Source organism: Phragmitibacter flavus, from assembly GCF_005780165.1.
GTDB lineage: Bacteria > Verrucomicrobiota > Verrucomicrobiia > Verrucomicrobiales > Verrucomicrobiaceae > Phragmitibacter > Phragmitibacter flavus.
The window spans coordinates 113,459-162,152 of the sequence record NZ_VAUV01000015.1 but is presented as its reverse complement, the minus strand read 5'-3'; the positions used below and the strand labels follow the sequence as shown (position 1 = coordinate 162,152).

The 48,694-nt window shown below is 56.4% G+C and carries 36 protein-coding genes (1 of these 36 only partly in view); 26 read left to right on the top strand and 10 right to left on the bottom strand.

Features of this window, described 5'->3' with window-relative positions; translation table 11 throughout:
- The first annotated feature begins 255 nt into the window (after positions 1 to 255).
- From FEM03_RS19275 to glnD, 4 genes are all read left to right on the top strand, one after another.
- Complete coding sequence (locus FEM03_RS19275; RefSeq protein ID WP_138087929.1) at positions 256 to 840, top strand: DUF1287 domain-containing protein; 585 nt, start codon at positions 256 to 258, stop codon at positions 838 to 840.
- A gap of 60 nt (positions 841 to 900) precedes the next feature.
- A complete protein-coding gene (locus FEM03_RS19270; RefSeq protein WP_138087928.1) occupies positions 901 to 2,688 on the top strand; it encodes a sulfurtransferase in 1,788 nt (595 codons plus the stop codon).
- 72 nt (positions 2,689 to 2,760) lie between these two features.
- Positions 2,761 to 3,294 (top strand): adenine phosphoribosyltransferase, encoded by a 534-nt coding sequence (locus FEM03_RS19265; protein ID WP_138087927.1) that lies wholly within the window; start codon positions 2,761 to 2,763, stop codon positions 3,292 to 3,294.
- A gap of 63 nt (positions 3,295 to 3,357) precedes the next feature.
- Positions 3,358 to 6,135 carry a [protein-PII] uridylyltransferase gene (gene glnD / locus FEM03_RS19260; protein ID WP_138087926.1) on the top strand — a complete coding sequence of 926 codons (2,778 nt, stop codon included), beginning with the start codon at positions 3,358 to 3,360 and terminating at the stop codon, positions 6,133 to 6,135.
- Between the two features lie 200 nt (positions 6,136 to 6,335).
- On the opposite strand, the gene FEM03_RS19255 is transcribed toward glnD, so the two are convergent.
- On the bottom strand, positions 6,336 to 6,575 hold the full coding sequence (locus FEM03_RS19255) for a hypothetical protein (RefSeq protein WP_166443003.1): 240 nt from the start codon (positions 6,573 to 6,575) through the stop codon (positions 6,336 to 6,338).
- Positions 6,576 to 6,699: 124 nt separating this feature from the next.
- On the opposite strand from FEM03_RS19255, the gene FEM03_RS19250 reads away from it, so the two are divergent.
- Both FEM03_RS19250 and FEM03_RS19245 read left to right on the top strand, forming a co-directional pair.
- Positions 6,700 to 7,734, top strand: coding sequence for an imelysin family protein (locus FEM03_RS19250; protein WP_138087924.1), 1,035 nt, complete (start codon positions 6,700 to 6,702; stop codon positions 7,732 to 7,734).
- 287 nt (positions 7,735 to 8,021) lie between these two features.
- On the top strand, positions 8,022 to 8,522 hold the full coding sequence (locus tag FEM03_RS19245) for a hypothetical protein (RefSeq protein WP_138087923.1): 501 nt from the start codon (positions 8,022 to 8,024) through the stop codon (positions 8,520 to 8,522).
- Positions 8,523 to 8,648: 126 nt separating this feature from the next.
- On the opposite strand, the gene FEM03_RS19240 is transcribed toward FEM03_RS19245, so the two are convergent.
- On the bottom strand, positions 8,649 to 10,415 hold the full coding sequence (locus FEM03_RS19240; RefSeq protein ID WP_138087922.1) for an arylsulfatase: 1,767 nt from the start codon (positions 10,413 to 10,415) through the stop codon (positions 8,649 to 8,651).
- A 247-nt stretch (positions 10,416 to 10,662) separates the two neighbouring features.
- On the opposite strand from FEM03_RS19240, the gene FEM03_RS19235 reads away from it, so the two are divergent.
- The 4 genes from FEM03_RS19235 (at position 10,663) to FEM03_RS19220 (ending at position 15,549) form a co-directional block, all read left to right on the top strand.
- The gene (locus FEM03_RS19235) at positions 10,663 to 11,028 is read left to right on the top strand and encodes a type II toxin-antitoxin system RelE/ParE family toxin (RefSeq protein ID WP_138087935.1); all 366 of its coding nucleotides are present in this window, start codon (positions 10,663 to 10,665) and stop codon (positions 11,026 to 11,028) included.
- Positions 11,029 to 11,033: 5 nt separating this feature from the next.
- A complete protein-coding gene (locus FEM03_RS19230) occupies positions 11,034 to 11,366 on the top strand; it encodes a helix-turn-helix transcriptional regulator (protein WP_206171078.1) in 333 nt (110 codons plus the stop codon).
- A 171-nt stretch (positions 11,367 to 11,537) separates the two neighbouring features.
- Positions 11,538 to 12,638, top strand: coding sequence for a lactonase family protein (locus FEM03_RS19225; RefSeq protein WP_166443002.1), 1,101 nt, complete (start codon positions 11,538 to 11,540; stop codon positions 12,636 to 12,638).
- Positions 12,639 to 13,233: 595 nt separating this feature from the next.
- Positions 13,234 to 15,549, top strand: a complete 2,316-nt coding sequence (locus FEM03_RS19220; protein WP_138087919.1) for an FTR1 family iron permease — start codon at positions 13,234 to 13,236, stop codon at positions 15,547 to 15,549.
- Positions 15,550 to 15,577: 28 nt separating this feature from the next.
- Here FEM03_RS19220 and FEM03_RS19215 read toward each other — a convergent pair whose 3' ends face one another.
- Together FEM03_RS19215 and FEM03_RS19210 are read right to left on the bottom strand one after the other, a co-directional pair.
- Positions 15,578 to 16,945 carry a Gfo/Idh/MocA family protein gene (locus FEM03_RS19215; protein ID WP_138087918.1) on the bottom strand — a complete coding sequence of 456 codons (1,368 nt, stop codon included), beginning with the start codon at positions 16,943 to 16,945 and terminating at the stop codon, positions 15,578 to 15,580.
- An 82-nt stretch (positions 16,946 to 17,027) separates the two neighbouring features.
- The gene (locus FEM03_RS19210; protein WP_138087917.1) at positions 17,028 to 18,098 is read right to left on the bottom strand and encodes a Gfo/Idh/MocA family protein; all 1,071 of its coding nucleotides are present in this window, start codon (positions 18,096 to 18,098) and stop codon (positions 17,028 to 17,030) included.
- Positions 18,099 to 18,322: 224 nt separating this feature from the next.
- On the opposite strand from FEM03_RS19210, the gene FEM03_RS19205 reads away from it, so the two are divergent.
- Entirely contained in the window at positions 18,323 to 18,889 is a 567-nt protein-coding gene (locus tag FEM03_RS19205; protein ID WP_138087916.1) for a transposase, read from the top strand.
- Here the strand turns inward: FEM03_RS19205 and FEM03_RS19200 are convergent.
- Positions 18,858 to 19,658 carry a PEP-CTERM sorting domain-containing protein gene (locus FEM03_RS19200; protein WP_166443001.1) on the bottom strand — a complete coding sequence of 267 codons (801 nt, stop codon included), beginning with the start codon at positions 19,656 to 19,658 and terminating at the stop codon, positions 18,858 to 18,860. The genes FEM03_RS19205 and FEM03_RS19200 overlap by 32 nt on opposite strands.
- Positions 19,659 to 20,092: 434 nt before the next feature.
- Between FEM03_RS19200 and FEM03_RS19195 the strand changes: the two genes are divergently transcribed.
- The 8 genes from FEM03_RS19195 (at position 20,093) to FEM03_RS19160 (ending at position 32,307) form a co-directional block, all read left to right on the top strand.
- Positions 20,093 to 21,928: a tetratricopeptide repeat protein gene (locus tag FEM03_RS19195; protein WP_138087914.1), complete on the top strand. Its 1,836-nt coding sequence runs from the start codon at positions 20,093 to 20,095 to the stop codon at positions 21,926 to 21,928.
- Between the two features lie 842 nt (positions 21,929 to 22,770).
- A complete protein-coding gene (locus FEM03_RS19190; protein ID WP_138087913.1) occupies positions 22,771 to 23,553 on the top strand; it encodes a PEP-CTERM sorting domain-containing protein in 783 nt (260 codons plus the stop codon).
- 377 nt (positions 23,554 to 23,930) lie between these two features.
- On the top strand, positions 23,931 to 25,067 hold the full coding sequence (locus FEM03_RS19185) for a 3-keto-disaccharide hydrolase (RefSeq protein ID WP_240772843.1): 1,137 nt from the start codon (positions 23,931 to 23,933) through the stop codon (positions 25,065 to 25,067).
- A gap of 328 nt (positions 25,068 to 25,395) precedes the next feature.
- Positions 25,396 to 25,827, top strand: coding sequence for a 50S ribosomal protein L13 (gene rplM, locus FEM03_RS19180; RefSeq protein WP_138087911.1), 432 nt, complete (start codon positions 25,396 to 25,398; stop codon positions 25,825 to 25,827).
- A gap of 35 nt (positions 25,828 to 25,862) precedes the next feature.
- Positions 25,863 to 26,255, top strand: coding sequence for a 30S ribosomal protein S9 (gene rpsI, locus FEM03_RS19175; RefSeq protein WP_138087910.1), 393 nt, complete (start codon positions 25,863 to 25,865; stop codon positions 26,253 to 26,255).
- Between the two features lie 103 nt (positions 26,256 to 26,358).
- Positions 26,359 to 28,119: a hypothetical protein gene (locus tag FEM03_RS19170; protein ID WP_138087909.1), complete on the top strand. Its 1,761-nt coding sequence runs from the start codon at positions 26,359 to 26,361 to the stop codon at positions 28,117 to 28,119.
- A gap of 93 nt (positions 28,120 to 28,212) precedes the next feature.
- Positions 28,213 to 29,565: a tRNA uridine-5-carboxymethylaminomethyl(34) synthesis GTPase MnmE gene (gene mnmE, locus FEM03_RS19165; protein ID WP_138087908.1), complete on the top strand. Its 1,353-nt coding sequence runs from the start codon at positions 28,213 to 28,215 to the stop codon at positions 29,563 to 29,565.
- 21 nt (positions 29,566 to 29,586) lie between these two features.
- The gene (locus FEM03_RS19160) at positions 29,587 to 32,307 is read left to right on the top strand and encodes a DEAD/DEAH box helicase (RefSeq protein WP_138087907.1); all 2,721 of its coding nucleotides are present in this window, start codon (positions 29,587 to 29,589) and stop codon (positions 32,305 to 32,307) included.
- Here the strand turns inward: FEM03_RS19160 and FEM03_RS19155 are convergent.
- On the bottom strand, positions 32,297 to 33,403 hold the full coding sequence (locus FEM03_RS19155; RefSeq protein ID WP_138087906.1) for an MFS transporter: 1,107 nt from the start codon (positions 33,401 to 33,403) through the stop codon (positions 32,297 to 32,299). The genes FEM03_RS19160 and FEM03_RS19155 overlap by 11 nt on opposite strands.
- A gap of 285 nt (positions 33,404 to 33,688) precedes the next feature.
- On the opposite strand from FEM03_RS19155, the gene speA reads away from it, so the two are divergent.
- The 5 genes from speA to FEM03_RS19130 all read left to right on the top strand — a co-directional run bounded on the left by speA (position 33,689) and on the right by FEM03_RS19130 (position 39,035).
- Complete coding sequence (gene speA, locus FEM03_RS19150; RefSeq protein WP_138087905.1) at positions 33,689 to 35,617, top strand: biosynthetic arginine decarboxylase; 1,929 nt, start codon at positions 33,689 to 33,691, stop codon at positions 35,615 to 35,617.
- A 55-nt stretch (positions 35,618 to 35,672) separates the two neighbouring features.
- Positions 35,673 to 36,884 carry a saccharopine dehydrogenase family protein gene (locus FEM03_RS19145; protein WP_138087904.1) on the top strand — a complete coding sequence of 404 codons (1,212 nt, stop codon included), beginning with the start codon at positions 35,673 to 35,675 and terminating at the stop codon, positions 36,882 to 36,884.
- 123 nt (positions 36,885 to 37,007) lie between these two features.
- A complete protein-coding gene (locus tag FEM03_RS19140; protein WP_138087903.1) occupies positions 37,008 to 37,448 on the top strand; it encodes a DUF5069 domain-containing protein in 441 nt (146 codons plus the stop codon).
- A 98-nt stretch (positions 37,449 to 37,546) separates the two neighbouring features.
- Positions 37,547 to 38,317 (top strand): amino acid ABC transporter permease, encoded by a 771-nt coding sequence (locus FEM03_RS19135; RefSeq protein ID WP_138087902.1) that lies wholly within the window; start codon positions 37,547 to 37,549, stop codon positions 38,315 to 38,317.
- Positions 38,307 to 39,035 (top strand): amino acid ABC transporter ATP-binding protein, encoded by a 729-nt coding sequence (locus FEM03_RS19130; protein WP_138087901.1) that lies wholly within the window; start codon positions 38,307 to 38,309, stop codon positions 39,033 to 39,035. Before FEM03_RS19135 ends, FEM03_RS19130 begins: the two co-directional genes overlap by 11 nt.
- Positions 39,036 to 39,073: 38 nt before the next feature.
- On the opposite strand, the gene FEM03_RS19125 is transcribed toward FEM03_RS19130, so the two are convergent.
- From FEM03_RS19125 to FEM03_RS19110, 4 genes are all read right to left on the bottom strand, one after another.
- A complete protein-coding gene (locus FEM03_RS19125; protein WP_138087900.1) occupies positions 39,074 to 40,378 on the bottom strand; it encodes a DUF1501 domain-containing protein in 1,305 nt (434 codons plus the stop codon).
- Between the two features lie 20 nt (positions 40,379 to 40,398).
- Positions 40,399 to 42,717 (bottom strand): DUF1549 domain-containing protein, encoded by a 2,319-nt coding sequence (locus FEM03_RS19120; RefSeq protein WP_138087899.1) that lies wholly within the window; start codon positions 42,715 to 42,717, stop codon positions 40,399 to 40,401.
- A 105-nt stretch (positions 42,718 to 42,822) separates the two neighbouring features.
- Entirely contained in the window at positions 42,823 to 44,265 is a 1,443-nt protein-coding gene (locus FEM03_RS19115; RefSeq protein ID WP_240772842.1) for a DUF1501 domain-containing protein, read from the bottom strand.
- On the bottom strand, positions 44,243 to 46,363 hold the full coding sequence (locus tag FEM03_RS19110) for a PSD1 and planctomycete cytochrome C domain-containing protein (RefSeq protein WP_138087898.1): 2,121 nt from the start codon (positions 46,361 to 46,363) through the stop codon (positions 44,243 to 44,245). Before FEM03_RS19110 ends, FEM03_RS19115 begins: the two co-directional genes overlap by 23 nt.
- Before the next feature lie 206 nt (positions 46,364 to 46,569).
- Between FEM03_RS19110 and FEM03_RS19105 the strand changes: the two genes are divergently transcribed.
- Both FEM03_RS19105 and FEM03_RS19100 read left to right on the top strand, forming a co-directional pair.
- A complete protein-coding gene (locus FEM03_RS19105) occupies positions 46,570 to 48,252 on the top strand; it encodes a hypothetical protein (RefSeq protein WP_138087897.1) in 1,683 nt (560 codons plus the stop codon).
- A 39-nt stretch (positions 48,253 to 48,291) separates the two neighbouring features.
- Positions 48,292 to 48,694: the 5' portion of a DNA-3-methyladenine glycosylase gene (locus FEM03_RS19100; RefSeq protein WP_138087896.1), read on the top strand. It continues 230 nt past the right edge of the window; only the first 403 of its 633 coding nucleotides appear in the window; it begins with the start codon at positions 48,292 to 48,294; its stop codon lies off the right edge, out of view.

Genomic DNA, 48,694 nt, shown 5'->3' with positions numbered 1-48,694 from the left:
GGGTTGGTTCATATGATGAACGCCCCACACCTGTGGTTGGAAGAACTAAGCGAGCGCAGACCCCGCCGACCGCGCCAATTGGCAAGAGTCAAGCGATGCATGGCGAGTTAGGTATATGCTTATGGGCGTGCAGCCTGTGGGTGTGGCGGGCATTCGCTTCGCGGCTTCGCAGCTGCCCGTCGTTCCATCGTCCCAGTCAGTGACCCAAACTTGCAGCCTGCCGGTCACCCACGCATATTGCCCTCACCGCACCCCATGCATCCCATCCTCTCCATCACCCTCCACCTCTTTCTCACCCTCACCACCCCCCTTCTCGCCGACCAATCTCCCGCCCAAAAACTCATCAACTCCGCCCGCAAACAAATCGGCGTCACCACCCACTACGACCCCGCCTACGTCAGCCTCACCTACCCCAACGGTGACCTTCCCAAAGAACGCGGCGTTTGCACCGATGTCGTCATCCGCGCCATGCGCGACGCCCTCAACCTCGACCTGCAAAAGCTCGTCCACGAAGACATGCGCGCCAATTTTGCCAAATCCCCCAAAATCTGGGGCCTCAAACGACCCGACAAAAACATCGACCACCGCCGCGTCCCCAACCTGCAGGTCTACCTCACCCGCCATCACCAAAAACTCAAAGCCACCACCGATCCTGCCAACTACCAACCCGGCGACCTCGTCACCTGCCTCGTCGGCGGCAACCTTCCCCACATCATGATCGTCAGCGACAAAAAATCCGCCACCGGCACTTACCTCATCATTCACAACATCGGCACCGGCACCCAGGAAGAAGACCGCCTTTTCCAATTCCCCCTCACCGGCCACTACCGCCTCCGATAGCAATGCAGTTGCGAGTCAGCCCCCTTTAGCCCTTAGCCTTTATCCTTTAGCCCTTCTTTGATGCCCTCTTTCACCAACATCGCCGCCTACCTGTTCGCCAACCTGACGGACCTCAAATCCCTGCGCGAATCCCTCCTTGCCGACTGCAAAACCTGGAACCTCAAGGGCACCATCCTCCTCGCTCCCGAAGGCATCAACCTGTTCATCGCCGGCAGTGCCGAAAACATCGAGAACCTCCTCACCCGCCTCCGCGACATCCCTGGCCTCGAAACCCTCTCCCCCAAATACAGCCTCAGCGACCACCAGCCCTTCAACCGCATGCTGGTGCGCCTCAAAAAAGAAATCATTTCGTTCGGCGTCGAAGGCATCAACCCCGCCCAACGCACCTCCCCCAAACTTTCGCCAAAACAACTCAAGGCCTGGCTGGACGAAGGCAAACCCGTCACCCTTCTCGACACCCGCAACGACTACGAAGTCAAACTCGGCACCTTCAAAAACGCCCACATCCTCCCCATCGACCACTTCCGCGAGTTCCCCGAAGCCGTCCGCCAACTCCCCGAGGAACTCAAACACCAGCCCATCGTCATGTTCTGCACCGGCGGAATCCGTTGCGAGAAAGCCGGCCCCTTCATGGAACGCGAAGGTTTCACCGACATCCACCAGCTCGACGGCGGCATCCTCAAGTATTTCGAAGACTGCGGCGGCGACCACTACGACGGCGAATGTTTCGTCTTCGACCAGCGCGTCGGCGTCGACCCCGCCCTGCGCGAAACCAGTTCCGCCGTCTGTTTCGCCTGCCAAAGCCCCCTCACCGAAGAAGAACACAGCGATCCCCGCTACATCCCCGGTCAATCCTGCCCGTATTGCTACCGAACCAGCGAACAGCAACTGACCGAAACCCTTGCCGCCAGCCGCGCCCGGCTCGCCGATCTCCTTTCCAAACCCCTCCCCGGCTCCACTCCCTACGACAATTCACGTCCCCTCAACATTCCCGAGTCCTGCGACAGCCTCCCCTTCGTCGACGCCCTCGTCACCATCTTCCCCCACATCAGTCGCGACGAATGGCGACGCCTCTGCGCTGAAGACGCTTTCCTCGACACCAACGGCCATCCCGTCGCCGCCGACCACATCGTCCACGCCGGTGAACGTTACGTCCGCATGCAGCGCAACCTGACCGAGCCCGATATCAACGCCGCCATCGAGCTCCTTTACGAAGACGAAGCCATCCTCGTCATCAACAAACCCGCCCCGCTGCCCATGCATCCCGCCGGGCGCTTCAATCGCAACACCCTGCAACACCTCCTCAATCTCGCTTACGATCCCCGTAAAATTCGCGCCGCTCATCGACTCGACGCCAACACCACCGGCCTCGTCATCTGCACCCTCACCCGACACTTCGCCAACCTCCTCCAACCCCAGTTCGAACGCGGTGAAGTCGAAAAAATCTACCTCACCCGCGTCCAGGGTCATCCTCCCACCGATCACTTTTTCAGCGATCAACCCATCAGCGACGAACCTGGCCTCGCCGGATCACGCACCATCGATCACCTCAACGGCCTCCCCGCCCGCACCGAATTCACCGTCATCTCCCGCGATCCCGACGGCACCGCCCTTCTCGAAGCGCGTCCCATCACCGGCCGCACCAATCAAATCCGCGTCCATCTCTGGCACCTCGGTTTCCCTATCGTCGGTGATCAAGCCTATCTCCCCAATCATCAAAACGGCCCCACCCAAACCCTCGACACCGAAGCCCCGCCCCTCTGTCTTCACGCCTCGCGCATGACCTTCACCCACCCACTCACCCAGCAACGCCAAACCTTCGAAGCCCCCCGTCCCATGTGGGCCTGAAGAACCTCACCGCTCTTCATCCTTCATCCTTTCAAATTGCCTCCCTCGAAATTCCATGCACGGTAGTCCGCCATGGATTCCGACTCACTCTCCCGCCTTCGCCAAGCCATCCGTGACGTGCCCGACTTCCCGAGTCCCGGTATCCTTTTCAAAGACATCACCCCCGTCCTGGCCGATCCCGACCTCCTCCGACTCACCATCGAAACCATGGCCGCCACCGTGACCGACCAGAAAATCGACAAGATCGTCGGCATCGACGCCCGCGGTTTCATCTTTGGCGCCATGCTCGCCGCCCACCTCGGCTGCGGATTCGTCCCCGCCCGCAAAAAAGGCAAACTCCCCTGGCGCACCCGCGGGGTCGACTACGCCCTTGAATACGGCACCGCCTCCCTCGAAATGCACGAAGACGCCATCCTTCCCGGCGAAAACATCCTTCTTGCCGACGACCTCCTCGCCACCGGAGGCACCGCCGCCGCCGCCCTCCAGCTCATCACCACCGCCGAGGCCAACCTGATCGGCTCCGTGTTCTTCATTGAACTCGCCTTCCTCAACGGTCGCGAAAAAATCTCGTCATACGGTCCCGCGCACGCCATCATCACGTTTTAAATATTCCTCGATCCACCACCCTTTCAGCGCGCACCGCCACCGCCGACCGTTCTTTTTCTCTCCATGGCCGACCTCAATAAAAAGCAAAAACTCCAGCAACGCGCCAAACAAACCCTCCCCCCGGCCCCCGACAAACCTCGCAGCCGCGCCGAGACCCTCCGCACCTACAAACGCTTCCGCAAAATCGAAGAAGCCCGCCTCCTCATGGCCCACCGCGCCGGCGGCGGCGGACTCGAAATCACCGAGGCCCGCGCCGACATCTACGACGTCGCCCTCAAACACCTCTGGAGCGAAGTCGCCCGCACCGAAGCCAAAACCTCCTCCAGCAAACTCCCGGTCAGCATCGTCGCCACCGGCGGTTATGGTCGCCGCCAGATGAATCCCTTCAGCGACGTCGACCTCATGTTCCTCGTCCCCGACAAGATCGGCTCCGCCCTCGAGTCCACCTGCAAGCTCATCTCCACCTTCATCACCCTTCTCTGGGACATCGGATTTAAAGTCGGCGACTCCTCCACCCGCTCCGTCAGCGAGGCGTTTCGCGCCGCCAATCAGGACAACCAGGTCAAAACCGCCCTCATCGAAGGCCGTCACATCGCCGGCAACGAAACAGCCTTCACCGAATTCAAGTTGCGCTTCGACGCCACCTGCATGGACGGTCACGAAACCGAGTTCCTGCGCATGCGTCAGCGCGACCTCGCCGACCGCCACTCCAAGCACGAAAACACCCCCTTCGTCCAGGAACCCAACATCAAAAACGGCTGCGGCGGCCTGCGCGACCACCAAAACGCCATCTGGACCACCTACGCCAAACACCGCACCGTCCGCCTCCGCGACCTCATCAAAAAAGACCTCCTCTCGCTCAACGCCCTGCGCGACATGGAACGCGCCTACGACTTCCTCCTGCGCGTCCGCAACGAGATGCACTACGTTGAAAAGCGCGAACAGGACACCCTCACCCTCCGCCTCCAGGGAGTCGTCGCCACCAACCTCGGCTATCGACACAAAAAAATCCTCATCCGCATTGAGGAATTCATGCGCGACTACTACCAGCACACCACCAATCTCCTGCACCGCACCGCCGAGTTGATGGATCGCTACCACCTCCAGGCCATCGAGACCGAAAAACCCAGCCTCGTCCAGCGCCTGCTTAAAGGCCGCGCCCCGAAAACCGAAAAATTCGACGGCTTCATCAGCAAACACGAACGCATCTACGCCGAGCACGACAACATCTTCACCGAAGACCCGCCGCGCCTCATCCGCCTCTTCGTCCATACCCAGCAACGCCACCTCCGCCTCAGCCCCGAGCTTCACAACCTGGTCCAAAAAAACTTCCACCTCATCAACATCAGCTTCCGCTACAACAAAGCCGCGCGCGAGTCCTTCGAAGCCATCCTCAACCAAAAAGGCGACGTCGCCCGCACCCTCCGCCAGATGCATCGCGTCGGTGTGCTCGGTCGTTACATGCCCGAATTCGGTGCCCTCACCTGCCTCGTGCAACACGAGTTTTTCCATCGCTACACCGCCGACGAACATACCCTGCGCACCATCGACAAACTCGACGAACTCGCCGGCACCCCCCAGCCTGGACTCGGCCTCTACCAGCGCCTGTTCCACGACCTCCAGGAACCCTACATCCTCTATCTCGCCCTCCTTCTTCACGACTCCGGTCGCGCCCACAACACCGCCACCCATTCCGACGCCTCCGCCACCCTCGCCCACCGCGTCGCGCGCCGATTCCAGATCAAAGGTGCCCGCCTGCGGCTCCTCATGTTCCTCGTCGACCACCACCTCACCCTCTACCGCACCGCCACCAGCAAAAACATCGAAGACCCCAAGGTCATCGCCGAATTTGCCGACATCATCCGCAGCAAACAAAACCTCGACGCCCTCGTCGTCATGACCCTTGTCGACTCCCAGGGCACCTCCGACAAAGGCTGGAACTCCTGGAAGGAATCCCTCATCCTCCACCTCTACCGCACCACCGTCGCTTATCTCAACGACCCCTCCGACTTCCTCCGCTCCGCCACCGCGCCCCTGCGCGAACTCGGCTCCGACATCCGCAAGAAACTCGACACCACTTTCGAGCACGAAATCGCCGCCCACGTCCGGCACATGCCGCGCAGTTATTTCAACTTCCGCGACGCCGACACCATCGCCGTCCACATCAAACAACTGCGCGACTTCTTCCGCAAAGTCCACGAAGACCCCGCTCCTCAAAGCCTCCTTCCCATCCTCCATTGGGACGACCGCCCCGAGCAGGGCATCAGCGAACTCACCGTGCTCTGCTGGGATCGCCACCTGCTCCTCGCCCGCGTCTCCGGAGCCCTGTCCGCCATGAACATCAATATTCTTGGTGCCGACCTCTATCGTCGCAGCGACGACTGTGTCATCGACATCTTCCGCGTTGCCCGCAACGACTTCACCCCCGTCACCAACGACCGCGTCAAAGCGCGCGTCAAAAACCTCATCGAGGGTGCCTTTAAAGAAGAAGACATCGACTTCAGCAGCGCCATCACCGAACACCGGCGCCGCAACAAAGGTTTTGAAGAAGTCGCCGCCGAAGTCCCCCAGCGCGTGTTGATCAACAACAACCTTAGCAACGAATACACCGTCATCGAGCTCCAGGCCCTCGACCGCATCGGCCTCCTTCATGACGTCTTCATGGCCATCGGCCGCCTCGGATTAAGCGTCTGCCACGCCCGCATCAGCACCGAAAAAGGCGTCGCCATCGACTCCATCTATCTCCAGGACAAAGCCGAACAAAAAATCCACGACCCCGATGTTCTGGAACAACTAAAAAACGACGTCCGCTCCGCCGTCTTCGTCCCAGTGATCGCCTGATTCTCAGTAGCCAAGGAGCGGCGTTCTCCAGAACGCCGTCAGTAGGCAGTAGGCAGTAGGCAGTAGGCAGTAAGCAGTGGGTCGGAAGTCGGAAGTCGGAAGTCCGAAGTCGGAAGTCACCGGTCAGTCAAAAGGACCGCGAAGTTTCACTTCGCATCGCCATGCAAATCTTCCGCGCTCTCCAAACCACCAGCATCCCATCATTCCCCCGCCACCTCACCCAAAGCGCCGTCGCGCCTCAGCGCTTGCACCCGCAGCAAAAACCCACCGCTCATCTTCGGCCCAATTTGGACTGCGGTGGCAAAGACGCCAGGGCCACCTGGCGTCGTCGACACCGCTTTCGCCAAAGCACCAGCCATCCAACCTCCCCTCGCCCCCGTCACCACTCCACTGCCCACTGCCCACTGCCCACTGCCCACTGCCCACTGCCCACTGCCCACTGCCCACTATCCATTCCGCATTCCGCATTCCGCATTCCGCATTCCGCATTCCGCATTCCGACTTCCGACTTCCCCCTCCCACTTCCCCTTGACTCCCGCACCACATGAGACACAATCTCAACCGATGTCCCCTTCCTCCCGCACCCTCCTGACCGCCGCCGCGCTCGCCTCCCTGTCCCTGACGATCCCGATCCGCGCCGCCGCCGAAACCAGCACCAACGCCGCCGCCACCGTCCAGTCCGTCAAAGACTACCTCACCAAAACCGTCGACTCCATGAAAGCCGCCAGCGCCGACCTCGTCGTCGCCAGCAACGAATACGCCGCCATCATCCAACGGCACGGCAGCATCGAAGCCGCCAACACCGCCGACGCCGCCAAACTCGACGCCTTGGTCCTCCGCATGCAGGACAACTACAAAAAGATCGACTCCTTCGGTTATGAAACCGTCGAAGGCATCGTCGCCGGTGTCGACTCCCTCGCCCACTACGACATCTACCTCGACGCCGGTGTCCCCGCCGCCGAAGGCCCCGATGACGTCGCTGAAGTCGTCCTCGACCTCGGCAACGGCGAAAAAATCGACAAACAAGGTGCCCTCTTCACCTACATATTGGAGCCCGCTCTCTGGGGTGGTGACGACCGCTGGATCACCAGAATCTCCGACACCAAAACCCTGCCCAAACCCGAAGTCCTCATCGCCGCCTCCAAAGATGCCGATGCCAAAATCGCCACCCTGCAATCCGACAGCCACGCCTGGAACGCCACCGTCACCGACCTCTTCGGCGCCATGGTGCTCATGACCCCCACCCTCTCCGACTACTTCGAAGACTGGAAAGAATCCCGTTATTCCGACCAAAAATCCGGTCGTTTCCAAGCCGTCAGCCGCATCTCCGACATGCGCGGCATCATGCAAAGCTGCGCCGTCATGTTCAAAGCCGTCAAACCCAGCGTCACCACCAAAGACAGCGCCTTGGCGAAATCCATCGACACCGGTTTCGACGAAATCCTCGCCTTCATCGATCTGATCGGCAAACGCGAAACCGAAGGCACCATCAAACCCGCCGAGATCGACGAACTCGCCGCCCAAGCCAAAGAAAAAACCGACAAAATCGTCCCCCAAATCGAACAAAGCGCCGCCCTCACCGGCGTCAGCGCTGGCTAACAGCCAATCAATCAGTGGATTTCTAATCGGCTGGTCGCAGGTTCGATCCCTGCTTGGCACACTTTATATAAACAACTAAAGATCAGCGTGTTATGTGGGTATATTGAGAGCGAATTAGCCTATCCCCAAACAGGACAAAGGGGATAAAAGTTACCACAATTTACCTAAACTATCAAAAAAACGATCTATGGAAACATGATGATGGGTGGAGGAAAAGTATCGATGATGGTTGTGTTGACAAACTAGGCTGTTTCGTTTTCCATTTAGTTCTACCAAGAAATAACACAATGAAAGACAATGAAATACGTGGGCTAGTGCTTGATTGGTTCTACGACCGCAGGCGGCAACAGAGATGGGAACTCCCGTCAGCAGCAGATATCGGTTCGCCGTCCGGGGTAACAGATCAGAATGTTGTTTTGATCTGTGACCAGCTAGGGCAGCACGGTTTGATAGATTGGAAGCCGATCCATCAACTAGGAGGCGTATCGTTTGGTCACGGCAAGATCAACGCAAACGGCGTAGATGTTATCGAAGGAACCGTAACATCACCGATTAGTATCAGTATGGACAATTCACAGAATATCACCATTTCAAACTCTTCCAATACGGCGATCTCGGGAAGCAACACTCAAGCTAACACAATCACTATTCAGGACTTGATCTCGCAGATCCAGAATGCGGAGGCGACGTGGGAAGAAAAGGAAGAGGCCAAAGGCTTATTAAAGCGATTTTTATCTCACCCGTTAGTGGCGAGTGTTTCGGGAAGCCTCGTTGGCCTACTTGACTGACAACGGCTCAGGAAGAACAACCGAAGTAGCACTAGAGTCTAATCCTTAAAGAAGACGAACCCATTGCCGGGGGTCAGTCCGCGAATTGAAACGTTGTTGCCATACGCGGCCTGCCCCTCGACTCACTTAAGGTTCAGTTTTGGCCCTTTTGTCTTTTTTAGCCTTGCCCTTGGGGGTTGCTTTGGTGGTAGCGGGTTCGCCGTAGGCGGGCTTCCAGATCCAGGGGAGGACATGGGTGTTATGGGCCCAGGTTTCCCATTGCTTGATCATGGTGTTGACGCGTTCAGGTTCGCTGTTGGCGAGGTTCTGTTGTTCGGCTCGATCCTGTTCAATGTTATACAGCTCCCAGGCTCCAGCGGGATCTTTCGCGACGAGTTTCCAGGGGCCTTCACGGACGGCACGGTTGCCTTCATGCTCCCAGAAGATGGGCTTGCCACGTTCGATGCTTTCGCCTTGCAGCAGGGGTTTTAGGCTGATGCCTTCGGGTTTACGGGTGAATTGATCTTTTTTGATTTCGATTCCGGCGACATCCAGGCAGGTGGCCATGAGGTCAATGAGGTGGCCGGGAGTGGGCTCCAGTTGATTGGCCAACCCTGGTTTGGTTCCTCGTGGCCAATGAGCGATGAGGGGGGTGCTGATGCCACCTTCATGCACCCAGTGTTTGTATTCACGAAACGGAGTGTTGCTGACATTGGCCCAGGCCTCACCGTAACCAAGGTAGGTGTCGGCGGCTCCGGGAAGCACACCGTAGCCCTGTCGCATGGGGAAGCCGTTACGGGTTTGTTTTGGGATCATGTCGGGTTGCAGATATTCTTCAGCCAGTGGTGGTAAGGAGGGTTTTCCCGGACGCGCCTGTGGCGATGATGGATCTTTATCGCGACGACGGCCGATGGGCTCGGCGCAGCCGCCGTTGTCCTGCAGGAAAAAGATCAGGGTGTTTTCAAATTGCCCGGATTGTTTGAGCTGATCAATGATGCGACCGATGCCCTGGTCCATGGAGTCGATCATGGCGGCATAGACCTCCATACAGCGAAGCTCGAACTCAAGGTTGGGGACATCACTCCAGGAGCCACCGTTTTGTGGGGCGATGGTGGCGTCGTTTTTCAAGAGACCGAGTTTTTTCATTTTCTCGATGCGCGCCTGTCGCAGGGCGGCGTATCCGGCATCAAATCGGCCTCGATACTTGCTGATGTCTTTTTCTTTTGCATGCAGGGGCCAGTGGGCGGCGGTGTAGGCGAGATACATGAAGAAGGGACTGTCACTGCTGGTTTTGGCATGTTCGCTGATGAACCGTGCGGCCTGATCACTGAGGGCATCGGTGTAGTAGTAATCTTTTCCTGAGTATTCAGGATCGGTGAAGGGAGAGATGTAGCGGTTGTCGCGGGTCAGGGTATTGGGATCAAAAAAGCTGCCGGCGCCGTGAATCGTGCCGTAGAAACGATCGAAGCCGCGTTGCAGAGGCCAGTTGGATGGGGTGGTGCCGGCTTTTGGAGCGGCGGTTTGTTGGGTGACATGCCATTTGCCGATCATGTAGCTGCGATAGCCTGCGGGCTTCAGTGCTTCAGCGATGGTTGGGGTGTCCTGGCGGAGTTCGCCACGGTAGCCATCTTTACCACGATCATTCATCATGTGACCGATGCCCGCCTGATGGGGATAGAGCCCGGTCAGGAGGGAAGCGCGACTTGGGCAACAGCGGGCGGTGTTGTAAAACTGAGTCAAACGCAGGCCGCCCTTTGCCAATGAGTCGAGGTTGGGGGTGTCAATTTCACCGCCATAACTGCCGATGTCGGAATAACCCATGTCGTCTGAGAGAATGATGAGAATATTGGGTTTTTGAGGAGCAGCGTAAGCGAAAGTGGCGAAGGAGAGTATCCAGGCGATTAACGATTTCATGGCGAGACTATAATGGAGCAGAGCGGGTGGTTTTTTGCCGGGTGGTCCGGATTTTTCAGCGTCTAAAAAGGCGTGATTCGCGAGTGGCTTTGGCGAAAACGATTGAAAAGAAGGCTTCTTTCCTTCCCATGCCGGAGGTCCGTTCGCGCCTTGCAACATTAGCTGTCGGGGAGAGGCCTTCTACAACATGAATCACGAAGGTTGACAGTTGTTCGCAAATTTGGTAACATCCAAGGCAGGAGGTGATGTGCCACAGACGAAAGTTGTTTTTTATAAGGAAAAAGACGGAACCGTTCCTGTGCTGGAATGGCTGGATCACATTCCCATCAAAGCTCAGCTGAAGTGTCTGGCCAAAATTGAACGCCTGAAGCAGGAAGGGCATGCGCTGCGAAGGCCGGAAGCCGATTTGCTCAGGGACAAGATTCACGAATTGAGGGCAAGTCTTCAAGGGGTGCATTATCGCCTTCTGTATTTCTTCCATGGGAACACGGCCGCAGTGATTTCACATGGAATCGTGAAAGAAGATCGGGTTCCACCTGTGGAGATTACCCGCGCCATAGCGCGCCTGAGAAATTTTGAACTAAACCCAAAAATGCACACATTTGAGGAGTAATGGATATGAAAAAGGTAAATCTAAAAACGACCGATGATGCTGTTGAAATCCTGCATCGTCGCCTGATTGCAGGAAAGCCTGAGAGGCAAGCGGAACTTGAGAAAATTCGGGCTGATGATGCGGTTGCCCGGAAAATTTATGATCTGCGAACCAAAGCCGGTCTGTCACAGAGGGCGTTTGCCAAGCTGGTAGGCACGACGGCTTCCGTGATTTGCCGTCTTGAAGATGCCGACTATGAAGGGCATTCCCTCGCCATGCTTAACCGGATTGCCGCTGCACTCGATAAACGGGTGGAGATTCGGTTTGTGCCTTTGCACCGTAAGGCAGCTGCAGTTTGATGGGGTTCGGTCCGCGACTTGCAACATTTGTCGTCTCCTTGTCCGTCTTTTCTGTGGTGATGTCATCGAATGATCCGCCTTAGGTGCCTTTGGAATTCAGCATTACCTCGACACCGATTCCATTCATCTACCCTGATAGGCTCTGGCCTGTCGGCACGTTCACTCCTCCGCATGAAATCTTGGCTGCCAATCCTGTGGGTCACCTGTCTCACCTTCATCACCAGCCTCAGCCCCAGCTTCGCAGGCTCCACCGTGCTCTATGTCTCCGAAGCAGGTGATAAACGCATCGCTGTCTACTCTTTGGACCAGGCAACCGGTGAACTCACCCGCAAAGGCGACACCACCCTCCCTGGCTCCCCCGGCAGCCTTGCCATCAGCGCTGATCGCCGCCATCTCTATGCCGCCGTCAGATCAGAACGCCAGCTCGCCACCCTCCCGGTCGACCCCACCACCGGACAACTTGGCGAACCTGTGATCACCCCACCCGGCATCAATCCCGTCTATGTGCACATCGATAAAACCGGCTCCTGGGTCCTCACCGCCTCCTACGGCGAAGGCGCTGCCGCCATCTCCCGCATTCAAGACGGCATCATTGTCGGCGCACCGGTCGTCACTCTTGAAACCGGCAAGAAAGCCCACAGCATTCAAACCGATCCCAGCAACCGCTTCGCTTTTGTCCCCCACGCCGGTGAACTGAACAAAGTCGAACAACTGCGCTTCGATCCCGTTACCGGCAAATTCGAATCCAACACTCCACCCTACCTCCCCGGCGGGCCTGGTCACGGTCCCCGCCACATGCAATTTCACCCCAACGGACGCTGGGTCTACCTCGTCAACGAACAGGGCAAAAGCGTTACGCACTGCGATTTCGATCCCGATAAAGGCACACTCACCCAGCGCCAAACCGTGCCCACCGTTCCACCCGATTGGGACCAAACCCAGGGCAGTTGTGCCGACATCCATGTCAGCGCCGACGGTCGATTTGTCTATGCCTCCACCCGCGGTCACGACAGTCTCGCCACCTACTCAGTGCATCAAGAGACCGGAGAACTCTCCTCCCTCGGCCAAACCCCCACGGAAAAAACGCCGCGCTCCTTCTGTCTCGTCCCCGGCCCCGCTGGCAGCGGCGAATCCTATGTCGTGTCCGCAGGCGAAGGATCAGACGCCCTCATCGTGTTTAAGCGCGACATCGCCACCGGCAAACTCACGCCCCTAAAAACCTACCCCTGCGGCAAAGGCCCCGCCTGGGTGATGGCCGTAGTGTTCGAGTAACCGGTGGAATTGGTCCCGCAGCTCCCGACAAGATGCCTTTAGGAAAAATAAGGTTGAATACTTCGGACCGCCTAAACGCCACGCTGTCGTCCCCCTCGCTGTGAAGCCGGAGCGACTGCGGCTGCTTTGGGCAAGTTGACACTCAAGCGACCACGGTAGTGCGCAGCATTACTTCAACACTGACTTCCACATCAAAGGACGAATGCGATCGAGGTTGCCCCTTTTTCACTCCGACCAAACTTTTTAGAATATCAGCCAGAGGATGAGCACTAAAGTAAGAGGAACGCCGAGCCACCAAAGGATCACTGGAACCACGATCCCGTCATTTTTGTGAGTCAAGCCGAGTTTTTTCAGTTTTCCGGATGTTTTCATAGGGTAGTGTTTTTAAGGTTTAGTTGGCAGGCTCTTTACGCACCGATGAGCGACCTTCCGATGCCGCCATATTGCCTATCCTAAAGATCGAGCCATCCATGCTGCCTGCGCCTGCCCCGAGGTAGTTTTAAGGGCAGGGCCCGACTTGCTTGGCTTGAAGTTCGACACACGCGAAGTTTGACATGCGACTCATTCGCAACACTGTAAGGCAGCCAAACTTTCTATGAGTCAATTTTTCTTCGCGGTCTCGCTGGCGCTGCTGACCTTCGCCACCGCTCTTCTTCCTCAATCGGCCAAGGCCGATGCCATCGACGACACTGCCGCCCTCCAGCGTGTTATCGACGAAGCGCTTCTCGATCTCCACGGCGAACGCTGGACGCCTGACTCCCTCACCAAGCTCGACACCCAGCGCCAGGCCTTCCGTCAGCAACTTCAGTCTGCTGAAGCCCAAGCCATTTGGGATCAAACCCTTCCGACCGATCCCGGTCAGCAACTTGGCAATCTCCAGGCCCGGCTCCAGCATGTCGCCGCGCTCGAAATGCTGCATTATCAGCAAAAGGGCGACGTTCAAGCCGCCCGCGAATGGCGCTCGATCATCAAACTTCCCAAATACGCCAGCTCCGTCGAGGGTGCCATGGCCCTGCAACGTCTCGGCGGTGAAAAGAAACACCAATACGAAGTGAGCCGCCTGCTCGCCCGCGAATACCTGCTCTGGCAGATCACCCGCGCCCGTGAAAAGTCCGACGCCTTCAACCGCCTCGCCGAAGAACAACGCGCCACCCCCACCCTCGTCAACGCCCGCGCCAGCGAAATCCAGGCCCTCTCGCAGTTTCCCGCGTCCCTGCTGCAACTCGCCCTTCCCGACTTCCAGGCCAAAACGCCCGACCTCGCCAACTTCGAAAAAGTCCTGGGCGCTCCCGCCGCCCAACTCCCTCCGACCATCGGTGAATGGCGGCTCGCGCTCGAATCGCAATACCCCAACCTGCTCAGCCCTGAGGACATCCAGCGCCGCGAAAATATCGTGCTCAAACTGCTGCGCCTTATCCCGATGGAATATCAGTCCGGGGTTCGCGATGGCGAAATCGTCATTCCCATCGAATACCGCGAAGCCAAAACCTTCACCATCCAGTGCCAGCAAATCATCAACGAGCTGATGCCTGTCTGGCGTCAGTCCAAAGGCGAGGCCCTCCAGCAACACGGACCCAAGCTGCTCGACTCGCTCGGCGACCTCGAACGCCTCATCAGCAAAAAAGAATCGCAAAAACAGATCGAGTCCCAGATCAAACTCGTCTCCAACACGCTTCAAGACGACTTCGGCCTCGCCCTCAAACGTTTCGGAAGTGCCTCCGACATCGTCGCCGAAGCCGCCCTCGAAATTCGATCCCTGCTTGGTCAATCCCTCGCCGCCGCCCAGGCCGGACAATGGCGCAAAGCGGAAACCCACCGCCTCGACGCTTATGTGAACTTCGACCTCGAACTCGAAGCCCGCGCCATGCCGCGCGATCCCAATCTCGCGCTCTCCGCTGAAAAGACCTTCCTTGATGGCAGCAACGGCAAACCCGGCATCAAAGCCGCCCTCGACTCCCGCCTATCCGGTGATGAACTGACCGCTTCCTACCAACGTTCCTTCGACGCCATTGAAGAAACCGTTGCCCTTCTGAAAGTCGGCCTTTCCCCCGGTGCCGCCACGCTCAGCGCCGTGCTGATCGTCCTTCGCGAAGGCCTCGAAGCCGTGGTCATTCTCGCCGCATTGCTCGCTGGATTGCGCGGACCCGAAAACGCCGGGATCCGCCGGCAGGTGGGCATCGGTGCCTGGCTCGCTCTCGCCGCTTCCGCCGCTCTTTTTGTCCTTTCCCGTCAACTCCTCGCCGGACTCTCCAAATACGGCGAAACCCTCGAAGCGGTCATCTCGATCATCGCCGTCATCATCCTGCTCATGGTCACCAACTGGGTGTTCCACAAGTATTACTGGACCGGCTGGAACGCCAAATTGCGCGAACTCAGCAAAGCCGCGCAACGTCAGAAAGGCACCGGCTTCGAACACCTCGCCCTGGTCGGTGTTGGTTTCACCACCATCTTCCGTGAAGGATTTGAAACCACCCTGTTCATGCAATCGCTTATCCTCGAAGCCGGCCTTCCTGCTGTCTTGAAAGGACTCGCCATCGGCGGCACCGCCATCACCATCCTCGGCTTCGCCGTGTTCTACATCGGTGCCAAAATGCCCTACCGCAAAATGCTCGTCTACACCGGCATGCTGGTGGTGCTGGTGCTGTTCACCTTCATCGGCTCCACCACCCGTATTATGCAAACGGTTGGCTGGCTCCCCGTCCATCCGATCCCCGGCTTCAGCCTCCCCAACTGGACCGGCGTCTGGCTCGGCATCTACCCCACCTGGGAAGGCATTATCGCCCCCTTCCTCGCCTTCGCGTATGTCGGTGGGGCATGGCTATGGGTGAAGTTGAGTTCCCTCAAGGCTCAAAAGGACACGCCAGCCACCGTCACCGATTCAAGCCGACCGAAACCGGTAGCGGTCCGGTAAGTCGGTCGGCAAGGACATCAATGAGCAGTTAAATCTCTGTCCATTGCCCGGGAACGGGAACGGGATAGTTCCCCTTCTCATCCGGCAAAACCGGGGGTGCCCCTTCGATGGAAAGATTGTCGATACCGGGAAACCATTGAAAAGGGGAAGCCATGGCTTCGTCCCAAGTGATCACCCGGCCCATGTGCATCGCCGCCCGCCCCATGATCGCAGCGAGATTCGATTGCGCCGCACGTTTGGCCTGATTGAAGGGTTTGTCATTTTGGATGGCGTCCAGATAATCATTCCACTGGTTTTGCCAGACCGAGTTTTGCTCTTTGGGTGCCTTCGATTCGATGTTGTCGCGAGTGGTGTTTTGATTTTTGTAAATTTCCACATCGGCCGCGTGAGTATTGCCCGAGAACTGGGCCGCCTTCTTGCTGCCATGAACATAAGTGGCAAAATGACTCAGCGTCTTGGGCAGATAACGCACCGTGTGCATGGCCCGGGTTCCGTTCGGGAAGGTCCACTCCACGTTGAAGGAATCGAGATTCTGACTGCGATCCTGACTGTTGGCCGCACGCCCACACACTCCTTGGGCCGAAACCGGCAGCGCATCATGCAACCAGCAAAGTTCGTCCACCTGATGGATGTCCATCTCCGCCCATAGACCGCCGCTCACCCAGTAAAATTTGGTGAAGTTGCGCACCTGCCACTCCATCTCGCTTTTGTCTTCGGGCTTGGGTCCGAGATTGCCGACGGGTCCCATGCGATACGCCCGGGTGTAAAGAAGATCGCCCAATTCACCCCCTCGCAGGCGCCGGATGAGCTCCTCGCGATTGGGTGAATGACGACACATCAATCCCGCCGCAATTTTGATCCCCTTTTTGTCCGCAGCTTCCGCCGCCGCCATCACGCGACGCACTCCGACCGGATCGGTCGCAAACGATTTTTCCATGAACACGTTCACCCCGCGCTCCACGGCGTATTCAAGCTGCTGCGGACGGAATCCCGCATATCCGGTGAGCAGCGCGATGTCGCCCGAACCCGGACGCAATGAATCAATGGCGTTCTTAAAAGCATCAAACCCGATGAACTGCCGATCATAAGGCACGTCGACGCGATCCCCATATTTGTCCGCCAGGGCTTGATGGGAACGTTCAAGGCGATCCTGGTAAAGGTCCGCCATGGCGACCATTTTGGTGCGTCCACCGGGAGCATCCAAAGCATTCGCCACCGCGCCGCTGCCGCGTCCACCACACCCGATCAAGGCAAGTTGAATGGTGTCATTGCCAGCAGCGTGGACATGCGGCAACGCCACCCCAGCCAATGCGGAAGCGGTGATCGCGCGCCCGCTTTGTTGAATGAAGCTGCGACGATTAAGGGAAGGTGCGGTGGGTGGTGGCTGTGGATTCATCGGGTGGAGAGGATGTTGCGTGTGATGTTGTTTGATATGGAAAAATGACGGCGAAAGCTGTCCGTTCGTCTGGCAGGCAGATTCATGCCCTCTCGAGCACCTCTTTGAGAGTCACTTCGCGCCCGAGTTCGAGCGAGAGCCGGGACGCTTCGAGGGCAGCAATGACTTCAGCCTCTTCCTCGACTGGGACGATCTCCCTTCCCGTGCGCACTTGATCCAGGAAGGCTTCGAGCAGATACGAATAGAGATCCTTCAAATCGGGAGTGACACTGCGCCATCCCTTTTGTCCATACAGATTGATTTGATATCCGGCCCGCATCACTTCCTTGTCAGCCACGATGAGCATCAAATCATGCTGATCCCCAAAACGCAGACGGACAAGGTTCGCTCCCGGTTTGCCGACGTTGATGGCACTGGTGAATCCTCTGCCGAGCACCGCGTAGGCCATGGATAAAGCATGAATGCCGTAATAAACGAGGTCGTTGCCGCAAGCGACACTGGCAAGATGGACCTCCCCGATCTGCGGCAGTTCATCGCGCAGTTTGATGATGTCAGGAACGAACCTCAGGCTGCTGGCCGACATGAAGGAGGTCTTGGTCTCGCGCACCAGTTTCACCATCCCCGCCGAATCCTTTGCCGTCATGGCCAATGGCTTGTCGCAAAACGTGGGGATGCCCCTGCGCAAGGCATGTTCGGCATACTGCCAATGCGAACCGCTGCCATCATCCACAATCAGCACCGCATCCACTCCCTCACAACAGTCTGCCGCGCTGTCGGCAACGGTCTCAATACTACAAATATCCGCCAGCACCGCAGCCGCCGCGCGATCGGGATCCCAGATTTTCACCACCCGCGCACCGGCAATGCGGCGGGACGATTTCACGAACGCGCCCTGCCACGATTTTAACTTGGCCTCATCCCAACCATTAAACGTCGTCGCAAAGGCGGTGCCGTGATGGGAACCAAGAGCGCGCGCAGCACTCGAACCATCATACGTAGCCCCGTAGGTCGCTGCGGAAACGATCCCCAACTTCAACGCAGGTTCGGCTTCAGCCATCGCCGGAAGCCCCGTCAGGACAGCGGCAACGCTGGTCGTTGAACCCGCGATAAAAGCGCGACGGTTGAGGGAAGAATTGATTGGTCCAGGTCGCATGGCATGGAGAAGAACGGAACCAGACAGGCTTTTCAAACGACGAAATCAAAGCTGGTCATCGTCTAAGCGGTGCACAAAGCGGGACAGTTGCCCCGTCAGCGCGCGTGGAGCCTGCGCTGAGTCTCTAAAATTGAACCCCCAGGTGACCCTCGACATCAGTCCCGCCTATGAGAAGGGAGTAAAAGAGCATCTGCCCAACGCCTAGGTGGCCTTTGACCGATTTCATGATGAAACTCGCCAGGGGGCCCTCGATGAAGTGCGCAAGCAGCTCCAGCGCGAAGAGCACGATGTCAAAGGAGGCCTTTGGGCGCTGCGCGGGAAGGCACAGCATCGTGGAGCACCACGCCCTGCGGAAAGAGTTATGTGCCAGACACAAGCAACTGGGGCGTGCCATGGCTCCGGTGGAGCATCTGCGCAAGACCTGGGAGTGGGCAGGACCGCTAGGTGCCGCCGGGCACTCGAAGCGCTGGAGTCAATGGGCTGACCGCAGTCATCTGGAAACTTTTCATCAGTTATCGCGCACGATCAAGTCCCATTGGGAAGGCATTCTTGGGTATTATCCGAATGAGCCAACCTCAGCCGCGATAGAAGCCATCAACGGCATCATCCAGAGCGCCTGCCGCGCGCCCGAAGCCTCCGCGATTACGAAAACTTCAAAGCCATATCCTACTGGATGGCGGGAGTTCTTGAACTGTTCTAGCCTCCCCCTTTACCCACCCGAAATAGCGAAGAGCTTTAGTTGCTTCGCCGAACATTGGACTACTTCCTGCGGCGGACACCGGTGGCGATAAAGCCGGAGAGGAGAACCAAAACCATGCTTCCCGGCTCAGGCACTATAGTAGTTATGGTGTCGAAGTTCGCACCCGAAATCGACACCATGCTGGCGTCGCGCAGGGTTAGACCCATCCCGGGATAAAGGGTATCATCAAGAGCGAGTGGATTGACGAGTTTCTCAATAACTCCAAAGTCCGTTGATCCGGCAAAGGTATAGGTGGCCGAACCAGGAACCAGTTCGTTAAAAATGTCCATTTTCAGCCCGACATCTACCAGACTAGGGTCACCCACACCGGAGTAATTGATATCCAATGTGAAGACGTAGTAGTTGTTGGCAGCAAATGCGACGGTATTACCGTTGTTGAAGTAGCCCAGCACTCCGCCCTCCGAGCGGACAGCCAGCAAAGAATTGGTGACATTCGTTGCAGAACTGGCCGAACTTTCGATTCCAGAAAGGAACAGCGAGGGATCAATCCCCATTAATGCCTTGTTGTAATTCACCAAGCCCATCTGGAAAATTTCGTTGTCAGCAAAAGATCCATTATCTATCAAATATCCCGCAGGGTTCGGACTCCATCCCATGATCATCTGGAAACCGTTGGCCAAATCAAAGCTGGCGTTGGCATCCACAAGAGTGCTTGTCCCATTGATTCCTTGTGGATAATGGGGAGTCATAGCATAGCCAACCGGGTCACCGGCGTGCATCATTCCGTATCCGGCATTCGTCTTGTTGAGACTGAGACCGGTTGTGTCATTATGATACCACCCGGTCGGGAGAACACCCATGAGATTCGTGTTGTTGTCATATGTCCAGGTGGACTGAGCGCACACAAACGTAGTCCCCAAGTTCAATATCAGAATAGCGAGGGGGGTAGCGACTAATTTCATATGAATGGAACCTTACGAGATTAAGCTACGGTTAACCCCCGACTAAAAAATACAACTATTTTTCGATAAAATAATGATTCTCAGCCTGGTTGGCTCCAACCGATTAGCTGGACTAATTAGCATTATGACCTCTTCACGGAATGCGGGGCATGACGTGCCTGTATCCAAAAAACCAAGCTGCCTCACGACCACTGGCTCGGTGGTGAGGTTTCCTTGGGCAGTGCCCCATGGATTTTGCCCCCTTGTGAAACAATGGGTAAATCCCTGCGGGTTGCCTACGAAGACCGATTGTCATGCTTGCCCCTCATGCTGTCGTCAGGTAGCCTGCCGCCGTGAATGAAAAGAACTGGAAACTGTCCGCCGAGAGCTGGCGGTTCGCGACTTCTCGAAGCCTTTCAGGATGGTGGGCAGGGCTTGTGGCGTGCGCAGTGTTTGTGGTGTTTGGCGGTAGCATCGGTCATGATTTCATCAACTATGATGATCCAGTGATGGTCTATGAGAATCCATCTGTGGCAGGAGGGCTCACGTCTGCAAATGCTCGCTGGGCGTTGACCTCAACCGGTGACACCAACCTGTGGCATCCTTTGACCTGGCTGTCGCACCAACTCGATTGCACCCTGTTTGGCGTTGACCATCCAGGTGCCCACCATGCTGTGAATGTGGGTTTTCATGCAGCGACGGCGATTTTGTTGGGCAGTCTGTTGGTCCGGCTCACCGGATGGCACAACATCGGATGGTTGTTGGCGCTGGCATGGGCACTCCATCCGCAGCGAGTCCAATCCGTTGCCTGGATTTCTGAAAGAAAGGACGTGCTTAGTGGGCTATGGATTCTGCTTTCGCTGCGGGCCTGGTTGGCATGGCGCGATGGCGGTCGGCGGAGACATTATTTCGCATCCAATGCCGCCACTCTTCTCGCCTTGCTGAGCAAGCCGATCGCGGTGGCGCTGCCGATCGCGCTACTTTTGCTGGATTGCTGGCACCGGCGCCGCATCCCTGACCGAAACTCACTCATGGCATTGGCACCATCTTTTGTGGCCGCCTTGGCGGGTGCCGCCGTGACGGTGCATTTTCAGGTAACCGGCGGCATGGGAGAATATGTTCAATCGGTATCATCGACCAGTCGACTGGCAGTGGTCCCCTTAACTCTCGCTTTCCAATTCCTGGGCCTTATTTGGCCCGTCTCCTTCCCTCTTTGGATTTACCCTCCTGATGCGGAATCGTGGCCATGGTTTGCCGCTGTAGGTTGCGCCAGCATCGCTTTCATGGCCGCTGCCGTTTACTCCGCACGCCGCGAACCACTGGTCTGGTTGGGCACGGGCTGGCTTGTCGCGTTCTGGTTGCCAGTAAGTGGACTGGTTCCGTTGGGGTTTTATTTTGTCGCGGATCGCTATACCTATTTGCCGCACATCGGCCTTTGGCTCATGTTGGCAGGCTTCGGGTGCCATTGGCGGGCATGGTTGCGACGGGTGCGGGGCCACCTTTCCCTGGCGGCTGCATTGGTGATTTTGTTTTATTTTGCCTTCTCCTCCTGGCGGCAAAACATGTATTGGAAGGACAGCGAGACGCTCTTTCAGCATGAGATGTCAATCAACCCGAGAAGCCTGCTCGCTCCCATCCATCTGGGGCAAGTCCGGGACGAACAGGGACGTTTGGAAGACGCGCTCACCCTGTTTGAGAAAGCCGTAGCCATCGACAATCGTTCTGCACTTGCCGAATACAATCGAGGAATGGCGCTTCGGCGACTTGGCCAAACCCAGGCGGCTAAAACGGCCTTTCATGCCGCTTGTGACAAGCACCCATCCCTGCCAGACGCGTATGTTCGGCTGGCCATCATTCTTCTGGAGGAAGGCAATCTCGAAGAAGCCGAGACCATCCTGGATCGGGGAATCGATCTCCACCCGAAAGACTTTGGGCTTTTCCTCAACCGAGCCTCCTTGCGCGCGGTTCATCTTCGCCGCATCACCGAAGCGGTGTCGGATTATCTGGTCGCGACCAAACTCGCACCCTCCTCTGCCGACGCGTGGCAGGGTCTCGCCATCGCCTCACTTGAAATTGGAGACACCCAAACGGCCCACACAGCGCTGGCCAACTTGCGCCGGACCGCACCCGAGCGCACCGATGTCGCCGCACGCATTGAAGCCCGTTTATTAGGCGCTCTAATAGATTAGAAATCCGAGGTGAATCCTGGGCCATTTCAATCATTCCCCTTAATTGGACTACTGAATACCATAATGCCACCCCAGCGGCACACGTCCCGTCGTGGGATTTAGATAATTGACGGCTAGTAATACGGCGTTGCTTGTATCTCAATCCAGTTTTCGTATTGTTAAAGCCGCCTTCTTCCGTCATTGTTTTAGTTCTCGCGAATTCATACAAAAAAACGCCTCATTTTTGCTCGCAAGTCGAGTATCATTTTGCCGCGCCTTTTTCTCCGCAACTGCCGTCTTAAGTTCGTTGGCCGCATTGCGCATTCCAATTTTCGAGCGATCCAACGGAAAGCGCAAACATTAAATCCGACGTCAATCTTCATTCCGTTTCGGCGCGACGAGGCAGCAGCAGCTTCCGCTGACGATGATCCATTTCATTATTTTTACTTATGAATCAAGCGGTAAAACGAGGGTTTCCAAACAACCCATGGACCACTAGCCATTTTACTCAAAGGACATTTGCCCCCTCAAAGACAGCGATGCATCATCCTGCGATCCAAAGCTCAATCCACTTATGCTCATTGCCATTATAATAAGTGAGTCTGCTGATTTTTAAACCTTCTATACGTGCACCAGATTCTTTTTTATAAGCAACACTAATGCACTTAATGCGCCTTAGTTCTCGCTCACTGACTTTGGCGAATGTTTGTTGGGCAAACACCTCGGCGTTTCACGCCTCGTCAACCCGTGCATCCGTAGCTGGAGTGAAAGTAATCAATTCACCGCATCGCATGAAAACAATTGAATAAGTGTTGAAAAAACTTTCGCTCTCGGCAAACTGACCAATCGGAGAATTTATAGCCATGAAAATTCAATCCATCTTACTCGCGAGCGTCTTGTTGTTCCAAGCCGCAGGAAGAGCCCAGTCTGTCGGGGAAGAGTTATTGAACCTAACCTTCTCTCCGAGTAACGCCGGTGACATTGCGGCGCACCCGAGTGTCGACAACATTGTGCCTTGGACGAATGGATCGGAAGTCTTGGGGATTTTTTCACACATGCCCGTTGCGGATTTTAGCAACGGTTATGCCGAACTGACCATAGGTCACGGCTTGTTTGGCTATCGATGGGGTTTCGAAGGTGGGTTCGACATCACCGGCACCGAAAGCTGGACCGTTCACTCCATCTCATTCGATTATGAAGTCCTGGGTCACAATGGTGAAGCAAGCCTCGCATTGAATGTCGGTCCGTGGTCTGGAGTAGCACCGCTCCCCACCACCAGCACATCTGATTCAGGCCCAATTTTTTCAGCGCCCTCAAGCAACGGGGACGTGGCGGAAGGCACCGTCACCTTTGACTTCCTCACGAATCAACTTTCCGTTTCGCGTGTCGGACACGCAACGCATACCCAAGCATTTTCAGGATCGCTCCTGCTAGGCCCCGGCACCTACCTCACCGATATTTTGGTCTCCAACACGAGATCTGGTTCCGATGGTGCCTTCGATGCCAACACTGACGCAACCGAAGGAGCAGACGGCTCCTACAGGATCGATAACTTCATCGTCGTTGCGTCCGTGCCAGAACCGTCTTCCATGGCCCTCATCTTGCTGGGCGGCACCCTCTTCACCCTGCGCCGCCGCAAATGCTAGTTGAGAACGGGGTTTCGCCCTGCAAATACAGGAATAGACAGGCTCAGTTCTAGAATTGCCGCTGAGTCCTTCATCTTTGGAATCCGACGCCGGATAGTTTTGGGGTCTCATCCCGCAGGGCTCACGATTCGCCACTCCCCACCTTTTCGCTCGAATCGCTGACTCAAGGAAACGCATGGGTCTGGTCTTTTCTGCGTCCCCTGCGGCGAGGCCCATCACTTGCCACGCCACGCAGGAAGTGTCGACAAATCTCAAAGAGGGGCCCACCCATCGAACATTTGTGACGGTTGATCTTGCAGCGCGGGAACGGTTCCGCTACTCAATGAGTCATGCGCGTGCGCCATTTTCTCACCCCGTTGTGTCTTTTGCCTCTGATCATGAACTCTGCCCAAGCGGCTCCGCCGCTCCCCGGTTTTTACGGCGATGCGCCTGATGAGACCCATCCCTGGGCGGTGCATGATCGCAACCGGCCACAGCCGACGGTCATCACGCCCGGAACCTTCAGCACCCCTGAAGTGCCGGGCAAACCGCCATCCGATGCCATTGTTTTGTTTGGTGGGGCGGATGGGGATTTGAGCAAATGGTCCTCCGACAAGAATCCCGACGAAGCCACCAAATGGGAAGTGGTCGACGGAGCGTTACAGTGCGTGCCCGGATCGGGTTACATCCGCACCAAGGAAGAGTTTGGTGATTGCCAGCTGCATGTGGAATGGGCGGCCCCTGCGAAAGTCGAAGGCGACAGCCAGGGACGCGGCAACAGCGGGGTGTTTTTGATGGGCATGATGGAGATCCAGGTGCTCGACAACTACAACAACCCTTCCTACGCCGATGGCATGGCGGGTTCGATGTATGGAGTCAATCCTCCTGCGGTCAACGCGTTGCGCCCACCGGGCGAGTGGCAGAGTTATGACATCGTGTTCCGCCGTCCGGTTTATGATGGCGATATCGTGCTCGATCCAGGCTACGTCACCGTATTTGTGAATGGCGTTTTGGTGCAGGATCACACGCCGATTGAAGGTCCAACCGGCCACAAGGCACGGGTCAAGGCCAAACCCTTCCCTGAAAAAGGCCCGTTCAAACTTCAAGACCACGGCAATCCCGTGCGTTATCGCAACATCTGGTATCGTCCCCTGCCAAAACGGGTGGTCGAAGGCGGATTGGACGGCAAATTGAGCGAAGAGACAACCGCCGCCAAACGCGCGGAGATCGCCAAGATGATTGTTGAAGACGCTTCCAAGCTCGAAGGTCGCGCCAAATGGCTGCGCATGGCCGAGTCGCTGATCTATCATCAAGATGAAGCCGTGCTCGAGAAGCTGTCAAAAGTCGCCGAAGAGCAGGCCGCCAAGTTGGACGAGGCGAGCGATGCCGACCTTGAAGCGAAAAAGGGGGAGATCCTTGAAGCCAACAACGCGTTACAGTATTTGATCAAATTCGACCGCATCCCGGCGGATTTCCCCCTGGCAGAAAAACTGGCCGCCATCGTGAAGCAGAAGGAGTGGGACAAGAAAAAGTAAGCGCTCTGATCGCCACCCTAAAGTCGAAGGCTCGTCCCGAGCCTTGTCAGACCCAAAATACGGCAAGGGCCGGGACGGCCCTTCTACCTTCCCCCTCACACCAGCAGCGCGGTGATCAAAAAGATCACCGCGAAGACAAAAAGGATCAATCCGGGAGTGCCGCGGGGTTGGTTGGTGGCCATGGGTCGCTTTTTCTTTCGTTTGAGCATAGCCGATTCGACGAAGTCCCGCAAATTGGCTTCAGGTTTTTCACAATTTATTTGACTGCGACCATTTCATCATTAGATTCGCCCTCCCTTTTTTGACCAAGAGACGAACGCAAAACGACATGAAAACATTTTCAGCCAAAGCCCAGGAAGTTGAACGCAAATGGTGGGTGATTGACGCCAAAGACCAGGTGCTGGGCAAAGTGGCAGTGCACGCCGCCAATCTCCTTCGCGGCAAAAACAAGACGATTTTCACCTCCCATGTCGACACCGGCGATTACGTCGTGGTGATCAATGCCGATAAAGTGGTCCTCACCGGCAAAAAAGAAACCCAGAAGATTTACACCTCCTTCTCCGGTTATGTGGGCGGTCACAAAAGCACCACTCCAGAGCGTCTTCGTCAGAAGCATCCTGAGTTGCTGGTCGAAAAAGCTGTCAAAGGCATGATTCCTCACAACCGCCTCGGCCGTGCGGTCTATCGCAAGCTCAAAGTCTACAAAGGTGAGCAGCACGAGCACGAAGCTCAAAAGCCACAGCCTTACGAGCTCGCCTAAGTTTGTTTCATTAGTTTTATCTTATCGTTATCGACATGAGCGTTACCTCCTACAATGCCACCGGCCGTCGCAAGAACGCAGTTGCCCGCGTTCACCTCAGAGAAGGCAGCGGCGAATTCACCATCAATGGTCGTTCTTTTGAAGACTACTTCCCGACGGTGGCTCTGCAAAACCGTTTGCTGGTCCCACTTCACCTGACCAACACCTCCCAAAACTTTGACCTCAAGGTCAGCGCCAATGGCGGCGGTGTCACCGGTCAGTTGGGTGCCATCCGCATGGGCATCGCCCGCGCTCTTTGCCTGGTGAATCCTGAGAACCGCCCTGTGTTGAAACAGAACGGCCTTCTCACCCGCGATTCCCGTATGAAAGAACGTAAAAAGCCAGGCCGCCCAGGTGCCCGCAAACGTTTCCAGTTCTCCAAACGTTAATCATTTCGCGGTTTTCGAACCTCTTCACGAAAAAAGCGTCGGACTTGTCCGGCGCTTTTTTTTATGAAATGATAAGGGTGTCGTTGTCAGTGAAAAAAGAAATATGAACTCCCCCGATGTGCTGTATTTCGAATGTCAGGCCTGTCATCTGCAACTGAGTGTGCCGATGACACTGGCTGGCGTGACCGGGCCGTGCCCCAGTTGCGCCGCGATGATCACGGCTCCCACGGTGCAGGAAGTGGTAAGAGCAGCAGCGTTGCAGCTCCAAAAGGAAAATCAGGCAGCAGCAGCACCAATACCTGCGCCATCCCAACCAGTCAGGATTTCGGTTCCTATTGCGGCAGCGGCAAGCACTATTCGGCCTCCAGCAGCAGCACCAACTCCTGCCCCGCCCCCACAGACTTCGGTTGCGGTCGATGATGGAAGGTATGAGGCCGTTGCTTCCCCTCCTGAGTATCCAGCGACTGCGGAAAAGGCGGTTTCATCTACCGCTGCCGTCCGCACCAGCCTGCCGCAAAGACGCCCGCTGCCCGGTGGGGATGCTGCGGTAAATGAACTTTCTCACGCAGGTCTGCGCGTGGCCCCGTTTTCCGCTCCTTCCCATCCACAAGCGCTCAAACCTTGGGGCGACAATGCTGCGGAGCCGCCGCGCAAAACCGGCATTTTTCTGATTTCGCTGATTCTCGTTTTGCTGGCAATGGCTGGGGTGGCATCGATTTTTTGGGATCAATTGTCGGTCGCTTGGCACACCTATCGGGTAAAATATGAGGATGCCCTGGAGGCGAAAGCACCGCTGCTACCTTCTTCTCCAGCCAATTCACCGACTCCGGCACCAAGCCAGGTGGAGACCGCACCGGCAGCGGTCCTACCAATGCCAACGTCAAAAGAGGCTGCCCCTCTCTCTCCCGCTGGAGAAACTCCACCAGTTCTGCCAACGCCGCCAACGCCGCCGACACTGCCCCCCCAGCCTGGAGTCAGCGAATCACCGGAGTCGGAAGAAATGATTCCAAAGGCCACGGCGGTGATTGAGCCTGACATGCCTGCAGGCTCTGTTTCCGGTTCGAGCCCCGATTCGCCGACGCCGGGAAGTGCGGATCCGGTGGTTGAGGTGGCCAGGGACACCGACCGGACCGAACGGCCCGCGAGACAAGTTCCCGCCCTTTTCACCAATCCACCCGAAGACTTAAGAGCTGCGGCAATTGCATTGCGGAATTTTCTAGAAGCACCGAACTGGAAGGAACGCTCCAAACACGTGCAATGGTCGGCTGAAATCCAACCAGTGATGGAGCAGTATTATCGTTCGAATCCCGATGGCCCCATCCGCATCAACGACGTGGGTGTGATTGCCCGGTGGGAGCCGGATGCGGTTCCCGGAGTTCACCGGCATCATGTATTTGAAATATCGGGTGGCGACATCCCCGCTTCTCTGCCGGTGATGGTCGAGGAAAACGAAAAGGGCTGGCAGGTGGACTGGCTGACTTTTATCGAGGGCAAAGATCAATTGTTGGAGCGATTCTGTGCCGAATATGTGGACCAACCCGCGCGGTTCCGGGTGCTCGCGCGACGGAAGAAGTATTTTCAAGAGGATGTTCCCGGGCTGGTGGTGCCGGGCCTGGAGTCAAAAATTTCTTACGAGATTCAGCCGCCCGCCCCAGGGTTTGTGACTTTTGCTTTTGCGGAGATGAATACGCCCCTCGCGACGGACCTTGACCGGTTGTTGGGCTGGGATGTGTTGAGTGCAACCGTGGTGATGGAATTGCAGTGGCGCCGCGAAGGCGATAAAAAATGGGTCGAGATCGTGGGTCTGCCTTATACCAGCTGGCGCACCCCAAAACCGGCTCTGAAGAACGCGAACGCACCGTGATGTGATGACGGTTGCAGCCAGGGCTTGGCGCGATAACGTGGAAGATAATGCGGATGATCTTAAGTCGAGAAATGGAAAGGACAGTGAGCCGTGATGTCTGAAACGATTGCGGCCATCAGCACAGCATTTGGAGAGGCGGCGATTGGCGTGATTCGTCTGTCCGGTCCGCAGGCGCGCGAGATGGCGGGGGCGGTTTTTGAAGGTCGGGTGCCGGTGGCGGATCTTGAGCCGCGATTCCAACATTTCGGCCGGATCGTGGATGGCAACGGTTCGACGGTGGACTCGGTGTTGCTGACGGTTTTCAGAAAACCGGCGAGCTATACGGGTGAGGATGTGGTGGAGATCAGCGGTCACGGAGGCATCTTGGTGACGCGGCGCATTTATGAATTGCTGCTCGCCCAAGGCGCGCGCGCAGCGGAACCGGGGGAATTCACCCAAAGGGCGTTTTTGAACGGCAAGATGGACCTTACCCAGGCCGAAGCGGTGATGGATTTGATCCATGCGCAAAGCGAACTGGCTTTGCAGGCGGCCACCCAGCAACTCGAAGGCCGACTCGGCAAAGAGGCGGAGATATTGCGCGATGATCTGATTGGCTTGGTGGCGCATTTGGAGGCTTACATCGATTTTCCGGAGGAGGACATCGATCCCGACACGGGTGCCGCGATGGAGGCACGCATGGAGGGACTGATTGGGTGTTTGCAGGGTTTGCTGGACACGGCGGAGCACGGACGCATTTTGCGCAGCGGGGCTCGCACGGTCATTTGCGGGGAGCCCAATGTGGGAAAGTCCTCCCTGCTCAATCTGCTGACGGGGGTGGATCGGGCGATTGTGAGCGCACAGGCGGGCACGACGCGGGACACGATTGAGGAGATGCTGCACATCCACGGTTTACCGTTTCGGTTGGTGGATACGGCGGGTTTGCGTGAACACACCAGTGATCTCATCGAAGCGACCGGCATGGAGCGGACGCGCAAAGAACTGGCGCAGGCTGACGTGATTCTCGAAGTGGTGGATGGAAGCCAACCGATGGCCGAAGCCAGGCGGGTGGAACTGCCTGCGGGGACGAGCGGTCGGGTGGTGTTGATCCTGAACAAATCGGATGAAGCCACGCATGAGAGTTGGTCGCTTGCTGGAGGTCTGGCCCTGTCCTGCAAAACAGGGGCGGGCATTGAGACATTGCGGGCGGCAATGAAAGACAAAGTGTGGTCGGGTGCAGGAAGAGAACAGGGGCAGCTGGTCGCAATCAATGCGCGGCACCAGCGTTGTTTTCAGGAAGCCAAAGGCGGCATGGAAAGGGCTCTGGAAGCGTTCCGTGGTCAACTGGCACCGGAGTTTGTGGCGGTCGATGTGCGCGAGGCGTTACAGGCGGTCGGCGAGGTGACGGGCCGGGTGGATGTGGAAGAAATTTTGGGAGTGATCTTCAGTCAGTTTTGCATTGGCAAGTGAGAGTGAGGGAATCAATCCGCCATGGCACTTTCTCTGGCATTCAGTCCAAGCGGACATTTGATGGTTGAAGAGGGGGCAGAAGAGGTCTGGGGTTTTTTTGCGGCGAGTGATGAGGCGGAACTGCGCGAGGCATCGGCGGGTGGTGATGGAGCGATGTTGCTGTGGTTGTCGGCAAAATGGCCGACGGATGGACTTCCCCCTGCGGCGGTGTGGTGGCGGGAGATGGCGGGCTGGTATTTCGCCGAGTTTTGCCAGCGTGGTGGTCGGCACGAGATGGCGCAACCCGCCGAGGACAAGTGGGTATCGTATTTGGAACGGGCACCCGTGATGCGCGGGGCGGAGTTTTTGTCGGTGGATGGTTTGCGTAAGGTCTGGCAGCGGCTGGACAAGGCAGTTGAAAAAGACATTGAAGCCCATGGCGGCGATGCGGAAGGCTGGTTGCGCGAGCGGCTGCCGCATTGGCATTTGGTGGGTCGGGTGACGCTGCACTTGGCCGAGAACAAGAAGAGTCTGGACCGGCCGTTTGCGTTTTTGGCGACCTACACCAGCGGTTTGAACGATCAGGGGAAACCCCGCCATTTGCCGTTGCAGCAGGCGGTGAAGGAGCATGCAGGGAAGAAGGATCGGGCGGCGTTGTTGCATTTGCTGGAGCCCTTGAGCCTGGCGTCCGAACAAAGCGGTTGGGCAAGGGAGATGCTGGAAAGCGGGGCAATTTATCAGGCGCAGGGCTGGTCTCCAGGACAGGCGCTGGGCTTTCTGCGGGAAGTGCCGGTAATGGAGCGTTGCGGATTGACGGTGCGGATTCCAAACTGGTGGAAGGCTTCCAATCCGCCGCGTCCCAAGGTGAGTGTGAAGGTGGAATCGGCCGGAGGCGGGTCTTCAGGGTTGCAGGTGGATGGGTTGTTGCACTTCAACATTGAGGTCAGTTTGGATGGAGAAAAACTGACCGAGGAAGAGATGAAGGCGCTGCGGACGGCGGAGGGTTTGGTTTTGGTGAAGGGCAAGTGGGTGGAGGCAAATGCAGAAAAATTGCAGGCGGTTTTTGATCACTGGCAGCGGGCCAGGGGGATGCAATACCAGGGCGGCATGTCGTTTTTGCAGGCGATGCGGCTGCTTTCGGGGGCACCGCTGGGGGGGGCTGAAACGGAGCTGCTTGCCGATGATGAAGTGCGCGAGTGGTCCTCGGTGGGGGCCGGGCCTGAGTTGGAGGCGATGTTGCGGAAGATGCGTGATCCGGCGGAGTTGCGGGAGTTTGAGACGCACCCGGATTTGCAGGCGACCTTGCGGCCTTATCAACGAGATGGAGTGAACTGGTTGCGCTTCATGACCAAGCTGGGATTAGGCGCGTGTCTGGCGGATGACATGGGCTTGGGCAAGACGATTCAGGTGCTGGCTTTGCTGTTGCAGTTGAAGCGTCTGGAGCCCGACGCAGGACCGACCTTGCTGGTGGCTCCGGCATCGTTGTTGCCGAACTGGAAGGCGGAAGCGGAGAAATTTGCGCCGGGATTGCGGGTGTTTGTGGCACATGCATCGGGCGATGAACCGCAGCGCTGGGGACGTTTTTCGAAAGGCAAGATGGAGGCGTTGAAGGGTGTGGATTTGGTGATCACGACTTATGGCATGGTGACGAGGCTGGCGGTATTGAAAGAAGTGATGTGGCGGCTGGTGGTTTTGGATGAAGCGCAGGCAATCAAGAACGCCATGTCGGTGCAGGGGCGTGCGGTGAAAGGATTGCAGGCGCGAGGCAGGGTGGCCTTGACGGGAACTCCGGTCGAGAATCGGTTGAGCGATTTGTGGTCGTTGTTCGATTTCCTGAATCCCGGTTTGCTGGGTGGGGCGAAGGCGTTTCAGCGCTTGGTGAAGTCGCTTTCGCACAAGGAAGGAATGGATTTCGGCCCTTTGCGCAAGTTGGTGCGGCCTTACATTTTGCGGAGGCTGAAGACTGACAAGTCGATCATCAGCGATCTTCCCGACAAGACAGAGATGGTCGCCTGGTGCCTGTTGACGAAACCTCAGGCGGTGTTGTATCAGCAGGCCGTGGAGGCTCTTGCGGCGACGCTGGCGGAGGTGGATCGGAACTCGCGCAGCGGACTGGTGCTGGCGGCGCTGATGACGTTCAAGCAGATCTGCAATCATCCGGCGCAGCACAGTGGCGACGCGGTTTATGATGCGAAGGTGAGTGGCAAATTTCTGCGCTTGCGTGAGCTTTGTGAGCCGATGGCGGAACGGCAGGAGCGAGTGCTGGTGTTCACGCAGTTCACGGAAATCATTCCGGCCTTGCGGACTTTGTTGCGGGAGGTGTTTCGTCGCGATGGACTGGTGTTGACGGGCAGCACGCCGGTGGATCAACGACGCGGTTTGGTGGAGGAGTTTCAAAAGGAAAACGGACCGCCGTTTTTCATTCTGTCGCTCAAAGCCGGAGGCACCGGACTGACGCTGACCGCGGCCTCACAGGTGATTCATTTTGATCGCTGGTGGAATCCTGCGGTGGAAAATCAGGCGACGGATCGGGCATTTCGGATCGGACAAAAGCGCCATGTGCTGGTGCACAAGTTTGTTTGTCGCGGGACCTTGGAGGAGAAGATTGACCGCTTGATCCTCGGCAAGAAGGGACTGGCCGATGGGGTATTAAGCGACGGCGCGGAGCGGGCGTTGACAGAGATGAGCGATGCCGAGTTGCTCGATTTTGTGGCGCTGGATGTGAAGCAAACAATGACGGCGGCGGAAACGATCAACGTCTGACCTGCCGGGCAAGCACGGTGGCGATGAGGCTGGTGAGAATCAGCAAGCCCAGGGAAAATCGCAAGTTGGTGAGATCAGCAATGAATCCGATGAGCGGGGGGCCGATGAGAAAGCCGAAGTAGCCCATGGTGGTGACGGTTGCCAGGGCGCGTCCGGTTTCGACCCCCGGTGTTTTGGCGGCGGCGCTGAAGATCACGGGCACCACGATGGCGAGGCCTGCGCCAACCACGGCGAGACCAGCGAGAGTCAGGATGGGATAGGGAGTCGCAACGGTGAGGCCCAGGCCGATGGTGGCAAGAATGCCACTGGTGCGGACGACAGATTCATTGCCGAATCGGGCGATGAGGGTGTCCCCCGAAAATCGGCCAAGCGCCATGGTGAGGGAAAAGGCGGCGTAACCCGCGGCGGCGACGGCCTCGCTGGAACCGAGGTTGCGGAGGAGATAGACGGCACTCCAGTCGGCCATGGCACCTTCGGTGATGAGCACCGCGATGGCCATCAGTCCCAAAATGAGCAATGATCCTGGTGGCAGTGCAAATCCCTTTTTGGGTGCTGACTCAACTTTGACGGATTGATGATGCTGGGTGTGAACGAAGTGGGGGTAATTGGTGGCGAACAGGACGATCATCGCCGCCGAGGCAGCAGAGAAATGCTGAAAAGGCGACCAGCCAATCGCAGCAATCGCCGCTCCAGATCCAGCACCGGCGAGCCCTCCCGTGCTGAACATGGCATGAAAAGAGGACATCAAGGGACGCTGCTGATGTTTTTCCACCTCGAACGCCTGGGTATTCATGGCCACATCGAGTGCGCCATGTCCGGCTCCGAAGAGGAATAGGACGAATGACAACCAGTAAATGTTGGGTGCGATGGCGAGAAAAGGCGGGGCCAAGCAGAAGGGAATGGCGAAAATGAGCAGCACTCTGCGGCTGCTAATGCGGTCCACGAGCCATCCCGAAAGCGGCATGGTGATGACGGCACCCAGCGCAATGGCGAGCAGGGAAAGGCCGAGCTGGCTGTGGGTGAGATCGAGTCGTTTTTGGATCAGCGGGATGCGCGACACCCAGGTGGCAAACAGCAGTCCGTTAAGAAAAAACATGAGCGCCACGGCCAGCCTGGCGTGGCGGGAATGCGGAGGAAAAGAAGTCGTGGTCAGGGCGAAAAGTGGATTTGAAGGGGGACTGGTCCAAAGATTTACGTGCCGGAAGGCACAAAACGAGGCGCATGCTTGCTTTGGGATTCGTATCGTTTCACCAGGGAATTTCGCGCGGAAGCAACTTGGGAATTCTCTTGATCCACGGAAACTTCACTTTTCATTTTTTAGAATTGTGTTCATTGTCGGTCCCCCCTTTCGTTCGTCATCGTTATCGTCATTCCTCCTCTAATGAGCAAAAAAACATCCTCCTGGGTCCTAGAAGACGCCGCAACCACCTATGGCATCCGTGACTGGGGCAATGGTTATTTTGATATTTCGGCGAAAGGCGAAGTGGTGGTGAATCTGACCGATGGTAAAAAGACCCGTCCGATCAGCCTGCCTGACATTGTCCGCGGCATGAAGGAACGCGGCATGCAGCTCCCGGTGTTGATTCGTTTTGGTGATCTTTTGCGCCGACGGATCGAGGAGTTGAACGAGGGTTTCGCCAATGCGATTGCCGAGGCCCAGTATCGTGGTGTTTATCGTGGCGTTTATCCAATCAAGGTGAACCAGCAGCAGGAAGTCATCGAAGACGTCACCGAGTTTGGTCGCAAATATCACTACGGTCTCGAAGCCGGCAGCAAGCCGGAATTGATCGCCGCGCTCGCCTACATGCAGGACCCGCAGGCTTACATCGTTTGCAATGGTTACAAGGACGAGGAGTTCATCGATCTGGCCTTGCAGGCACAAAAAATGGGCTTGCAGGTGATTCTCGTGCTTGAGATGCCCAGCGAGTTGGATTTGATCCTCGAACGCTCCAAAATCCTCGGTGTGGAACCCGCCTTGGGCGTGCGCATTCGTTTGTTCACCGAAGGCGGCGGTCACTGGTGCGAGAGCGGCGGCGAGAAGAGTGTTTTCGGACTGAACATTGCCCAGGTGATGGACGCCGTGGACAAGCTTCGCGACCGCAACATGCTGCACTGCCTGCGCATGCTGCATTATCATCAAGGCTCGCAAATTCCGAGCATCAGCGCCATTCGAAATGCCGCCGTAGAAGCCGCGCGGGTTTATGTCGGCCTCGTGCAGGAAGGTGCCAAGATGGGCATTCTGGATTTGGGTGGTGGACTCGCGATCAGTTACGACGGCTTGAAAGGCAACAGTGCCAGCAGCGCCGATTACGGCATGCGCGAGTATTGCGCGGACGTCATTGAAGCGATCAGTGAAATCACCGATGAGGCCGGTGTGCCTCATCCCGATTTGATCACGGAATCGGGGCGCGCCGTGGTGGCCTATTATTCGGTGCTGGTGATCAACGTGCTGGACATCAACCGCTATGAACCCAGCGGCATCAATAAACTGCCCGCCCGTTCGCCTGCCTTGGTGAAGAACCTGTTCGAGTTGCGCAAACTGACACGCTCACGCACCCAAAAAGTGACAAGTGCGCTGGTTCGCGAGGTCTACAACGATGCGGTGTATTATCGCGACAAGATTCGTTCGGAGTTCAGTTCGGGAAATATCTCCCTTCGTCAGCGCTCGATGGGCGAAGAGTTTTATTGGGAAGTGCTGACCTGGGTCGCCACTCATTCCAAAACCGCCGAGCTATCTCCCGAACAGGAAGAGCGACTTGCCGGTATCAAGACGGATTATTATTACGGCAACTTCAGCCTGTTTCAAAGCCTTCCTGACTCGTGGGCCATTGACCAGATGTTCCCGGTGATGCCGATTCACCGTTTGAAGGAAGAGCCAACCCGCGCCGTGGTGCTCAGCGACATCACCTGCGACAGCGATGGCAAGATGGACAAGTTCGTCCACTCCCAGGAGTTCCACAACACGCTGCCCTTGCACGACATCAAGATCGACGACGAATACATGCTGGGCATCTTCCTGGTCGGTGCTTATCAAGAAACCTTGGGCGATTTGCACAACCTGCTTGGCGACACCAACGTGGTCAGCGTGAAGATCGAAAACGGCAAACTGAAATATCTTCGCGAGCTCGAAGGTGACACCGTCAGCGAAGTGCTGACTTATGTCGAATATGAGCCAAAAGATCTGGCCCGACGCTTCCGCGTTCTGGCTGAAGGAGCGGTCTCCAAAAAACTGATCACCGCCAAAGAACGCCGTGAAATCGTCGATTCTTATGAAGAGGGACTTCGTGGTTACACTTACTTCGAATCCTAAAATAAGTCAGTCACCTATCCTTTAACTTATCCCTTTTAACTTTTCACTGAATCCCATGTCCCATCGAGTCTTGATCATCGGAGCTGGCGGCGTTGGCCGTGTGGTTACTCACAAGTGCGCGCAACTGCCGGAAGTTTTCGGCGAAATCATGCTGGCCAGCCGCACCAAATCAAAGTGTGATGCGATTGCCGCTGAGTTGGATCGCAAGATTGAAACGGCCGGAGTGGATGCAGACAATGTGCCGGAACTGGTGGCCTTGCTGAAAAGCTTCCAACCTGAAGTGGTGATCAACGTCGCGCTTCCCTATCAGGATCTTACCATCATGGATGCCTGCCTCGAAGCCGGCGTGCATTACATCGACACCGCCAACTACGAACCACGCGATGTGGCGAAATTTGAGTATCACTGGCAGTGGGCTTATCAGGACAAGTTCAAACAAGCCGGGTTGACGGCTCTGCTGGGCTGTGGATTCGATCCCGGCGTCACCAATGTCTACACGGCTTATGCCTTGAAACATCATTTCAGCGCCATCGACACGCTGGACATCATCGACTGCAACGCGGGCGATCACGGCAAGGCGTTTGCCACCAACTTCAATCCCGAGATCAACCTTCGCGAAGTCACTGCCAATGGTCGTTATTGGGAAAATGGTGCCTGGGTGGAAACGAAACCTTTGGAGATCAAACAGAGCTTCGATTTCCCGGATGGCATCGGCCCGAAAAACATCTACTGCCTCTATCACGAGGAGCTGGAGTCATTGACCAAACACATCCCGATGCGCCGTGCGAGGTTCTGGATGACTTTTGGCGACAACTACATCAAACACATGGAAGTGCTGGTGAACGTCGGCATGACCCGCATTGATCCCGTCAAACACAACGGCGTGGACATCATCCCCATCGAGTTCCTGAAAACCCTGCTTCCTGAACCCGGCACGCTGGGTGCCGACACCAAAGGCAAAACTTGCATCGGCAACTGGATTGAAGGCACCGGCAAGGACGGCAAACCGCTTCGTTATTACGTGTTCAACATCAAGGACCACGAAGATTGCTACAAGGAAACGAACAGCCAAGGCGTGAGCTACACCACCGGGGTTCCGGCCATGATTGCCGCCAAGCAGCTTCTCACCAATGCCGCTGAATATCGTCAGCCCGGCGTGTGGAATGTCGAGCAGTTGAATCCCGATCCGTTCATGGAAGACTTGAACACCTACGGCCTGCCATGGGTGGAAACGTTCCCGACCGAACCCTTGTTCGACGGCAAATAAGCCCCCGAGTCTTTCCAGACCACGCTGGATTCACCAAGAAAACACTTGCCGTTGGATCGGTGTTTTTGCAGACTGTCCTAGGGAAAATTCCCCTGATACCAAAATAAAACACTTCATACAAATATGAGCCAAATCGTTCCCCTTATTTCTTCCGGCGTCGCTGGTCCTCTCGGCGTGCAACACCTTCCCCGCTTGTGGCAGAAAGCCTCACTTGAAGCCGTCGGCAAACTTCATTCCGACTACCCAGGCGCAGGCCAAGGATATGACCAAATGGTGCTCGACGGTCTGGGCCTTGATCGCACGGAATTCCTTGACTACATCAAGGCAAGCAAACCAACTTATGTTCAACTCGAAGGCTGGGTGCTCGAGAAAAAAGGTGGCAGCCTCGATCAGGCAGCCGTCAAGCAGTTGAACGACGCCATCAATGGTTACATCCACGATGACGGCACCCGCGCCAGCATCCTCGCCGCCGCCGGTCGCCCTGATGATGGCAGCGTGAAAGACGCCGTGAACCTCAACAACCTCGACGACTGGCAGACCTTCTACACCGCTGAGCTCGCCTAATTGATTCGGGCAGTTGATGGCACTCAAAGTGCATTGATCTTAATCCCCCTGTCTGCTCGTCAGTCAGAGGGATTTTTTTCGTGTTGGTATCCTCTCCTATGAACCTCCGCCGCTGGAACTTTTTCGCCGCCGGGATCATCGCGCTCGCGTTCTCGATTGTTGCCACGCTGATTTTCCAGAGTCTCGGCAATCAATGGGACTGGACCAAACCCTGGCAGTATCGCGAAATGTTGTTTCGCGGCTGGCTGGCGACTCTGTTGCTGTCTCTGGGCGCTCTTATCGGCAGTCTCCTGGTCGGACTGCTGCTCATGCTGGGTCAGCGAAGTCCACTCATCGCCGTGCGATGGACCTGCCGGATGTTCCTGGAACTAGTTCGCGACACCCCCCTGCTCGTTCAATTGCTGGTCGGCTATTTCGTCATCTTCGCTCCCCTGTTCTCGAGGTCTCTCGGCAGCATGGGCTGGGACGACAGGCTTATCATTGGCATCCTTCTTCTCTCCCTTTTCGAGGGCGCTTATCTCGGCGAAATCTTCCGTGGTGGCATTGAAAGCATCCCGAAAACCCAATGGGAGTCCGCCCGCGCCGTGGGCTTCAATCGCTTCCAAACCTATCGTCATGTCATCTTTCCCCAGGCACTGCGGCGCGTCCTTCCTGCGGTCGCCGGTCAGTTTGTTTCGTTGATCAAAGACTCTTCGCTGCTGTCGGTCATCGGCGTCCAGGAGTTTGCTTATCAGGCCAAAGTCTACACCTCCCAAACTTATGGCGGCCTTGAGGCTTACGTCCCTCTGGCCATCGGCTATCTGATCCTCACCGCCCCGGTTGCCTTTCTCTCCCATCAACTCGAACGCCGCTACCGCGATGAAACTTGAAATCACCGCGCTCAACAAACGCTTCAAACAGCACCTTGCCCTCGACGCGCTCGATCTTCGATCCGAAGCCCGAGTGCTCGCCCTCATTGGCCCCTCTGGCGGCGGAAAAAGCACTTTGCTGCGTGTGCTTGGTGGACTGGAAACGCCCGACTCAGGTCAGGTGTCCATCAACGAAACGCCTCTGCCCACCCACCCTGCAAATATCCTCGCTTTCCGCCGCGAAAACGGATTTTTGTTTCAAGCCTTCAATCTGTTTCCTCATCTCACCGCGCTTCAGAATCTCAGTATGCCGCTTGAGAAGGTCCATGGTTTCACACCCTTACACGCCAAAGTCACTGCTGAGAAATCCCTTGATCGATTCAGCCTTCTCGACCACGCCCACAAGCTTCCGGCTCAGCTCTCCGGCGGTCAGCAACAACGCGTCGCCATCGCCCGCGCTGTCGCCAGCCAGCCACGCATCCTCTTTCTTGACGAACCCACCTCCGCTCTCGATCCCGAGATGACCGGTGAGGTGCTCGACCTTATCCACGAACTCGCGAAGGAGGGTCAGCACATCATCCTCAGCACCCATGAAATGGGTTTTGCCCGTGCCGTCGCTGACAAGATCGCCTTTCTGGCCAAAGGCAAAATCGAAGAGCTCGCCACGCCGGAGATTTTCTTTGAGTCACCGGCCTCGCCCACCGCCCAACGGTTCCTTTCGCGGGTCATGAAATATTGAAACGAAAGTGAACCTCCATCACCATCCGCCATTCAAACTCACCCGAACAACGCCGTGATCGGCTTGCCCTTGTCCGCAATCGTAAACGGCCTTTTGCTCGGCGAATACAAGACATGATCCAGCGGTAATCCCAGGGCATACCCGATCGTTGCATTGAAATCCGGAATCGTCACCCGATCCTCCGCCACGTCATCGCCCCGTTCATCCTTTTTCCCAAACACCATCCCGCCTTTCACCCCGCCACCGGCCATCAAACAGGTAAACGCTTTTGCATGGTGATCCCGGCCTTCATTGGTATTGATCTTCGGCGTGCGACCAAACTCCGTCGCCAACACCACCAGCGTCTCCCCGAGCAACCCCCGGCTTTCCAGATCCTGCAACAAGGTGCTCAACGCGGCATCCAACTCCTGACACAACTCGGGCACGCGGATGAAATTCGCATTGTGCGTATCCCAGTTCCCAAACGTCACCTCCACATGACGCACCCCATGCTCCACCAATCGACGCGCCAGCAAACAACCCTGACCAAATGACTCGCGCCCATAACGATCTCGCAGCGTGTCGTCTTCCTTGCTCAAATCAAACGCCACCAACTCCTCGCTCTTCATCATCCGCACCGCATCGTCATACATGTCCGAATAAGCCCGCACGTTCTTGACATCATACTTCTCCGCAAAACCCACATCCAGTTTTCGCGAAAGGTTCAGCCGGTCCGCGAACTTCTCATCCGACTCAAAAAACGCATTCCTGCGACTGTTGGAAATCCCGTCATCCGGATCATTGATCATCAACGGCGAAAACTTCGACTCAAAAAAGCCCGCTCCGGGATGCCGGCTGTCATTCCCGATCATTACACTCCCCGGCAAGGTCGGATTCCCACGCATCTGAAACTTCTCCAACCAAGCCCCCATCGAAGGATGTTTGATGCTCGACCGCAGCGTATAACTCGTGTGCATGAAATAATTCCCCTGCTCATGCGCCCCCTGGGTTGAATACAATGAATTCACCAATGCCACCTTGTTCATCTGCCTTGCCATCAACGGCAAACTTGAACTGATCCTCACCCCATCCGCACTCGTCTTGATCGCCTCCGTATCGCCATTCACCTCAGCATGGTCAGGCCTCGGATCGAACGTATCGAGGTGACTCATCCCCCCCGTCATATAGAGATAAATCACATTCCTAGCCGAAGCCACCTGCTTTACCGTCGCAGCATCCGCTCCCGCCGCCAAACCTTTGCCCTGCAACTGGTTTAACAAACTAACCCCAAGGAACGATTTCGCCGCTCCTGAGATAAACTGACGCCGTGTGGGCACATTCGCCTGAGTTAAAAGACCATTCATAAATTTAGCAGATTGGAAACTTACTGGATAAACAAAAACTGACGGGTGTTCAGCACACTCCACAACACATCCCCGCGCCCTTTCTTGCCGCTTGATGCCATCACCTCACCCAGTATCGACTTCTCCTCCGCAGTGGCTCGACGCGACAGGGTGCTCAGATAAATCGTATCGATCATCTCCTCATTCGAAGCATCCCCTTTCATGTCCCGACTCAATTTCGAATAAGGATTCATCAGGCTCCGGAACAACGGACCATTCATCATCGTCAATGCCTGCATGACACTTCCCTCGCGATTGCTGTTGTCCACCAACTCGCGATCACTCTGACCATACTGCCGAAGAAAATGTCCGTTCGGAGCCGGATTACGGAGATCCGCCGAACGCCACGCAAACTTGTCACGGTAATCCGCAAACAGCCGGTAGTCCTGCCGTTCTTCCTTGTCTTTGCCCACGCTCCATTCCTTCATCTCGCGCTCCCGCACCGTCTCCAACAAGCGTCGGTTGGGCCTGCTCATCTCCGCCAGCACCGCTGCCTGAGCTTCTTCCATGGATGCATCATCATCCAACTTGTTCACCGCAAATGCGATCTGCTTCGCGAACTCCTCGTCCGTTTTTGCCGCCACCGCATCCACGCCATGGGTTCGAATCTCCTTCGCCAGTTTTTGATAACCCCGATTGAACACCACCTCATCCGCCTTCTCGTAGATCTTCGCCCGTTGACGTCTCGCCGCCTGCCTCGCCGCGCGAATTTCCTTCTCATCCTTGCTCGTTTTCAAGGTCTCCAAATGGGCCTTCACCTCAGCTGCCAACACTTTCTGATAGTCGGCAATCGTGCGCATCCCATCCAACACTTCTTTCGGACTCTGCACCTCCAGCAAACGGTCCATCCACTCAATCTTGGTCAAGGCCTGCTTGGTCTCCAGATAAGATGCCGCACTCGGTTCATCTGGATTGTCGCGCATCAGCCCCACCATCGAATCCCAAATTTGCTCCGCACTCATCCGACGCAAAACCGGACCCACAAAATGATAAACCTCTCCTGGTTCCACATCCTTCGTGTATGCCTCACGTTGATACAGGTCCGTATTCAACAATACCCGCAGATAGGCCTTCATATCATAATTCAAGTCCTTCATGGTCTTGTCCAGAAACGCCATCAGTTCCGGATTGGAAGGCACCGTTGAGTCAGTAAGTTCATCCACCGGATCAATCACTCCCATGCCGAAGAGTTTCTTCCACAGCCGATTCGCCACCACCAACGTGAAGCGCGGGTTTTCACGCGACGTCATCCACTGGGCATAAGCTTCAATCGGCGCCTTGCCCTCCTCCACAATATTTCCCTCAGGTCCAAGGGCCGCAGGAATCAACGGACTAATCACCTGTCCAGGCTTGCCGTTGTCATACTGATAGTCATCCGGCAACTCCAGTTTCCGATCAAACGCCGCAATGTGATTGAACCGCAAACGGAAGCGGATCAGCCCCAAAGCCTGTTGTAACTCACGTCGCTCAGCCGGCTTGACCTTTTCACGCTGCATCAATCTGGTCACACCCTCCTGACCCGTCAGCACCGCTGTGCCGCGCATGCCGTAACTGTGCGCTGCCATCTGGTAATAATCCATCTGCGTCCACTTATCAAAAGGATGGTCATGGCACTGGGCACACACCATCTGCGTCCCCATAAACACCTGGGTGGTGATCGCCATGTTATCCAGCGCCATGTTATAATCGCGCATGTAATAACCGATTGCCCCGTTCTCATAACTCGCCCCATCCGCCGTCAATAGCTCCCGCACCAACTGGTCATACGGTTTGTTGCTGCGCAGCGATTCTTTCAGCCACTGGATATATGCCACCCCCGTGCTGCTTCCCTGACCACCCGGCGCAATCCCGGTCTTCACCCTCAACACATCCGCCCAAAAGTTAAACATGTTTTGCACGTAACCCTCCGAAGCCAGCAAGGTGTCCACCAGCTTTGCGAGTTTTTCCGGATCTTTGGAATCGATGAACGCCACCGCTTCATCCTTCGTTGGCACGCGCCCAATCACATCGAGATAAATCCGACGAACCATCACCTCATCATTGGCCCGTGCGGTCGGCTCGACCTTTTCAGCCACCAGCTTCTTCATCAACAACTCGTCAATCTTCGCCACCACCGCCTTCAACTCGGGCTCCTCCTCCGTCGAGCCCGCTACTTTAGCAGGAGGCGTCTTCAACTCGACCACTTTGGTGTTGGCATATCCACCCTTTTCCTGGGCAGACAGTTCCAAAGCCACCGCCGAAGCCGCAACCACCATCAACAAGCGCAAGCCCTTCGACAGATATGGCAAAAAAGTTTTCATATAGGTTCAAACAAAACAGCAACGCACCCGGCCTCAACGCCGAATTCCGGCACCAAAACGATTCAGTCGGCGTCACCTTTCAAAAATTTCCCTGCCAGAACATCATTACAGCAGCATCTGGTGCATTACCCTGCCATAAACGTCCGTCAGACGGAAATCGCGCCCCTGAAATCGGAAAGTGAACTGCTCATGATCCATCCCCAGCAAATGCAAAATCGTCGCATGGATGTCATGCACATGCGCCCGATTCTCGACCGCATTGAACCCCAGTTCATCGCTCGCTCCCAACGTCATCCCCGGCCTCACTCCCCCGCCCGCAAACCACATGGTGAACGCGTCGATGTGATGATTGCGCCCCGTCTTTGCCCGATTCTCGCCCATCGGCGTCCGACCAAATTCCCCGCCCCAAATCACCAGCGTGTCCTCCAGTAAACCCCGCGCCTTCAAATCCCGGACCAACGCCGCACACCCCTGATCCACCTCACGGCAACGCTTCGGAAAATCATCCTCCAACGTTTCCCCCGGTCCGCCATGACTGTCCCAGTTGGTATGATAGAGCTGCACAAACCGGCTCCCACGCTCCACCAAGCGCCTCGCCAGCAAACAATTCCGCGCAAAGGACGGCTGCGACGGATCCACTCCATACAAATCCAGCGTCGCCTTCGACTCCCCTTGCAGATCAATCAACTCCGGCGCGCTCGTCTGCATTCGATAAGCCATTTCATACGCATTGATCCGCGTCTGAATCTCCGCATCCCCCGTCTCCACCAACCTCGCCAAATTCAAATCCCGAATCGCATCAATCGCCACGCGCTGGTCCGCGTGACTGATGTTCTTCGGCGAACTCAAATTCAAGATCGGCTCTCCCACCCCACGCAACGGCACCCCCTGATAAGTGGTTGGCAAAAAGCCGCTCGCCCAATTGACCGCCCCGCCCCGGGGTCCACGCGGACCACTCTGCAAAACCACAAATCCCGGCAGATCATCCGCCTCACTCCCCAAACCATAAGTCACCCATGACCCCATGCTGGGCCGACCAAACTGACCGCTGCCCGTGTTCATGAACAGCTTCGCCGGAGCGTGATTAAACAAATCCGCTGCACACGATTTCACAAAACAAAGCTCATCCGCCACCCCTGCCGTGAACGGCAAAAGATCCGACACCCACGCCCCGCTTTGTCCATGTTGTTTGAAAGTCGGTTTTGAACCCAGCAGCTTCACCCCATGACTGCTGTCCATGAAGGCAAAACGTTTGCCCTCCAGATAACTCTGCGGAATCGGCTGACCATGCAACTCCGTCAGCCGTGGTTTGTAGTCAAACAACTCCAACTGCGACGGCCCCCCGGCCATGAACAGAAAAATCACGTTCTTCGCCTTTGGCGCATAGTGAGGTTTCCTTGCCCCGCTTGATGTCGACGATGCCAGCCCTTTGGTCCCCGCCATCATCGAACCCAGCGCAATCGATCCCAAGCCCATCGAACATCGGCTGAAAAAATGACGTCGTGTTTGATCCAGATTCATCACATCACTCCCGCGTAATCGTTTCATCCAGATTCAACAACACCCGCCCAATGGTCAGCGCATCAAGCCCCTCCAGCCTGGACAACTCCTGGGGCAAAGGTTGACGCGTCACCGCCCGACGAAAAGCCGACCCCACGCCTTCCGTCCTTACGACCTCGCCCATCGCCTCTGCAAACTCAAAATAAGCCGGATCATTCAACAAGGTTAGCGCCTGCAACGGCGTATTGCTTCGGGCCCTGCGCGTGCATGCCGTCAGCGAATCCGGCGAATCAAACACCATCATCGACGGAGGCGGAGTGGACCGGTAGAAGAACGTATACAGCCCCCGGCGATAACGATCCGCCCCCTTGCTCGTCGGCCATGCCCGCGTGATCTGACCACCCTTCATGGCTTCAGCCGACTGCGGCGGATACACCGGAGGCCCACCCAACTTTGGATTCAACAATCCCGTGCTCGCCAAACTTACATCCCTCACCAACTCCGCATCCAACCGCAGCCGATTCTGTCTCGCCAACAGCAAATTGCCAGGGTCCTTCAAATGCAACTCCGGACGCGCCTTTGAGCTTCGCAGATAGACGTCGCTCGTCACAATCAGCCGGTGCATGTGTTTAAGACTCCAACCACTTTCCATGAACTCCACTGCCAGCCAGTCAAGTAACTCCGGATGAGTTGGCGCACTGCTCTGCACCCCAAAATCGTTTTCCGTTTCTACCAGACCACGACCAAAATAAACCTGCCACACCCGATTCACGATCACCCTCGCCGTCAGCGGATTATTGCGATCCACCAACCATCTTGCCAGATCCAGGCGATCAGGTTTTGCCGATCTCGACACCAACGCTGGAAGCACCTGCGGCGTTCCCGGTGTCACCAACTCATCAGGTCGGGTAAAATCTCCTTTGATGAACAGCCGCGTCTCCCGTGGCTCGGGCAGCTCCTTCATAATCAAAGTGGTCCCCGTTTTCTTTTTTCCGGCCTCCTTTTGAAAGGGTTCCCCCACCAGTTCATGAACCGCCGATTTGGTGCCGCCATGACCATCCGTTTCCGTGCTGTTGAAGAACGCAAAAAGCTCAAAATATTCCTTCTGCGAAATGGGATCAAATTTGTGATCGTGACACTGCGCGCAGGCAATCGTCAACCCCAGCCAAACCGTGCCCGTGGTTGCGACCCGATCATACACCGACTCAATACGAAACTGTTCTGGATCAATCCCGCCCTCGCCATTGATCTGGGTATTGCGATGAAATCCGCTTGCAACGATGGCGGAAGTCGGCGCATCCGGCAGCAGATCCCCGGCAATCTGTTCAATCGTGAACTGGTCGAACTGCATGTCATCGTTCAAGGCCTTCACCACCCAGTCGCGATACGGCCAGATGCTGCGCCGCGCATCAATGCTGTAACCATTGCTGTCCGCATATCGTGCCTGATCCAGCCACCACCGGCCCCAGCGTTCTCCGTAGTGAGGTGAGGCCAGCAACCGGTCCACCAACTGCCCCACCGCAAGATCACGACCACCCTCATTCTCAAAAGCTCGTTCAAACTTCTGCGCTTCCGCCAACGTCGGCGGCAACCCCGTCAAATCCAGATGCAACCGCCTCACCAAAGTCGCCGACTCAGCCAACGGCGATGCTTCTATTCCCTGCTCCGCGAGAGCCACATCAATGAACCGGTCAATCGGATGCCCTCCTCCTTGCTGCATCGACATCTCGCTCCCATTCGACCGCATCGGCGCACCAAACGACCAATGCATCCACCGGCTCGGCACTTCATTTTCGGGAGCCCGTGCCCCCTCATTGATCCATCGCTTGATCAATTCCACCTGCGAGTCACCCAGCGGATTGCGTTTGTAAGGCATCGCCGGAATCTCGCCATGCGCCCCTTTCAATAGGGCTACCAGCAAACTCTCATCCGCCCGTCCCCGCACCACCGCCGCACCACTTTCCCCCCCTTTCAAAATGCTCGCCGCCGTGTCCAATCGTAACCCCGACTTCGGATTGTTTGCCCCATGACATTGCACACAAGCACTCGCCAGCAACGGTTTGACCTCCCGCCCATAGTCCACTCCTGCAAAGGCCGCCGCAGAAAGCGCCCAAAGCAGAACTGAACTGGCGACAAAAAACTTCATCCATTAAACCAACGTTCCCCCGTCCATCTTTCGCTCCGATATTGTCCAAAAAAACACCACTTTCCCCAAACATTCGCGCTTCCCTCAAATCTTGTTGCCTGAGACAATGCGCCCAATGCCTGACGTCCTGAAAAACCTCCTTCTCGCTCTGCTGATTGCCTGCATTTTCACCATCCCCACAAAAGCGCAGACACCAGCAGCGCCGAATGAATGGATTGTTAAAACCGTTCAACTACCACCGCATGCAGGCCTTTGAACGTGTAGCAGATCTCCTTAATGAGAAAGTGCCAAAAGTTATTGCTTTGGAGTTGAAGATCATTGAGGCGGAACCTGACAGAATGCACCGACTCTTGGCGGACTTACAAAAGCAGCGTGACCATGGCCCCCGGCTATCCCAAGCATTGTTATCAGAACCTGCCGGAGCATTCCGCATCACTGCCACACAGAGAGGTGAGATTAAGTCCGGGGGGCGAATGGTGCTGGACACGGCCAAAGACATCCTGCAGAGCCAGGAAATTAATCTCTCTAACAACGGAACCGTCGCCCTCGGGCGGGAAATACGGCAAGTCGGACTCATTTTCGAAGCGGATCCTGTATTGCTAGCCAATCAGCGGGGAGTCGATCTCAACTACGGATTGGAATACCACTTTTCGCCTCCAGAACATCGCGATGAGCCACTGAACCTCCTCGGTGCTCCGCAGAAATTTCCGATTCCAATGACGGATCTTCACTTTACCAAAACTGTTACCTCCTCCTACTTTGATGTCGGTGCCACCAAGCTGTTGAGTGTCTGGACTGTTCCCTCGAATGAAGTCCTTGGCCGCCCAGAAATAATGCAGGCAGCATTCCTTACCGTCCACTTACAATCTGCAATTCCCGCACCGAATACCCGCCTCCAGCAAATTCTCACCCGTCTCGCGGACAAGGTCGAAACCGTCAGTCCCATTGCTGAAGGTCGGCCTCAACCCCTCGTTCCCGCAGGAATGGAGTTGCGAACCTTCCCAGTTCCCGCAGAACTATTACAATCCACGATTTCTGATCCGTTCGCCCCATCTCAAGAAGCCGATCAGGCATTACGACGTAATCCTGAAACCATCCTGAAAGCCGAAGGCATTCCATTCCCCGAGGGCTCATTGGCGACATTTGATCCCTACAATCACTTGTTAACGGTTGTCAATACCACTGCCGCGCTCGACGCCGTCGAAGCCTACACCTCTGGAGGATGCAGAATGAACCCTGCTGAAATTTTACACACCATAGAGATCGTCCAAGCTGATGCCAACTCACTACAACACTTCTCCAACCAGACCAAACAGCAGGGGGACCACACTCAAGTCTGGAATGAAATCGAAAAGCTGATTAGTCAGAACAAAGCAAAGCACTTGCGAACCATTCATCTCGACTGTCGAAGCGGCCAACGCGGCGTAACTCAAGCGGGACAAGAGATGCTCCAAGCCAAAGAAATTGAATTTATCTCTCACGACAAAGTTCCTGTCGCTCCGGCAGCCGTTGATGAAAACAAGCGTGAAGTCCCGACACCAACGGATGCGAGCACCATGAGAGTCGTTTTTGAAGACTCTCAACTCATCGGCACGCGTCTTGAATTGGATCCAGTAATCACACCTGACGGGCAAACTATCGACCTTAATCTCAGTCTCGAATATCATTACGCCTCACCGACACCCCAATCCGAACCGGCAGCCCACGATTCCCCATTACCTATCAGAAACTTCCATCGCACCAAGATTGCCACCTCCACCATACTCAGCGACGGCTGCATGCGTCTCCTCTCCATCTGGAAGCCCGAAGGCACGGCGGAGTTCAATGGCAAAGCCGTCCTCCAAGCTGCCTTCATCCGTGTCAATATCCGGCGACCCAATCCAGATTGAATCTCTTCCGTGCCTCGCGTTCCTCGCATGAGAAAACCCATGCCCTCCACCCCCCTCACCCCCGCCTTCTTCCAGCGCGATGTCATTATCGTCGCCCGCGACCTCATTGGCATTGAACTTCACTGGAACGGTTGCAGCGGCATCATCGTCGAAACCGAAGCTTACGCCGCAGAAGGTGACTCCGCCTGCCACACCGCCTCGCGTCTTTCCGCCCGCGCGTTCGTGCAAAACCATCCGCCCGGCTCCGCTTATGTCTATCTCAACTACGGCATGTATTGGCTCTTCAACCTGCTGGCGAAAGGTGGTCAGCGTGATGGACTGATCCTTGTCCGCGCCCTCGAACCGAAAGACGGCATCCCGATCATGCAAGAACGCCGGGGTGGACGCGAAGGCCGACACCTTTGCTCCGGTCCGGGAAAACTCGCGCTGGCCTTGGGCATCA

Excerpts from the sequence above, each read along its gene's own strand:
- FEM03_RS19275 (WP_138087929.1), top strand. The coding sequence starts at position 256 with ATGCATCCCATCCTCTCCATCACCCTCCACCTCTTTCTCACCCTCACC.
- FEM03_RS19270 (WP_138087928.1), top strand. The coding sequence starts at position 901 with ATGCCCTCTTTCACCAACATCGCCGCCTACCTGTTCGCCAACCTGACG.
- FEM03_RS19265 (WP_138087927.1), top strand. The coding sequence starts at position 2,761 with ATGGATTCCGACTCACTCTCCCGCCTTCGCCAAGCCATCCGTGACGTG.
- glnD (WP_138087926.1), top strand. The coding sequence starts at position 3,358 with ATGGCCGACCTCAATAAAAAGCAAAAACTCCAGCAACGCGCCAAACAA.
- FEM03_RS19250 (WP_138087924.1), top strand. The coding sequence starts at position 6,700 with ATGTCCCCTTCCTCCCGCACCCTCCTGACCGCCGCCGCGCTCGCCTCC.
- FEM03_RS19245 (WP_138087923.1), top strand. The coding sequence starts at position 8,022 with ATGAAAGACAATGAAATACGTGGGCTAGTGCTTGATTGGTTCTACGAC.
- FEM03_RS19240 (WP_138087922.1), bottom strand. The coding sequence starts at position 10,415 with ATGAAATCGTTAATCGCCTGGATACTCTCCTTCGCCACTTTCGCTTAC.
- FEM03_RS19230 (WP_206171078.1), top strand. The coding sequence starts at position 11,034 with ATGAAAAAGGTAAATCTAAAAACGACCGATGATGCTGTTGAAATCCTG.
- FEM03_RS19225 (WP_166443002.1), top strand. The coding sequence starts at position 11,538 with ATGAAATCTTGGCTGCCAATCCTGTGGGTCACCTGTCTCACCTTCATC.
- FEM03_RS19220 (WP_138087919.1), top strand. The coding sequence starts at position 13,234 with ATGAGTCAATTTTTCTTCGCGGTCTCGCTGGCGCTGCTGACCTTCGCC.
- FEM03_RS19215 (WP_138087918.1), bottom strand. The coding sequence starts at position 16,945 with ATGAATCCACAGCCACCACCCACCGCACCTTCCCTTAATCGTCGCAGC.
- FEM03_RS19210 (WP_138087917.1), bottom strand. The coding sequence starts at position 18,098 with ATGCGACCTGGACCAATCAATTCTTCCCTCAACCGTCGCGCTTTTATC.
- FEM03_RS19205 (WP_138087916.1), top strand. The coding sequence starts at position 18,323 with ATGATGAAACTCGCCAGGGGGCCCTCGATGAAGTGCGCAAGCAGCTCC.
- FEM03_RS19200 (WP_166443001.1), bottom strand. The coding sequence starts at position 19,658 with ATGGGTGTTCTCCCGACCGGGTGGTATCATAATGACACAACCGGTCTC.
- FEM03_RS19190 (WP_138087913.1), top strand. The coding sequence starts at position 22,771 with ATGAAAATTCAATCCATCTTACTCGCGAGCGTCTTGTTGTTCCAAGCC.
- FEM03_RS19185 (WP_240772843.1), top strand. The coding sequence starts at position 23,931 with ATGAACTCTGCCCAAGCGGCTCCGCCGCTCCCCGGTTTTTACGGCGAT.
- rplM (WP_138087911.1), top strand. The coding sequence starts at position 25,396 with ATGAAAACATTTTCAGCCAAAGCCCAGGAAGTTGAACGCAAATGGTGG.
- rpsI (WP_138087910.1), top strand. The coding sequence starts at position 25,863 with ATGAGCGTTACCTCCTACAATGCCACCGGCCGTCGCAAGAACGCAGTT.
- FEM03_RS19170 (WP_138087909.1), top strand. The coding sequence starts at position 26,359 with ATGAACTCCCCCGATGTGCTGTATTTCGAATGTCAGGCCTGTCATCTG.
- mnmE (WP_138087908.1), top strand. The coding sequence starts at position 28,213 with ATGTCTGAAACGATTGCGGCCATCAGCACAGCATTTGGAGAGGCGGCG.
- FEM03_RS19160 (WP_138087907.1), top strand. The coding sequence starts at position 29,587 with ATGGCACTTTCTCTGGCATTCAGTCCAAGCGGACATTTGATGGTTGAA.
- FEM03_RS19155 (WP_138087906.1), bottom strand. The coding sequence starts at position 33,403 with ATGTTTTTTCTTAACGGACTGCTGTTTGCCACCTGGGTGTCGCGCATC.
- speA (WP_138087905.1), top strand. The coding sequence starts at position 33,689 with ATGAGCAAAAAAACATCCTCCTGGGTCCTAGAAGACGCCGCAACCACC.
- FEM03_RS19145 (WP_138087904.1), top strand. The coding sequence starts at position 35,673 with ATGTCCCATCGAGTCTTGATCATCGGAGCTGGCGGCGTTGGCCGTGTG.
- FEM03_RS19140 (WP_138087903.1), top strand. The coding sequence starts at position 37,008 with ATGAGCCAAATCGTTCCCCTTATTTCTTCCGGCGTCGCTGGTCCTCTC.
- FEM03_RS19135 (WP_138087902.1), top strand. The coding sequence starts at position 37,547 with ATGAACCTCCGCCGCTGGAACTTTTTCGCCGCCGGGATCATCGCGCTC.
- FEM03_RS19130 (WP_138087901.1), top strand. The coding sequence starts at position 38,307 with ATGAAACTTGAAATCACCGCGCTCAACAAACGCTTCAAACAGCACCTT.
- FEM03_RS19125 (WP_138087900.1), bottom strand. The coding sequence starts at position 40,378 with ATGAATGGTCTTTTAACTCAGGCGAATGTGCCCACACGGCGTCAGTTT.
- FEM03_RS19120 (WP_138087899.1), bottom strand. The coding sequence starts at position 42,717 with ATGAAAACTTTTTTGCCATATCTGTCGAAGGGCTTGCGCTTGTTGATG.
- FEM03_RS19115 (WP_240772842.1), bottom strand. The coding sequence starts at position 44,265 with ATGAAACGATTACGCGGGAGTGATGTGATGAATCTGGATCAAACACGA.
- FEM03_RS19110 (WP_138087898.1), bottom strand. The coding sequence starts at position 46,363 with ATGAAGTTTTTTGTCGCCAGTTCAGTTCTGCTTTGGGCGCTTTCTGCG.
- FEM03_RS19105 (WP_138087897.1), top strand. The coding sequence starts at position 46,570 with ATGAATGGATTGTTAAAACCGTTCAACTACCACCGCATGCAGGCCTTT.